At 62.3% G+C, this 56,175-nt stretch carries 53 protein-coding genes, 1 tRNA gene and 1 pseudogene (2 of these 55 running past the window's edge); 28 read left to right on the top strand and 27 right to left on the bottom strand.

Features of this window, described 5'->3' with window-relative positions; all coding sequences use genetic code 11:
- The 7 genes from AC72UB_RS08955 to rarD form a co-directional block, all read left to right on the top strand.
- Positions 1 to 445: the 3' end of a GcvT family protein gene (locus AC72UB_RS08955; protein ID WP_505189458.1), read on the top strand. The gene continues 2,000 nt to the left of window position 1, outside the view; only the last 445 of its 2,445 coding nucleotides appear in the window; the start codon falls outside the window, past its left edge; its stop codon occupies positions 443 to 445.
- 72 nt (positions 446 to 517) lie between these two features.
- Positions 518 to 2,077, top strand: coding sequence for a trimethylamine methyltransferase family protein (locus tag AC72UB_RS08960; protein WP_505189459.1), 1,560 nt, complete (start codon positions 518 to 520; stop codon positions 2,075 to 2,077).
- Positions 2,078 to 2,084: 7 nt separating this feature from the next.
- Positions 2,085 to 3,515 (top strand): aldehyde dehydrogenase family protein, encoded by a 1,431-nt coding sequence (locus AC72UB_RS08965; protein WP_505189460.1) that lies wholly within the window; start codon positions 2,085 to 2,087, stop codon positions 3,513 to 3,515.
- Positions 3,516 to 3,533: 18 nt separating this feature from the next.
- Positions 3,534 to 4,466 carry an NAD(P)-dependent oxidoreductase gene (locus AC72UB_RS08970; RefSeq protein WP_505189514.1) on the top strand — a complete coding sequence of 311 codons (933 nt, stop codon included), beginning with the start codon at positions 3,534 to 3,536 and terminating at the stop codon, positions 4,464 to 4,466.
- Between the two features lie 77 nt (positions 4,467 to 4,543).
- On the top strand, positions 4,544 to 5,659 hold the full coding sequence (locus AC72UB_RS08975) for a cystathionine gamma-lyase (protein ID WP_505189461.1): 1,116 nt from the start codon (positions 4,544 to 4,546) through the stop codon (positions 5,657 to 5,659).
- A gap of 72 nt (positions 5,660 to 5,731) precedes the next feature.
- Complete coding sequence (locus AC72UB_RS08980) at positions 5,732 to 6,334, top strand: superoxide dismutase (protein WP_505189462.1); 603 nt, start codon at positions 5,732 to 5,734, stop codon at positions 6,332 to 6,334.
- 83 nt (positions 6,335 to 6,417) lie between these two features.
- Entirely contained in the window at positions 6,418 to 7,362 is a 945-nt protein-coding gene (rarD, locus tag AC72UB_RS08985; protein WP_505189463.1) for an EamA family transporter RarD, read from the top strand.
- Here the strand turns inward: rarD and AC72UB_RS08990 are convergent.
- Positions 7,302 to 7,859: an LOG family protein gene (locus AC72UB_RS08990; RefSeq protein WP_505189464.1), complete on the bottom strand. Its 558-nt coding sequence runs from the start codon at positions 7,857 to 7,859 to the stop codon at positions 7,302 to 7,304. The genes rarD and AC72UB_RS08990 overlap by 61 nt on opposite strands.
- Positions 7,860 to 7,946: 87 nt before the next feature.
- On the opposite strand from AC72UB_RS08990, the gene AC72UB_RS08995 reads away from it, so the two are divergent.
- The 5 genes and pseudogenes from AC72UB_RS08995 to AC72UB_RS09015 all read left to right on the top strand — a co-directional run.
- Positions 7,947 to 9,110, top strand: coding sequence for a LysM peptidoglycan-binding domain-containing protein (locus tag AC72UB_RS08995; protein WP_505189465.1), 1,164 nt, complete (start codon positions 7,947 to 7,949; stop codon positions 9,108 to 9,110).
- 195 nt (positions 9,111 to 9,305) lie between these two features.
- On the top strand, positions 9,306 to 11,141 hold the full coding sequence (locus AC72UB_RS09000; RefSeq protein WP_505189466.1) for an ABCB family ABC transporter ATP-binding protein/permease: 1,836 nt from the start codon (positions 9,306 to 9,308) through the stop codon (positions 11,139 to 11,141).
- 42 nt (positions 11,142 to 11,183) lie between these two features.
- Positions 11,184 to 12,239 carry a peptide chain release factor 1 gene (gene prfA, locus AC72UB_RS09005; protein ID WP_505189467.1) on the top strand — a complete coding sequence of 352 codons (1,056 nt, stop codon included), beginning with the start codon at positions 11,184 to 11,186 and terminating at the stop codon, positions 12,237 to 12,239.
- Positions 12,236 to 13,066: a peptide chain release factor N(5)-glutamine methyltransferase gene (gene prmC, locus AC72UB_RS09010; RefSeq protein WP_505189468.1), complete on the top strand. Its 831-nt coding sequence runs from the start codon at positions 12,236 to 12,238 to the stop codon at positions 13,064 to 13,066. Before prfA ends, prmC begins: the two co-directional genes overlap by 4 nt.
- Positions 13,067 to 13,274: 208 nt before the next feature.
- Positions 13,275 to 13,530 (top strand): annotated as a pseudogene (locus AC72UB_RS09015) (DUF4167 domain-containing protein); the annotation flags it as partial.
- A 735-nt stretch (positions 13,531 to 14,265) separates the two neighbouring features.
- On the opposite strand, the gene rsmA reads toward AC72UB_RS09015, so the two are convergent.
- From rsmA to lptF, 6 genes are all read right to left on the bottom strand, one after another.
- Positions 14,266 to 15,105, bottom strand: a complete 840-nt coding sequence (gene rsmA, locus AC72UB_RS09020) for a 16S rRNA (adenine(1518)-N(6)/adenine(1519)-N(6))-dimethyltransferase RsmA (protein ID WP_505189469.1) — start codon at positions 15,103 to 15,105, stop codon at positions 14,266 to 14,268.
- Between the two features lie 66 nt (positions 15,106 to 15,171).
- Entirely contained in the window at positions 15,172 to 16,143 is a 972-nt protein-coding gene (gene pdxA / locus AC72UB_RS09025; protein WP_505189470.1) for a 4-hydroxythreonine-4-phosphate dehydrogenase PdxA, read from the bottom strand.
- Positions 16,144 to 16,151: 8 nt separating this feature from the next.
- The gene (locus tag AC72UB_RS09030; RefSeq protein WP_505189471.1) at positions 16,152 to 17,381 is read right to left on the bottom strand and encodes a peptidylprolyl isomerase; all 1,230 of its coding nucleotides are present in this window, start codon (positions 17,379 to 17,381) and stop codon (positions 16,152 to 16,154) included.
- Positions 17,382 to 17,475: 94 nt separating this feature from the next.
- The gene (locus AC72UB_RS09035) at positions 17,476 to 19,638 is read right to left on the bottom strand and encodes an LPS-assembly protein LptD (RefSeq protein ID WP_505189472.1); all 2,163 of its coding nucleotides are present in this window, start codon (positions 19,636 to 19,638) and stop codon (positions 17,476 to 17,478) included.
- Between the two features lies 1 nt (position 19,639).
- Positions 19,640 to 20,743, bottom strand: coding sequence for an LPS export ABC transporter permease LptG (gene lptG / locus AC72UB_RS09040; protein WP_505189473.1), 1,104 nt, complete (start codon positions 20,741 to 20,743; stop codon positions 19,640 to 19,642).
- Positions 20,740 to 21,855 carry an LPS export ABC transporter permease LptF gene (lptF, locus tag AC72UB_RS09045; protein WP_505189474.1) on the bottom strand — a complete coding sequence of 372 codons (1,116 nt, stop codon included), beginning with the start codon at positions 21,853 to 21,855 and terminating at the stop codon, positions 20,740 to 20,742. Before lptF ends, lptG begins: the two co-directional genes overlap by 4 nt.
- Positions 21,856 to 22,002: 147 nt before the next feature.
- On the opposite strand from lptF, the gene AC72UB_RS09050 reads away from it, so the two are divergent.
- From AC72UB_RS09050 to AC72UB_RS09060, 3 genes are all read left to right on the top strand, one after another.
- On the top strand, positions 22,003 to 23,478 hold the full coding sequence (locus AC72UB_RS09050) for a leucyl aminopeptidase (protein WP_505189475.1): 1,476 nt from the start codon (positions 22,003 to 22,005) through the stop codon (positions 23,476 to 23,478).
- Between the two features lie 76 nt (positions 23,479 to 23,554).
- Complete coding sequence (locus AC72UB_RS09055; RefSeq protein WP_505189476.1) at positions 23,555 to 24,007, top strand: DNA polymerase III subunit chi; 453 nt, start codon at positions 23,555 to 23,557, stop codon at positions 24,005 to 24,007.
- A 157-nt stretch (positions 24,008 to 24,164) separates the two neighbouring features.
- Positions 24,165 to 26,030, top strand: coding sequence for a calcium-binding protein (locus AC72UB_RS09060; RefSeq protein WP_505189477.1), 1,866 nt, complete (start codon positions 24,165 to 24,167; stop codon positions 26,028 to 26,030).
- Positions 26,031 to 26,102: 72 nt separating this feature from the next.
- On the opposite strand, the gene ndk is transcribed toward AC72UB_RS09060, so the two are convergent.
- Positions 26,103 to 26,525 carry a nucleoside-diphosphate kinase gene (gene ndk, locus AC72UB_RS09065; RefSeq protein WP_463289181.1) on the bottom strand — a complete coding sequence of 141 codons (423 nt, stop codon included), beginning with the start codon at positions 26,523 to 26,525 and terminating at the stop codon, positions 26,103 to 26,105.
- A 216-nt stretch (positions 26,526 to 26,741) separates the two neighbouring features.
- Here ndk and AC72UB_RS09070 point away from each other — a divergent pair, with 216 nt between their 5' ends.
- The gene (locus AC72UB_RS09070; RefSeq protein ID WP_505189478.1) at positions 26,742 to 28,589 is read left to right on the top strand and encodes an ABC-F family ATP-binding cassette domain-containing protein; all 1,848 of its coding nucleotides are present in this window, start codon (positions 26,742 to 26,744) and stop codon (positions 28,587 to 28,589) included.
- A 43-nt stretch (positions 28,590 to 28,632) separates the two neighbouring features.
- Positions 28,633 to 29,382 carry a PGN_0703 family putative restriction endonuclease gene (locus AC72UB_RS09075; RefSeq protein WP_505189479.1) on the top strand — a complete coding sequence of 250 codons (750 nt, stop codon included), beginning with the start codon at positions 28,633 to 28,635 and terminating at the stop codon, positions 29,380 to 29,382.
- Here the strand turns inward: AC72UB_RS09075 and AC72UB_RS09080 are convergent.
- From AC72UB_RS09080 to AC72UB_RS09105, 6 genes are all read right to left on the bottom strand, one after another.
- Positions 29,379 to 30,311: a DMT family transporter gene (locus AC72UB_RS09080; protein WP_505189480.1), complete on the bottom strand. Its 933-nt coding sequence runs from the start codon at positions 30,309 to 30,311 to the stop codon at positions 29,379 to 29,381. The two genes, AC72UB_RS09075 and AC72UB_RS09080, sit on opposite strands and share 4 nt — an antisense overlap.
- 126 nt (positions 30,312 to 30,437) lie before the next feature.
- Entirely contained in the window at positions 30,438 to 31,019 is a 582-nt protein-coding gene (gene rplI, locus AC72UB_RS09085; protein WP_463289185.1) for a 50S ribosomal protein L9, read from the bottom strand.
- A 12-nt stretch (positions 31,020 to 31,031) separates the two neighbouring features.
- Positions 31,032 to 31,259 carry a 30S ribosomal protein S18 gene (gene rpsR, locus AC72UB_RS09090; RefSeq protein WP_103256213.1) on the bottom strand — a complete coding sequence of 76 codons (228 nt, stop codon included), beginning with the start codon at positions 31,257 to 31,259 and terminating at the stop codon, positions 31,032 to 31,034.
- Between the two features lie 20 nt (positions 31,260 to 31,279).
- On the bottom strand, positions 31,280 to 31,720 hold the full coding sequence (rpsF, locus tag AC72UB_RS09095) for a 30S ribosomal protein S6 (protein ID WP_505189515.1): 441 nt from the start codon (positions 31,718 to 31,720) through the stop codon (positions 31,280 to 31,282).
- Between the two features lie 166 nt (positions 31,721 to 31,886).
- Entirely contained in the window at positions 31,887 to 32,258 is a 372-nt protein-coding gene (locus AC72UB_RS09100; RefSeq protein WP_505189481.1) for a diacylglycerol kinase, read from the bottom strand.
- The gene (locus AC72UB_RS09105) at positions 32,251 to 33,930 is read right to left on the bottom strand and encodes a phosphoethanolamine transferase (protein ID WP_505189482.1); all 1,680 of its coding nucleotides are present in this window, start codon (positions 33,928 to 33,930) and stop codon (positions 32,251 to 32,253) included. The genes AC72UB_RS09100 and AC72UB_RS09105 overlap by 8 nt, the downstream gene beginning before the upstream one ends.
- 262 nt (positions 33,931 to 34,192) lie before the next feature.
- Here AC72UB_RS09105 and AC72UB_RS09110 point away from each other — a divergent pair, with 262 nt between their 5' ends.
- Entirely contained in the window at positions 34,193 to 34,771 is a 579-nt protein-coding gene (locus AC72UB_RS09110) for a YceI family protein (RefSeq protein ID WP_505189483.1), read from the top strand.
- A gap of 77 nt (positions 34,772 to 34,848) precedes the next feature.
- Here AC72UB_RS09110 and AC72UB_RS09115 read toward each other — a convergent pair whose 3' ends face one another.
- The gene (locus AC72UB_RS09115) at positions 34,849 to 36,045 is read right to left on the bottom strand and encodes a cytochrome b/b6 domain-containing protein (RefSeq protein WP_505189484.1); all 1,197 of its coding nucleotides are present in this window, start codon (positions 36,043 to 36,045) and stop codon (positions 34,849 to 34,851) included.
- A 140-nt stretch (positions 36,046 to 36,185) separates the two neighbouring features.
- On the opposite strand from AC72UB_RS09115, the gene fabD reads away from it, so the two are divergent.
- From fabD to speB, 5 genes are all read left to right on the top strand, one after another.
- Positions 36,186 to 37,118, top strand: coding sequence for an ACP S-malonyltransferase (fabD, locus tag AC72UB_RS09120; RefSeq protein ID WP_505189485.1), 933 nt, complete (start codon positions 36,186 to 36,188; stop codon positions 37,116 to 37,118).
- A gap of 108 nt (positions 37,119 to 37,226) precedes the next feature.
- Positions 37,227 to 37,964, top strand: coding sequence for a 3-oxoacyl-[acyl-carrier-protein] reductase (gene fabG, locus AC72UB_RS09125; RefSeq protein WP_505189486.1), 738 nt, complete (start codon positions 37,227 to 37,229; stop codon positions 37,962 to 37,964).
- Positions 37,965 to 38,093: 129 nt separating this feature from the next.
- Positions 38,094 to 38,327: an acyl carrier protein gene (locus AC72UB_RS09130; RefSeq protein ID WP_463289191.1), complete on the top strand. Its 234-nt coding sequence runs from the start codon at positions 38,094 to 38,096 to the stop codon at positions 38,325 to 38,327.
- A 124-nt stretch (positions 38,328 to 38,451) separates the two neighbouring features.
- Positions 38,452 to 39,408: an arginase family protein gene (locus AC72UB_RS09135; protein WP_505189487.1), complete on the top strand. Its 957-nt coding sequence runs from the start codon at positions 38,452 to 38,454 to the stop codon at positions 39,406 to 39,408.
- Positions 39,405 to 40,361, top strand: a complete 957-nt coding sequence (gene speB, locus AC72UB_RS09140; protein ID WP_505189488.1) for an agmatinase — start codon at positions 39,405 to 39,407, stop codon at positions 40,359 to 40,361. Before AC72UB_RS09135 ends, speB begins: the two co-directional genes overlap by 4 nt.
- A 6-nt stretch (positions 40,362 to 40,367) precedes the next feature.
- Here speB and AC72UB_RS09145 read toward each other — a convergent pair whose 3' ends face one another.
- The 5 genes from AC72UB_RS09145 to dddP all read right to left on the bottom strand — a co-directional run bounded on the left by AC72UB_RS09145 (position 40,368) and on the right by dddP (position 45,104).
- Positions 40,368 to 41,474: a flagellar motor switch protein FliG gene (locus AC72UB_RS09145; protein ID WP_505189489.1), complete on the bottom strand. Its 1,107-nt coding sequence runs from the start codon at positions 41,472 to 41,474 to the stop codon at positions 40,368 to 40,370.
- A gap of 76 nt (positions 41,475 to 41,550) precedes the next feature.
- On the bottom strand, positions 41,551 to 41,715 hold the full coding sequence (locus AC72UB_RS09150) for a hypothetical protein (RefSeq protein ID WP_505189490.1): 165 nt from the start codon (positions 41,713 to 41,715) through the stop codon (positions 41,551 to 41,553).
- Positions 41,716 to 41,831: 116 nt separating this feature from the next.
- Entirely contained in the window at positions 41,832 to 43,136 is a 1,305-nt protein-coding gene (purB, locus tag AC72UB_RS09155) for an adenylosuccinate lyase (protein ID WP_505189491.1), read from the bottom strand.
- A gap of 406 nt (positions 43,137 to 43,542) precedes the next feature.
- Positions 43,543 to 43,767: a putative hemolysin gene (locus AC72UB_RS09160; RefSeq protein ID WP_505189492.1), complete on the bottom strand. Its 225-nt coding sequence runs from the start codon at positions 43,765 to 43,767 to the stop codon at positions 43,543 to 43,545.
- Entirely contained in the window at positions 43,764 to 45,104 is a 1,341-nt protein-coding gene (gene dddP, locus AC72UB_RS09165) for a dimethylsulfonioproprionate lyase DddP (RefSeq protein ID WP_505189493.1), read from the bottom strand. Before dddP ends, AC72UB_RS09160 begins: the two co-directional genes overlap by 4 nt.
- An 85-nt stretch (positions 45,105 to 45,189) precedes the next feature.
- Between dddP and AC72UB_RS09170 the strand changes: the two genes are divergently transcribed.
- Positions 45,190 to 45,981 carry a heme-dependent oxidative N-demethylase family protein gene (locus AC72UB_RS09170; RefSeq protein WP_505189494.1) on the top strand — a complete coding sequence of 264 codons (792 nt, stop codon included), beginning with the start codon at positions 45,190 to 45,192 and terminating at the stop codon, positions 45,979 to 45,981.
- A gap of 67 nt (positions 45,982 to 46,048) precedes the next feature.
- Here the strand turns inward: AC72UB_RS09170 and glnA are convergent, their stop codons facing one another.
- Both glnA and AC72UB_RS09180 read right to left on the bottom strand, forming a co-directional pair.
- Positions 46,049 to 47,458 carry a type I glutamate--ammonia ligase gene (gene glnA / locus AC72UB_RS09175; protein WP_463289200.1) on the bottom strand — a complete coding sequence of 470 codons (1,410 nt, stop codon included), beginning with the start codon at positions 47,456 to 47,458 and terminating at the stop codon, positions 46,049 to 46,051.
- Between the two features lie 54 nt (positions 47,459 to 47,512).
- The gene (locus AC72UB_RS09180; RefSeq protein ID WP_463289201.1) at positions 47,513 to 47,851 is read right to left on the bottom strand and encodes a P-II family nitrogen regulator; all 339 of its coding nucleotides are present in this window, start codon (positions 47,849 to 47,851) and stop codon (positions 47,513 to 47,515) included.
- Positions 47,852 to 48,017: 166 nt separating this feature from the next.
- Between AC72UB_RS09180 and AC72UB_RS09185 the strand changes: the two genes are divergently transcribed.
- Positions 48,018 to 49,619 (top strand): NAD(P)H-hydrate dehydratase, encoded by a 1,602-nt coding sequence (locus tag AC72UB_RS09185; RefSeq protein WP_505189495.1) that lies wholly within the window; start codon positions 48,018 to 48,020, stop codon positions 49,617 to 49,619.
- A gap of 87 nt (positions 49,620 to 49,706) precedes the next feature.
- On the opposite strand, the gene xth is transcribed toward AC72UB_RS09185, so the two are convergent.
- The 3 genes from xth to AC72UB_RS09200 all read right to left on the bottom strand — a co-directional run bounded on the left by xth (position 49,707) and on the right by AC72UB_RS09200 (position 51,676).
- Positions 49,707 to 50,486, bottom strand: coding sequence for an exodeoxyribonuclease III (gene xth / locus AC72UB_RS09190; protein ID WP_505189496.1), 780 nt, complete (start codon positions 50,484 to 50,486; stop codon positions 49,707 to 49,709).
- Positions 50,487 to 50,545: 59 nt separating this feature from the next.
- Positions 50,546 to 51,265, bottom strand: a complete 720-nt coding sequence (locus AC72UB_RS09195) for a hypothetical protein (protein ID WP_505189497.1) — start codon at positions 51,263 to 51,265, stop codon at positions 50,546 to 50,548.
- 84 nt (positions 51,266 to 51,349) lie between these two features.
- Positions 51,350 to 51,676: a HesB/IscA family protein gene (locus AC72UB_RS09200; RefSeq protein WP_463289205.1), complete on the bottom strand. Its 327-nt coding sequence runs from the start codon at positions 51,674 to 51,676 to the stop codon at positions 51,350 to 51,352.
- Between the two features lie 72 nt (positions 51,677 to 51,748).
- Between AC72UB_RS09200 and AC72UB_RS09205 the strand changes: the two genes are divergently transcribed.
- Entirely contained in the window at positions 51,749 to 52,915 is a 1,167-nt protein-coding gene (locus AC72UB_RS09205; RefSeq protein ID WP_505189498.1) for a deoxyguanosinetriphosphate triphosphohydrolase, read from the top strand.
- A gap of 78 nt (positions 52,916 to 52,993) precedes the next feature.
- On the opposite strand, the gene AC72UB_RS09210 is transcribed toward AC72UB_RS09205, so the two are convergent.
- The gene (locus AC72UB_RS09210) at positions 52,994 to 53,461 is read right to left on the bottom strand and encodes a disulfide bond formation protein B (protein WP_505189499.1); all 468 of its coding nucleotides are present in this window, start codon (positions 53,459 to 53,461) and stop codon (positions 52,994 to 52,996) included.
- Entirely contained in the window at positions 53,458 to 54,036 is a 579-nt protein-coding gene (locus tag AC72UB_RS09215) for a YqaA family protein (RefSeq protein WP_505189500.1), read from the bottom strand. Before AC72UB_RS09215 ends, AC72UB_RS09210 begins: the two co-directional genes overlap by 4 nt.
- Positions 54,037 to 54,253: 217 nt before the next feature.
- Between AC72UB_RS09215 and AC72UB_RS09220 the strand changes: the two genes are divergently transcribed.
- Positions 54,254 to 54,337: transfer RNA gene (locus AC72UB_RS09220), tRNA-Leu, on the top strand.
- Positions 54,338 to 55,095: 758 nt separating this feature from the next.
- Positions 55,096 to 56,175, top strand: partial view of a Hint domain-containing protein gene (locus AC72UB_RS09225; RefSeq protein WP_505189501.1) — the start only. The gene runs 2,118 nt beyond the window's last position; the window shows 1,080 of its 3,198 coding nt (coding positions 1-1,080); its start codon is at positions 55,096 to 55,098; its stop codon lies off the right edge, out of view.

The raw sequence follows: 56,175 nt of genomic DNA on the forward strand, positions 1-56,175 counted from the left end.
CACGCTGGATTCTTGCCGGATTGAAAAAGCCTACCGTCACTGGGGCCATGACATCACCGATGAGGATCATGTGCTGGAGGCCGGGCTTGGCTTTACCGTCAGCCGCAAGAAAGCGGCCTTCCTTGGTCGTGAGGCCGTGCTGCGCAAGGAAGAGGCGGGGATGGACCGTAAGATGCTGCAGTTCCGCCTGAAAGATGCCGAGCCCTTGCTGTTCCACAACGAGGCCTTGGTGCGCGATGGCAAGATTGTCGGGCCGGTGACTTCGGGCAACTATGGTCATTTCCTGGGTGGGGCGATTGGCATGGGCTATGTGCCGTGCAAGGGCCAGAGCGACGAAGAGATCCTGTCCAGCCGCTATGAGATCGAAGTGGCAGGCCAGCGCCATGAGGCCGTGGCCTCGCTGGTGCCGATGTATGATGCGAAATCCGAGCGCGTTCGCGCGTGATCTGCCGGGAAACCGGGGGGCCAGCCCCCCGAACCCCCCGGAGTATTTAGGCCAAGATGAAAGGCGAAAGACATGACCGAGATTGGTGAGATTTGCGAACCGGCCCGCGCACGTGCAGGGCGGTCGGGCGGTCGGCAGGCGCGGGTTGCGATGCGCGCAGCACCTTTGGCCGATGATGTGCGCCCCGTGCGCGCAGGCATGCCGGGGGGCCAGTACAAGCCCCTGAGCGACGAGGGCGTGCGCCAGATCCATGAGGCGGCGCTGGATGCGCTGGAGCAAATCGGTCTGAGCCAAGCCCCGCCCTCGGGCGTGGAGATCATGACCGCCGCCGGTGCTGTTCAGGGCGATGACGGTCGGATGCGCTTCCCGCGCGCCTTGGTCGAGGATATGCTGGCGGTGGCTGCGCGCAACATTACGCTGCATGCCCGCGACCCCAAGCAAGACCTTCACCTGAGCGGCACCAATGTGCATTACGGCACGGCGGGTGCGGCGGTGCATATCGTGGATCCGGTGACCCTGGAGTACCGCGAAAGCACCGCGCAGGATTTGTATGACGCGGCGCGGCTGGTCGATAACCTTGACAACATTCACTTTTACCAACGCACGATGGTGTGCCGTGATGTGATGGACAACAAGGAGATGGACCTTAACACGCTTTATGGCTGCCTTGCAGGCACCACAAAGCATGTGGGCACCAGCTTCTCGGACCCCTCGCATGTCGCCGATTGCTTTGAGATGTTGCATATGGTGGCGGGTGGCGAAGAGAAGTGGCTGGAGCGGCCCTTCGTGTCGAACTCCAACTGCTTCGTCGTGCCGCCGATGAAGTTTGCCGAAGAAAGCTGCATCACCATGGAGGATTGCATCCGCCGTGGTATGCCGATGCTCTTGTTGTCGGCGGGTCAGGCTGGCGCCACGGCACCGGCGCCGATTGCGCTGACCATCGTGCAGGCGGTGGCGGAATGCTTGGCGGGCGTGGTCTATGTCAACGCGATTAAGAAGGGGGCGCCGGCGATTTTTGGCACCTGGCCCTTCGTGTCGGATCTGCGCACCGGCGCCATGTCGGGTGGGTCTGCCGAGCAGGCGCTTTTGACCGCCGGTTGCGCGCAGATGCACCGCTTCTATGACTTGCCCGGCGGGGCTGCGTCGGGGATTTCCGACAGCAAGCTGCCCGACATGCAAGCTGGATGGGAGCAGGGCATCACCAACTCGCTGGCCGGTCTGGCGGGTCTGAACATGTGCTATGAGGCCGTCGGCATGCATGCGAGCCTTCTGGGCTTTTGCCTCGAAAGCCTGGTCTTGGGCGATGACCTCTTGGGCCAGACCATGCGTCTGGTGCGCGGCATCGATGTGACGCCTGACAGCACCTCATTGGATGCCATGAAAGAGGTCTGCTTGGGTGGCCCGGGCCATTACCTCGGTTCGGATCAGACGCTGAAGCTGATGCAGACCGAATACATCTATCCCAAGGTCGGCAACCGTATGAGCCCGAAGGAATGGAACGAGGCGGGCAAGCCCTTGTTGCTGGACACTGCCATCGCGCGCAAGAACGAGATCCTGTCCAAAGCGGGCTGTGTTGTCGACGGCGAGATCGACCGCATGATCCGGGCCCGGTTCAACATCTACTTTAAGTGAGGTTGTTATGATCCCGGAAAATTTGGATAAATTCTATATCAACGGCCGGTGGGTCGCGCCGCATTCTGCGGCGCGGATGGGGGTGGAAAACCCTGCAACCGAAGAGATCGTGGCCCAAGTCGCCTTGGGCGATCAGGCCGATATCGATGCGGCCATCGCGGCGGCGCGGGCGGCCTTTGACGGCTGGACCGTGCGCCCGGTGGCTGAGCGCATCGCCGTCTTGCGTCGGGTGCTGGAGATTTACAACGCGCGCTCTGAAGAGTTTGCGCAAGTGATGTCTACTGAGATGGGCGCGCCGATTGAATGGTCGCGGGGCGCTCAGGTGTGGGCGGGGCAGGTGCATATTGAGGCCACGCTGAAGGCGGCGGAAGCCTTCCATTGGGAAGAGATGCGCGGCACCACCCGGATTATCCGCGAGGGGATCGGGGTTTGTGCGCTGATCACGCCGTGGAACTGGCCGATGAACCAGATCGCCTGCAAAGTGGCCCCGGCCTTGGTCGCGGGTTGCACCATGGTGCTGAAGCCGTCGGAAATCGCACCGATGTCGGGGGTGTTTTTCGCGCAGGTTTGCCATGATGCGGGCGTGCCTGCGGGCGTGTTCAACCTTGTGAACGGCACCGGCCCCGATGTGGGCGCGCGGATGTCGTCGCATCCTGACGTGGATATGGTGTCCTTTACCGGGTCAACTCGGGCAGGCACGGCTGTCGCGGCAGCTGCCGCCCCGACTGTGAAGCGGGTGGCGCAGGAGTTGGGGGGCAAATCGCCCAATATCATCCTGCCCTCGGCCGATCTGGAGGCGGCGGTCAAGGCGGGCGTGGCGGGTTGCTTTGGCAATACCGGCCAGTCCTGCGACGCGCCGACGCGCATGTTCATTCACCGCAGCCAGCACGATCAGGCTTTGGAGTTTGCCCGTGCTGCCGCCGATGAGGTGGTGGTGGGCGATCCGCGCGACGAGGGCACCACGATGGGCCCGCTGATCTCCAAGGCGCAGTTTGACAAGGTGCAGGGCCTGATACAGGCGGGCATTGAGGAAGGCGCGACGCTGGTGTGCGGCGGTTTGGGCCGTCCGGCTGGCATGAACCGGGGCTGGTTCGCGAAGCCGACCATCTTTGGCCATGTCACGCATGAGATGACCATCTCGCGCGAAGAAATCTTTGGCCCGGTCCTGTCGATCCTGCCCTATGACAGCATCGATGACGCGGTTCGTATGGCCAATGACACGCCCTATGGACTGGCCGCCTATATCGCGGGGTCGGTTGAAGAGGCCAAGCCCGTGGCGCGCCGCCTGCGGGCGGGGACGGTGAACCTCAATTACCCCGACTGGGACACCTTTGCCCCCTTCGGAGGTTACAAACAATCGGGCAACGGGCGCGAATATGCCGACTGGGGCATCCATGACTTCTGCGAGGTCAAGGGTGTGGTCGGCTGGGGCGCCTAAGCGCGGTCAGACAGCAAGATAAGACACCCGCGCGGCGGGCAGGGAGACAACATGCATTACGGATATATCGGCCTTGGCAATTTGGGGGCGGCCTGTGCAGGCTGCTTGGTGAAGGCGGGCTTCAAGGTGACGGTCTATGACCTGAACCCCAAACTGGCTGAGCCTTTGGTGGCCATGGGTGCCACGCTGGCGACCAGCGCCGAAGACTTGGCGGGTGCGGTCGATCACGTCATCACCTGCCTGCCATCGCCGGCCGTGTCTGAGCGCGTGCTGCGCAACATCCTGCCCCGGATGAAAAAGGGCGCCTCGTGGGTCGAGATGTCGACGCTGGGCCGTGATGAGGTTTTGTCCCTCGCCGCTGTGGCCGCCGAGGCTGGCGTTCGGATGCTGGAGCTGCCGGTGACGGGCGGGGTGCATCTGGCCTATCAGGGCAAGATCACCATGCTGGCGGGCGGCGACAAGGATCTTTTTGATCTTCACCACGGCGCGATGGAAGCCATGGGCGACCGGATTTTCCACATGGGCCCGCTTGGCTCGTCGTCGATCATCAAGGTCATTACCAATATGCTGGCCTTCATCCACCTGAAAGCCACATCCGAGGCCTTGATGCTGGCCAAACGCGGCGGGCTTGATCTGGGGCAGGCTTGGCATGCGATTGCCGCCTCGTCGGGCAATTCCTTTGTGCACGAAACCGAAGGCGCGCTGATCTTGAACGGGTCTTATGACATCGCCTTTAACGTGGATCTGGCGCTGAAGGATCTGGGCTTTGCCTTGGGCTTTGGCAAAGAGTTCGGCGTGCCCTTGGATCTCGCCTCGATGACCAATCAGACCTATATCGCGGCCAAAGCTGCCTATGGCGGCGAAGCGCAATCGCCGATGATTGCGAAACTTCTGGAAGATCTGCTGGATACCGACTTGCGCGCGCCGGGGTTCCCGGCAAGGCTGGAGTAAGCGCGGGCGGAACAGCCGGGGGTTTCACACCCCCGGACCCCCGTGGAGTATTTTTGCCAAGATGAAAGGCGCGTGACATGGATGAGGTGGCCAAGGCGCGTATCGCGCAGGTGTTGCACCATCGAAAGGCGGGCTTGAGCCTTGGCGATCCGGTGGTGCCGCCGATTTCGGTGGCCACGACCTTTCATCTGCCTGAAGCGCAGGGGGCGGCCTATTACTATGGCCGCTCCGGTCAGCCGACATGGGATGCGGTTGAGACGCAGCTTGCGATTTTGGAAGATGCCGAGGTGGTCTCCTTCCCCTCTGGCATGGCGGCGATTTCAGCGGCCTTGATCTGTTGTCTGAAGGCCGGGGCGCGGGTGATAATTCCCTCGGACGGCTATTATGTGACCCGGCTTTTGGGGCGTGATCTTCTGCTGGTTTACGGCGTTGAGGTGGTGGAAGTGCCGACGCTGGAGATGGCGGCGGCAGAGTTCACGGGCTTTGACGTGGTCTACATCGAGACGCCGTCGAACCCCAGCCTTGATGTCATCGACATTGCCGCCATTGCCGCGCGCGCCCATGCGGCGGGGGCCATGGTGATTGCCGACAACACGACGATGACGCCTTTGTTGCAGCGCCCCTTGGATATGGGGGCCGATTTGGTGGTCGCCGCCGATACCAAGGCGCCGGCGGGGCATTCGGATGCCTTGTTCGGCCATGTGGCGGGCCGCGATGCCAATCTGATGGCGCGGATCCGCGAATGGCGGCGGCAATCAGGCGCGGTGCCGGGACCGTTTGAGGCCTATCTTGTGCATCGCGGGATTGAGACGCTTGAGGTGCGTCTTGCACGCATGTGCGAAAATGCCGCTGTGATTGCCGAGCGTCTGGCCGCGCATCCGGCGGTGACGGGGCTGCGCTATCCGGGGCGGGCGGCGGACCCGGCCCATGCGGTGGCGCGGCGGCAGATGGTGAACGGCGGCTTTCTGATCGGCTTTGAGCTGGCCGATGAGGACACAGCCGAGGCGTTCTTGACCAAATGCCCGCTGATCGAACAGGCCACGAGCTTTGGTGGCGTGCATACGGCGGCGGAGCGGCGGGCGCGCTGGGGCGATGCCGTGGCACCGGGCTTTATCCGCCTATCGATCGGCATCGAACCGCTTGAGGTCCTGTGGTCGGCCATAGAAGCGGCCCTTCCGGGCGAAAAATCCTGATCGGCCCTTGACCTTCGCCGGTCTTGCCCCCTTATTCCAACGAACCGCGAACCCTTGAACAGGAGAAGTCAGATGGCTTTCACCCTTCCCGATCTTCCGTATGCCCACGATGCGCTTGCCTCGCTTGGCATGTCGAAGGAAACCTTCGAATACCACCACGACATTCACCACAAGGCCTATGTCGACAATGGCAACAAGCTGATTGCCGGCACCGAATGGGAAGGCAAGTCTCTGGAAGACATCGTGCGCGGCACCTACTACGCCGGCGCTGTCGCCCAGAACGGCATTTTCAACAATGCCTCGCAGCACTGGAACCACAACCTCTTTTGGGAAGTGATGGGCCCGGGCGAAGACAAGAAGATGCCGGGCGCTTTGGACAAGGCGCTGGTTGAGGCCTTTGGGTCGGTTGCCAAGTTCAAGGAAGACTTCGCTGCCGCCGGTGCGGGCCAGTTCGGCTCGGGCTGGTGCTGGCTGGTGAAGGACAAGGACGGCGCGCTGAAGGTCACCAAGACCGAAAACGGCGTGAACCCCCTGTGCTTTGGCCAAACCGCGCTTTTGGGCTGCGATGTGTGGGAGCATTCCTACTACATCGATTTCCGCAATAAGCGTCCGGCCTACCTGACCAACTTCCTTGAGAAGCTGGTCAACTGGGAGGCTGTGGCCGCCAAGCTCTAAGGCTTGCGGGCACCACGCCCTTATGTCACGGATCAGCCGCCGTCCCGACAAGGGGCGGCGGTTTTCCTTTGGGGCGCGCTGGCATGACCGAGGCGACAAAAGGGGTTCTGGCGATTGTTGGGGCCTGTGTGATCTGGGGCTTTGCCACCTTATACTACAAGGCGATGTCGCATGTGCCGCCTTTGGAGGTTCTGGCGCATCGGTCTTTGTGGACGTTGGTGCTGTTCAGTGCGGTCTTGGCGCTGCGCGGGCGGCTGTCGCAGGTCTGGGCCTTGATCGCCGGTCCGAAGGGACCGCGTGTGGCCTTGGCGGGCGCGATTGTGGCGCTGAATTGGGGCCTCTTTATCTTTGCCATTCAGGCTGGCTTCGCGGTTGAGGCGAGCCTTGGCTATTACATCTTCCCACTGGTCACCGTGGTGATGGGGGTGTTGATCTTGGGCGAGCGGCTCAGCCGCGCGCAGGGCGCTGCGGTGATGCTGGCGGCACTTGCGGTGGGGCTTTTGACATGGGGCCTTGGCGTGGCGCCTTGGATGGCGCTGGCCTTGGCCTTTTCCTTTGCGCCTTACATGCTGATGAAGAAAAAGCTGGATGCGCCCGCCGCCGTTTCGGTGACCGCCGAGGTGGCGCTGATTGCGCCCTTTGCGCTGGCGCTTTTGGTATGGGCGGCCTTGGGCGGGCAGATTTTTGGCCGGGCAGGGGGCTGGTTTGGGGCGGACCTTTACTCAACCCTGATGCTGCCGGTCACTGGCATTATCACCGGGCTGCCCTTGGTGCTGTTTTCCTGGGGCGCGCAGCGTGTGCGGCTCTCCACGCTGGGGCTGGTGCAATACCTTAACCCGACCCTGCAGGCCTTTTCCGCCGTCCTGGTGATGGGGGAGCCCTTTACCCCGTGGCATGGCGCGGCCTTTGGTCTGATCTGGGCGGCGCTGGCGGTCTATTCGTTCGAAGCTTGGCGGCAGGACAGGCGTCAGCAGAGGGCGGCGCGCAACGCGGTTTCAAGTGACCCGACATCGGGCACGCTGGTGTAAAGCCGCAGCATTGACGCGTCGGCAAAGCCCTGCGCGACGATATGGGCCAAAAGTGCTTCGAGCGGTTGCCAATAGCCTTCGCTGTCCACCAGAAAAATCGGCTTTTTGTGCAGCCCAATCTGCGCCCAGGTCAGCACTTCGAAAAACTCATCGAGGGAGCCCGCGCCACCGGGCAGGACCACGATGGCATCCGAGTTCATGAACATGACCTTCTTGCGCTCGTGCATGTCCTCAGTGATGACAAACTGCGTTACATCGCGCTTGCCGCGTTCAGCCCCCATCAGATGCGTTGGGATGACACCCATGGTTGCGGCCCCGGTCCCTTGGGCGGCGCGCGCCACCTCGCCCATGATGCCCACATCGCCCGCGCCATAGACCAGCCGCCAGTTGTTGGCCGCGATCATCGCGCCGGTGGCGCGACCAGCCTCGGCATGGGCGGGGTTGGAGCCGGTGCGCGCACCGCAGAACACGCAGATCGAAAAACGGGGAGCTGTCATCTTCACGATCCTGAAAAAAAGGTTGCTTTCAGGGATGTAACGAGGTTCCCATGCAAAGAAAAGAAGGGCTTGGGGAGACAGGCAATCATGAAGGCAAATGGATCGGCCAAAGGGGCCGTGGCAATTGGTGTGACGGTGCTGGCCGTGATCAGCGCACTTTGGGTTTTGCGCCCGTTGCAACCTGACGCGCCAGAGCCCGAGGCCGCCGCTGTCGAGGCCCCAGCCCCTGCGCCTGAGCCTGCGCAAACCGCCACGCCTGAAGCGACCGCCGCCGCTCCTGCGCCCGAGGCCACGGCGCCCGAGGCTGCCGCACCTACGCCGCGCCTTGATGTGGTGCGGGTGGATGAGGGTGGGCTTGCCACCATCGCGGGCACGGCCGCGCCGGGTGCCATGATTTCCTTGCGGCTGGACGGTGTGGAGCTGAGCCAGATCGCGGCCGACGCCTCTGGTCAATTTGCCACGCTTCTGACGCTGTCGCCTTCGGAGACCCCGCGCCTTTTGAGCCTTGTGCAGATCAACCCCGATGGGACCGAAATCGCTGGGCCGGACAGTCTGGCCCTTGCGCCGGTCAAGGCCCCTGAGGTGACCGCCGAGGCGGCCGCAGAGACTACGCCAGAGACAGCAACTGAGACTGCACCTGAAACGGCGGGCCTTTTGGTCTCGCCTGAAGGGGTCAGCGTCGTAGAGAACGGCAGCGCCTCTGCCGCGCCTGCCATGCCGATTTCGATCGAGACCATTGCCTATGGTGCGGCCGGAGAGGTCAATCTTTCGGGCATGGCCGGATTGGGCGCCAAGCTGCGGATCTATCTGGACGAGGCCCCGATTGCCGAGGCCGTGGCCGACGACACTGGCAAGTGGAGCGCCGCGCTGGCCGATGTGGCGGCGGGCTTACATGTTCTGCGCGTCGATGAGGTCGATGCCGCTGGGGCCGTGGTGTCGCGGTTCGAGACGCCGTTTGAACGTGAGGTGGCGACGCATGAGCTTGCCGCGGCGCAGACCGAGGCCGCAGCACCCGAGGTGGCGCCAGCCAGCGAACCCGCCACCAGCGAACCCGCCGCGGCTGAACCAGCCGCAGAGGCCGCAGCGCCCATCACCATCACCGTGCAGCCCGGGTTTACGCTCTGGGCCATCGCGCGCGATACCTATGGCGATGGGGTCCTGTATGTGCAGGTGTTCGAGGCCAACCGCGATAAGATCAAGGATCCTGACCTGATCTATCCCGGACAGGTCTTTACCGTGCCCCAACCTTAAGCCGCGGCGCGGGTGGCCGGCCGGGGCCTCCGGCGGGAGTATTTTTGCCAAGATGAAAGCGGAAGGCCGTGGTTTTGGCCGCGCGTGACCGTTCGGCGCGGGCCTGCAGGGTTGGTTGCGCGTTGATGCGGCATTGAACAATCCCCCCCCCAACTTTAGGGAGGAGGTCAGCACCGCCATTGATGAGTCTTAACCATGCGCCGCCACACCGCCACATCTTCCGATCAGCACGGCCAGTCCGCTTCGGGCTGGGCCACTATTGCCCGGGTTCTGCCCTATCTTTGGCCCGAGGGGCAGGGCTGGGTGAAGCGCCGGGTGGTGGGGGCGCTTTTGTTGTTACTGGCGGCCAAGCTGGTGTCATTCATCTCGCCCTATATCTACAAACTGGCCGTGGATGCCCTTGGCAGTTCGGTGGTCCGAGACCCGGTCTGGATGATGACCTTCGGCGCTGTGGGGCTGGTGATTGCCTATGGCCTTGCGCGGCTTGGGGCGGTGGCCTTTGGAGAACTGCGCGATGCGGTCTTTGCCCGGGTCGGGCAGCGCGCCATCCGGCGTTTGGCCATAGAGACCTTTCGCCACATCCACGCCCTTTCCCTGCGCTATCACATCACCCGCAAGACCGGTGGCCTGAGCCGGATAATTGAGCGCGGCGTCAAAGGTGTCGATTTTCTTCTCCGCTTCATGCTGTTCTCGGTTGGCCCGTTGATCCTTGAGCTTTCAATGGTTTCGATCTTCTTTTCGCTCTATTTCGGCTGGCAGTACATGGTGGTCGTGGTGGTGACGATCGCGATTTACGTGGCCTTCACCTTCAAGGTGACGGAACTGCGCGTGCGCATCCGCCGCGAGATGAACGATCAGGACACCGACGCGAACCAAAAGGCGGTGGACAGCCTTTTGAACTTTGAAACCGTCAAGTATTTCAATGCCGAAGCCCGTGAGGCCGCGCGCTATGATGTGGCGATGCAGCGCTATGAGGTGGCGGCCGTCAAGACCGGGCAGAGCCTGTCGTTCCTGAATGCCGGGCAGTCTTTCATCATCACCACAGGGTTGGTGATTGTGATGATCATGGCCGCCAAGGGCGTGCAGGCCGGGGTTCTGACGGTGGGCGATTTCGTGATGGTCAACGCATATATGATCCAGATCACCATGCCTTTGAACTTTCTCGGTACCGTCTACCGCGAAATTCGGCAGGCCTTGGTCGATATGGGCCAGATGTTCGGCCTTCTGGGCCAGCCCGCCGAGGTGGTCGACAAGCCCGGCGCAGCCCCCATTGCGGTGCGCGGTGGCGAGATTGTTTTTGACAATGTGAGCTTTGCCTATGATCCGGCACGCGCCATTTTGAAAGGCATTTCGCTGACGGTGCGGCCTGGGCAGAAGGTCGCCCTTGTTGGCCCCTCGGGATCAGGCAAATCGACGATCGGGCGGCTCTTGTTCCGGTTTTATGATGTCACCGGCGGGGCCATCCGGATTGACGGCCAAGACATCCGCGATGTGCAACAGACCAGCCTGCACGGCGTGATTGGCGTTGTGCCGCAGGACACCGTTTTGTTCAACGATACGGTTTATTACAACATCGCCTATGGCCGCGACGGCGCGACTGAGGCCGAGGTGCATGCCGCCGCCAAAGCCGCGCGCATTCATGACTTCATCATGTCCTTGCCCGACGGCTATGACACCACGGTGGGCGAGCGGGGCCTTAAGCTTTCGGGCGGGGAAAAGCAGCGCGTCGGCATCGCCCGCACGCTGTTGAAGAACCCGCCGATCCTGATCTTGGACGAGGCGACCAGTGCCTTGGACACCCAGACCGAGCAGTCGATCCAAGAAAGCCTGACCGAGATGGGGCAGGGCCGATCGGTCATCACCATCGCGCACCGGCTGTCGACGATTGCGGATGCCGATTGCATTTTGGTGCTGGAAGATGGCCGCGTCACCGAGCAGGGCAGCCATGACGAGCTTTTGGCGCTTGACGGCAAATATGCCGCCATGTGGGCGCGCCAATCGGCCGAGGAGCAGGATGTGGCGGCCGCCTGAGGCCCCTTGACCGACCCCGCGCAACAGGCCAAACCCGGGCGCATGGTTCCGCAAGACAAACTCGCCCAGATCACCCAACGCTTTGAGTTTCTCGAAGCGCGCCTGAACGCGGGTGCCGCCCCGGCGGAAATCGCACAGGTGGCACGGGAATACTCGGACTTGAAACCAGTGGCCGAAGAGATCGCGGCCTACAATCGGGCGCTGGCCGATTTGGCCGAGGCCGAGGCGATGCTGGCTGACCCCGACATGAAGGCTTTGGCCGAGGAGGAAATCCCCGCGCTGAAGGCCCGCATCCCTGAGATGGAAGACCGTCTGCGGCTGGCGCTTTTGCCGAAAGACGCCGCCGACGCTCGCCCCGCGATCTTGGAAATCCGGCCCGGCACCGGCGGCGATGAGGCGGCGCTCTTTGCCGGTGATCTCGTTCGCATGTATCAGCGCCACGCCGAGCGCATGGGCTGGACATGGGAGGTTTTGGAGCATCAGGCATCGGACCTTGGTGGCATCAAGGAATTCACCGCGCTGATTTCGGGCGAGGGGGTCTATGCCCGGCTGAAATACGAATCCGGCGTGCACCGGGTGCAGCGCGTGCCCGAAACCGAAGCGCAGGGGCGGGTTCATACGTCGGCGGCGACTGTGGCCGTGCTGCCCGAGGCGGAGGAGGTGGATATCGACATCCCCGCCTCTGATATCCGCATCGACACCATGCGCTCATCGGGCGCGGGTGGCCAGCACGTCAACACCACGGATTCGGCGGTGCGGATCACGCACTTGCCCACTGGCATGATCGTGACCAGCTCGGAAAAATCCCAGCACCGCAACCGTGAGATCGCCATGCAGGTCTTGCGCGCCCGGCTTTATGAGGCGGAACGCGAACGGCTGCACAGCCAGCGTGCGGCGGATCGCAAGGCGCAGGTCGGCAGTGGGGATCGCTCCGAGCGCATTCGTACCTACAATTTCCCCCAAGGCCGAATGACCGACCACCGCATCAACCTGACACTTTATTCGCTGGGTCAGATCATGCAGGGCGATATTGGCGAGGTGATTGACGCGCTGACCTCTCATGATCAGGCGGCCAAACTCGCCGAGATGGAAGGATGACCGCGAACGAGGCGCTGCGCGCGGCCATCCCGCGCCTGCGGGCGGGTGGCATTGAAGATGCGGCGCTGGATGCGCGTCTTTTGCTGGCCCATGCCCTTGGGATTGCCCAAGACCGCCTGACGCTGCACTTGCCCGAGGGAATGACCACGCCGCAAGGGGCGGCCTATGAGGCGGCGATCACCGCCCGGCTTGCCCGCCAGCCGGTGGCGCAGATCATCGGCCAGCGCCAGTTCTGGGGGCTGACTTTCCGCGTGACGCAAGACACGCTTGACCCCCGCCCGGACACCGAGGCTTTGGTGGCCGAGGCGCTGAAGGCACCCTTCCAGACCCTGCTGGACCTTGGCACTGGGACGGGCTGCATCCTCTTGTCCTGCCTTCACGCGAGCCCGCAGGCGCAAGGTTTGGGCGTTGATCTCTCGCCCGCAGCCCTTGCCGTGGCCGAAGGCAATGCCCAATCTCTGGGTCTCGCCTCCCGCGCCGAGTTCCAGCCCTCGGATTGGTTTTCCAATGTGACGGGCCGTTACGACCTGATCGTGTCGAACCCGCCCTATATTGCCGCGGATGAGATGCCCACCCTTGCCCCCGAGGTGCGCGATTGGGAGCCGCATCTGGCGCTGACACCCGGTGGGGACGGGCTGGCGCCCTACCGCATCATTGCGGACAAGGCACCGGGGTATCTGACAGGGCAGGGCCGGCTTTTGGTTGAGATCGGTCCAACCCAAGGACAGGCGGTGTCGGCACTTTTCGCCGCAGCAGGGCTGCACAACATCCGTATCCTGCCTGATATGGATGGCCGCGACCGGGTGGTTGCCGCGACGATGGCTTAAGGCCCGACCGATCAGGCATATGGCTGATCCTGCTGAAATTCTAAACAAACCAAAGAATCCGCTTGCCAGAGCGCGCGCATGTGATAATCCCGATGACAGCACATCGCTTGGCCGCCAAGGCCGCTTTGGTGCTTAACGCCAGCCACCCCGCCATTTCACTCGCGCCCCGATGGGCGACAGGCGCAGGGTCACCGTCCCAAAGGTCAAGATGCGCTCTTCCAAGTCCCGCTCGCGTTCCAAGCAGAACCGCCCGCGTACCCTCGGCAACATTATCAACCGGGTGTTCGACAGTTCGGGTCCCGAAGGCAAGGTGCGTGGCACGCCCCAGCAGATCATCGAGAAGTATCAGCTTCTGGCCCGAGACGCCCAACTGTCGAATGACCGCGTGGCCGCCGAAAACTTCTTGCAGCACGCCGAGCATTACACCCGCCTTCTGGCCGAGGCCATGCGCGAACAGGCTGCCGAACAAGAGGCGCGTCAACAGCAGCCGGGCGGCGGTCAGGGCAATGGCCCGCGGGACCGCAATGAGCGGGGCGATTACCGGGGCGACTATCGCGGTGAGCAGCCCAGCGATGCTGGCTATGCCGCCGAGGGCTTTGGCGTTGTGGGGGGCGACGATGATGGCGCCCTTGTCGAATTGCCGGAATCCCGGCCTCAGCAGGGCCAACAGCCCTCGCAGCAGCGCCGCGACGACTATCGCCGCGATGACCGCAACCGCGACCGTTCGCGGGATGATCGGCCCAGAGACGACCGTCCGCGCGACGATCGTCCGCGCGAGGATCGCCCCCGCGACGACCGTCCCCGTGATGATCGCCCGCGTGATGACCGGCCTCGTGACGACCGGCCTCGTGACGATCGGCCCCGCACGGAGCGTCCCCGCGATGACCGCCCGCGTGAGGAGCGCCCCCGCGAAGATCGCGTGCGTGAGGACGACCGTCCGCGCGAACAGCGCCGCCGCGCGCCCGAGGCTCAGGCCGAATTACCCTCCTTTATCACCGGCGCGCCCGCCGTTGCGCCTGCGGCTGAGCCGGTAGCCGCAGCACCCGCTGCCGTTGCCGAAGCGGCCAAGCCCGCCCGCGCACCGCGCGCCCGGAAGCCTGCGGCAGCAAAAGCGACAGAGTCCGCGCCCGAGGCCCCTGAAGCGGCTGAATGATAGATTGACCAGTCACAGATGGCCCGCGCCCCCGGCGCGGGCCATTTTATTTGGCCAAGGCCCGCGCCAGCGCGCAGAACCCCTCCAGCGATATTTCCTCGGCCCGCTGCGTGGGCTGAATACCCGCCGACACCAGCCGCTCTTCAATATCCGGCCCCCAAGCCTTGAGGCTTGACCGCAGCATTTTGCGCCGCTGGTTAAAGGCCATCGCCGTCACCCGCTGCAAGATCGCCTCATCAGCGGGAAAGCGCGGCTCGTCCAGCCGCGTCAGATGCACGACCGCCGAGTGCACCTTGGGGGCAGGGGTAAAGGCCTCGGGTGGCAGATGCATGACGATCTTGGCATCGCAGCGCCATTGCGCCAGAAGCGCCAGCCGCCCGTAATGGTCACTGCGCGGCTTGGCCACGATCCGTTCGGCCACTTCCTTTTGAAACATCAGAGTCAAGGACTGCCAGACTGGCGGCCAGACCTTGGGTGTCAGCCAACGGATCAACAGTTCAGTTCCCACGTTATAGGGCAGGTTCGCCACGATCTTGATCGGCGGGGTCAGATGCGCGAGCACATCCACCTCCATCGCATCGCCGTTCACAACGTCCAGCCGCCCGGGATAGCGCGCTGCAATCTCGGCCAGTGCGGGCAGACAGCGCGGGTCTTTTTCCACCGCCAGCACCCGCCGCGCGCCTTCCACGAGTAGGCCCCGCGTCAAGCCACCGGGGCCGGGCCCCACTTCCAGCACATCGCAGCCCGACAGATCGCCCGCCATGCGCGCGATCTTGGCGGTCAGGTTCAGATCCAGCAGAAAGTTCTGCCCCAACTGCTTTTTCGCCACCAACTCATGCGCCGCGATCACCTCGCGCAGGGGGGGAAGGCCGTCAATCGTCGCCATGGTCAGCCTTTCGGAACAGATCTTTCGCTGAAGCCGCGTGAGATGCGCCTCTTCGTCGAAACGCCATTACCCCGCTTGCCGGGCAAGCGCCATATCCCGCGCCAGCCGCAGCGCGGCGATCATGCTGTCGGGCCGTGCCAGCCCACGCCCGGCGATGTCACAGGCCGTGCCGTGATCGGGCGAAGTGCGGATAAAGGGCAAGCCTAAGGTCACATTCACCCCGCCGTCAAAATCCAGCGTCTTGATCGGGATCAGTGCCTGATCGTGATACATGCAGATCGCCACATCATAGCCAGCCCGCGCGCGGGCATGAAACATGGTGTCCGCCGACATTGGCCCGACAATGGCCATGCCCTCGGCCCGCAAGCGCTCCAGCACCGGCGTGATGATGCGGGTCTCTTCATCGCCCATTGCCCCGCCTTCGCCTGCGTGGGGGTTCAGCCCCGCAACCGCAATCCTTGGCTGTGCAAGGCCGCAATCGCGGATCAGCCCGGCATGGGTGACGCGGATTGTCTCTTCCAACAGCTCCGGGGTCAAGGCAACGGCGACATCGGACAGCGGGATGTGAATGGTCACTGGCACCACCCGCAAGAGGGGGCTTGCCAGCATCATCACCACCCGCTCAACGCCTGCGAGATGGGCCAGAAACTCGGTATGGCCGGGAAAGGCAAAGCCCGCGCCGTCCTTCAGCGCCTTTTTGTGCAAAGGTGCCGTGCAGACCGCGCCCACCGCACCGGACATGGCCAATCCCACCGCGCGTTCGATCACCTCGATCACGCCGCGCGCGTTGTCGGGCACCAGAACGCCGGGTGGGTTTTCGGAGGTGAAAGGATGGGCCAGCACCGGCAAGACCCCGGCAGGCACCTCGCGCGCCTGATGCGGTGCATCAACCAGCTGGTAGGCGCTGCCCTTGGGAAGATGCCGTGGATCGCCGATCCAGATCATTTCAAGATCAGGCAGGGCCGCACGCGCCGCAACGGCAAGTTCCGGCCCCACGCCCCCCGGCTCGCCGCAGGTCAGCGCAATGGGGGCCAACATCTGCCGTGTCATTTATCGGTGATGATGGCTTCAGAGCGCAGCTCTTCCAGATAGATATCGGCCAAAGCCGACAGCCGCTGGTTCAAAAGCTGCTCGCGCACCACCTCGCGTTCAGGCTGCAGATCAGGCGCAGGCCCGCGTGAGCACAGCATCACAAGCACGCGCCAGCCATTGCGGCTGATCCGGGTTGAGGTTTCGCCTGCATCCAGTGTCGCCAGCACCGCGCCGATATCGCCGCCCACGGCTGATTGCGGTTGGCTTTCGCGGAGCAGCCGATCTTCGGGCAGGCCCTTGGCCACGGTGTAAAGATCGTCGCAGGTGTCGGCTTTGGCGCGCGCGGCCGCAAGCTCAGCCTCGGCATTGGCGCCTTCGGGCACGAGAAACTGGGCATAATCCACCCAAGTTCCTTCGGTCTGGCCCAAGGGGTCTTCGCCGCGCTCAACCAGCCAGTAGATCACCACGCGGTCTTCCAAAAGGACAGGGCGTGACATGCCGCCCGGCGCCAGCCGTGCCAAGGCGCTGCGGGATGCTTCGGGCAATTCGGACAGCCGCTGCCAGCCGATGCTGCCGCCCGATCCGGCGGTCTCGCCTTTGGAATTGGCGCGTGCAGAGGCTGCGAAATCCGCCTCGGTCTCAATCTGCACCTGCAGACGCCGCGCCAAAGCCTGAGCGCCTGACAGATCGCCATTCTCGCCCGGCAGCACCAGTTCCAAAAGCTGCAGGCGGCTTGCCCCGGTCGGCTGGAAATTCGCAATGGCGCGGTCAATCTCGGCCTCGGTGATGGTGACACCGCCGCCATATTTCGCCCGCACCACCTCGCGCCAGACCATCCCGGCTTCGACGAAATCACGGAACGATTCCGAGGCGAGGCCCATCTCGCCAGTCAGTTCCAAAAACTCCTCGGTCGTTAGATTGGCCCGGCCCGCGAATTCTTCCATGCCAGCGAGCACCTGATCCGGCGCAATCGTCAGTCCGACCGCTTCGGCGGCAAACAGGCGCAGACGATCCTCGATCAGGCTGGTGCGGGCCAGTTGCGGCAGGTCGCCTTGTTGTTGCAAAATCTGCAGAAAAAGCTGCCGTTGCTCCAATTCATATTGCGTGATGACCCGGTCATTGACTGACAGCACCGCTTCGAACGGGTTGGCCATGGCCTGTGGTGCGCCGCCAACTGCCGCCAGCAATAGCCCCGCGCCCAAGGCCAGCCGCCGCAGCCCGCAGCCTGCGACACTCCATCCCATCCGGTTCCGCATCGGTTCTGTCTTCATCGCCTGCATTCGTCCGCCATCCCTGACCACATCGTCAGTCAACCCAACCGTCTCATCGGCCCAACGCTCATCCCCGGCACTGCCGCGACGGGCCCGGCACGGTTGACCCGCCAAAGCCCAAAAGCTCAACCGAGACCGAAAGATCCGTGGTCGGTCTCACACTAGTCGAGGATGTGAACCGACGCGAGAGAGAAAGATCGACCAACAGGCATTCGTTGCGAAACATCAGCCCAAGCCCTGCGTTCGAGGCGCGGCGCGCTTCAAGGTCATAACGGTTGGACAGCCGCGCTTGCCAGCCCGCCTGACCCAACGCGACACGGCCATCAAAAACCACTTCGCGTGTGTCGATGGTGCGTCCCTCGGTAACATCCGCCTGGTGATACAAAAGTCCCGCCTCGAGGCCATAGCGGGGTTGGTCGTGGGCCAAGAGCATTTCAGCTTTGGTGAGGCCAAAGGAATTGTCCAACAACAGACGGCTCGTGAGTTTCGTGCCATTGGCGTGAGTGACTTGCCACGCCGCCAGCCAGTTCGAATTTCGCCCATCCAGCCCCGATCCTGCGGTGAACTGCGTCAAGTCTTTACTGCGGATTACCCGGCCCAGTGTGACACCCAGCGTCCAGCCTGCCGGATCGCGGCGCAGGTAGTTCACCCCCAGATTTGCCCGAACCCCACGTTCCACCGCATCTGCCCCGGGAAAGCGGTTCAGGCTGAACAGATTGCCCTGATCGAACTCCACCAGGACCGAATCCTCATTGGCCAGGTTTGCCGCCCGGCTTGGTGCAGCCACAACTTGAATGACCGGTTCCAACAGGTGATTGACCCCGCCGCGGCCTGCCTTCACCAAGGGCCAGCGCAGCTCGGCGGCAAAGGCACCATGGCTGCGGCTGTGGGTGCCCCCGTAGACCGAGGCTACATCGCCGATGCGATAAAGATCCGTCGTCACCTCGCCCAGAACACCGAACACCAGACCGTTGTCCGAAATCCAATCGCGCCGCCAATCCGCCCGGATCCGCGCCCGCGCCACATCGCGCCCGTTGGTTATGCCGTCGACCTCATCGCTTCCGTCGATGTCGACAGCGTCATCCGAGGCTCTATAATGTCCATGGGTCGCGAACTGCAATCCGCCCTGACCACCCAGCGGGCCGAGGCTAAAGCGGCGCTGCCATGTCAGGTCACCCAAGCGTGCAGCCAAAGTGTCGGGGTCCTCACCCGCCCTAAGCGTCCGGATCGAGATCAGCCGTGCCGCGATATGCTCGCTGCGCCGCGTACGCGTTACCGAGATCACGCTGTTCAACCGGTCAGCATCAGACAGGCCATAGTCGAAAAGCAGCGCGCTGTCGGACACCATCTGCGCGTCAAAGCGCAGCTCAAAGCCATCGGGCAGATCAAACCGACCTTCGGCGCGCCCATGGCCCCGTGTCCCTCCGGTCTGCAACCGGTCATTCGCCGCGATGCCTGAGAGAGAAATTTCGCCGGTCCGAAACGCCTGGCGATAGCGCAACTCCACCGCAGTCACGTTCTTGGTGGCAAGAAACGGCGTAATCGTTAGGTCGCGGCTGGGGCCAAGCGTCAGAAAATAGGGCCAGCGCAGCCCAGTGCCCAGCGTTGATGTGGATTGCAGCTGCGGCATCAAGAACCCGCTGCTCCGGTTGAGCGTCGGATCAGGCATCCGCAGGCGCGGGAGGTAAAACACAGGAACGCCACCCAGCCGCAGCGAGGCATTGTCGAAATAGATCTGCCGTTCAGTTTGATCATGCACCACGCGGCGGGCGCGAATCTCCCACAGCGGGGTTGGGTTCTCGGCGCAAACCTTGCAGGACGAGGCGACAACCCGCGTCATCGCCGTGTAGCGCCCTCCGAGCCGCATGACCTCGGCGGCGGCCAGTTGCAGCTGGTCGTTCATCACCACCCGGGCCGAGCGCAGGATCCCCTCGGACATATCGGCCTTCAACTCGGCCTGATTGGCGAGCACCGTGACCCCACTGCCATCGCTCAGCGTGATCGGTCCTTCGATGGTCAGGCTGTCAGCCACCCGGTCATAGGTCAGCCGCGCTGCTGTCAATCGGCGGCCCTGATAGAAGATCTCGACCGCGCCATCTGCCACCAAGAGACGGTCGCTTTCGATGCGCAGCGCATTTGCCACCAGCGTCGCTTGATCCTGCGCGCGCGCCACGGGGCCGGGCAGTGCGGCCAGCACAAGAACCGCCATCATCAAAAGAATGCGCCGCATGTCAGCCATCCTCCAGATGCAACAAGAGGCTCAGCGCCAAAAGGGCTGCTGCGATCGGCGGGCTCCAGGCCGCGACCAGAATCGGGATCTGGCCATTTTCCCCAAGCACCTGTGCAAAGCTGCGCAGGAAGAAAATCAAGAACCCCCCAATCAGGGCATAAAGCACCATCTGCCCGGTCTGGCCAAAGCGCGCATGGCGCATGGTAAAGCCCGCCGCTACCAGCACCATTGCCGCCATCAACAGCGGCAAAGCGAGTTCCATCTGATAGCTCAAGCGATAGGCGTTGCCAGAAAATCCTGCGCGTTCAAGTGCTTGGGCTTGGGCGGTTAAATCCCAAAACGCCACCGCCGCGGGAGAGCCCAGCTTTTCCACCAATTCCTGCGGCGTAAGATCTGTTGGAAGGGGCAGGGCGGTTAAGGTCACCGCTTGGGCTTCTGGATTGTCTTCGGCGAAATCCCAGCGTTTCGCCTTTTCCAAGATCCATTGCCCGGGCTCAAGTTGAGCCTGTTCGGCGACGATCCGGCCCGTGATCCGGCCATCTGGCGCAAACAGATGAAAGGTGACCCCAGTCAACTCGGCCCCCCCGGCTGAAACGCTGTTGGCATGGATGACGGTTTGACCTTCAGCATCGCCTTGGCGCAACCAAAGACCCTCGGCCGACAATGACAGCACCGCGGGCGCATCGCTGCCGCCTGTCGCCCGCGCCGCGGCGCGCAGGTCATATTCTTTCGAGGTCGCCGCCACCAACGGGTTCAACACCGTCACCGCGAAGATGCCAATCGCCAGTGCCGTTGCAATGGGCGAAACCAAAAACCGCAGACCAGACCGCCCGGCGGCGCGCACCACCACCAGTTCAGACGATTTGGCTAGACCTAAGAACAGCGTGATCCCCGCCAGCACCATCACCAATGGCAAGATCAAATACATATTCTGCGGCACATTCAGCACCGCCAAGACCAAGGCTTCCGCCACCCCAATCCCGTTTTGGGAAAACCGGCGGATCTGCTCGATCAGGTCGATCAGGGTCAAAACGCCGAAAAACACGCCAAAGACCCGCAGAAAGCTGCCGAGAAAACGCCGCGCGATATAGAGGTCCAGCGTCATACAAAGGCCCTCCGGACGCGCCGTGGCCGCTCGGACCACCACAACATGCTGCCCCCCAGTGCCACACCAAAGATTGGCGCGGCATAGGCCCAAATCCAGCCCTTATCAGACCGCAGGCCCATCCCGGTGGCTACCGTGGATACCCCTTGCACCATCACCAAAAGCACAATGGCCACCCCGACCTGCCGCCACAATCCAAACCGGCTAAATGAGCCCATCAAAAGGGCGGCAAAGCCAATCAGCGAGGCGCCAACTGCCAGAAACGGCTGAGCAAAGCGGTTGTGGCCGTCATAGAGGAAATCCGCCCGGGTCGCCCCAGTTTCAGCCAAATCTGCCGGATCGGCGGCCAAAAGCTCGGCCGTGCTGAGTGCATCAATATTGCGCGCCCCGGGCGTGATCTGTGGGATCAATCCTGCCAGATCATAGGTGAAATCGGCAAAACGCGTCAGTGACAGCCGCTGCGTTTGGGCATCGATTTGCTGCACCAGCCCATTGAACATCAACAGTTTGGGCCCCGTCTCGGTGCGGGCAAACAGCGCCTTTTGGGCGGTATAGGTCGTGGTCCTGTCGGGGTTGCGCGCATCGGTCAGAAACAGGTCCAACAATTCCCCCGAAGGCGCCAACTCACGCACATAAAGCGTCAGGCCCGGCGCGGGATGCGTGAACCGCCCGTCTGTCAAGAAGCGCGCCGTCACGTTCTGCCGAATCTCGGCATAGCGCAGGACCAAGGCCTCACGGCTGGCTGGGACCAGCACGTGGGTCAGCACCAAGAGCCCCGCCGCCACGATCAGCCCGAAGATGAGAACCGGCCGCGCCAGCCGAAACGAGGAAAACCCCGTGGCTTGCATCACCACCATTTCGCTGTCTTGGGTGAGCCGATTGGCCACAAAGACCGCCGCCGCAAAGGCGGCAATCGGCAAGACAACGCGGATCACATTGGGCAGGGTCAGCACGGAAAACTCCAAGAACACCAGCGCGGTCTGACCATCCCCGATCAACTGGTCAAACAAGCCCACCGCCCGATTCACCCAATAGACCAGCACCAACACCAGCGCGAAAAAGCCGAAGACGGCCAGAAGCTGGGTCAGCAGATATCGGTCGAATCTGGGCAAGAGACGCTAATCCTTGTGGCGTTTGCGCCTTTGACGGTATCAACATTCCCGGACAGGGAAAACTGCTATCTGGCCAAGCCCGGGCCCCTTCGTTAGCTTTGCGCAAAAAGCCGCGCGAATGTTCGGGCGGCACCAAGAGGATCTTCGATGAACCAGCCCGTCGCTTTGACCTTCACCGCAACCGACCTTGACCGTCTGGCCAGCGCCCCCGGCCTTGTGGCGCTTTTGGCCGAGGGTGACGCCCCCTCCAGTCCCGCCGCGCGCCGGTTAGACCGGTTGACCCGCGGCATGCTGACCCGCGCGCTCTCCAGCGCCGATTGGGTGCGTGTCAAGACCGGCGACAGCCTGACACTGGCCTATCCCGCCGGGCTTGCGGCCGAGGCGCTGATGCTGGTCAAGCTGCCGCGCAAAGCGACCGCGTTAGAGGCGCGCAAGGCCGGTGCCGCCATTGGCCGTGCCTTGGGCACGGGCGGCGCGCATGTGCTGGCTGAAACCCATCCTCAAGCGGCCGAGATTTCCTTCGGACTTGCGATGCGGGCCTATGACTTCACCCCCCATAAGTCGGGCGAGAAAAAACACCTTGGCCCCGTCGCGCTCGCCTGCGCCCGCCCCGAGGCTGTGGCCGCCGCCGCCGCGCCCTTGGCCGCGCTCAGCGAAGGGGTGTTCTTCACCCGTGATCTGGTGAACGAACCGGCCAATGTCCTGACAACCGAGGATTTCGCCGCCCGTCTGGCGGCGATGCATGAGTTGGGGCTCGAAGTCGAAATCCTTGAAGAGGCCGATCTGAAAAAGCTCGGTATGCGCGCACTTTTGGGCGTGGGGCAGGGCTCGGAAAGCCCGTCCAAGGTCGTCGTCATGCAATGGAAGGGTGGCAAGTCGGGCGAGGCCCCCTTGGCGCTGGTGGGCAAGGGCGTCGTCTTTGACACGGGCGGTATTTCCATCAAGCCCGCCGGTGGCATGGAAGAGATGACCATGGACATGGGCGGCGCCGCCGTCGTTGCAGGCGTCATGCGCAGCTTGGCCCTGCGCAAAGCGCGCGCGAATGTCGTTGGCCTTGTCGGTCTCGTCGAGAACATGCCCGACGGGAAGGCGCAGCGTCCGGGCGATGTGGTGCGCTCTATGAAGGGCGACACGATTGAGGTGATCAACACCGATGCCGAGGGCCGCCTCGTCTTGGCCGATGTGCTTTGGTACACGCAAGAGCGCTTCAAACCTAAGGGCATGATCGACCTTGCCACCCTGACCGGCGCCATCATCGTGGCCTTGGGCCACGAAAATACCGGCGTGTTTTCCAATGACGACGCCTTGTGCAACGCCTTCCTCACCGCCGCCAAGTCCGAGGGCGAGGGCGCGTGGCGCATGCCAATGGGCGATGGCTATGACGCCAAGCTGAAAAGCCGCGTGGCCGATATCGTCAATTCCTGCGGCCGCGATGGTGGGGCCATCACGGCAGCCCATTTCCTGCGCCGCTTTGTCAAAGATGACATGCCGTGGATCCATCTCGACATCGCGGGCACGGCGCTTTTGAAATCCGAGAGCACGCTCGCCCCCAAAGGCGCGACCGGCTGGGGGGTGATGGCGCTCAACCGCCTGATCCGCGACCATTTTGAAGGTAAGGCGTGACCTTGGCCTTTCATCTTGGCCCAAATACTCATGGCAACGCCTGCCCAAGTGCTGCGGTCGGTTGATGGGCACGGCCATGTTCTACCACCTGACGCGCTCGGGGCCCGAAGAGGTGCTGGCCCTGATCCTGCCACGAGCGATGGCGGCGGGGTGGCGGGTGATGCTGCGCAGCCCCGACGCGGCGCGGTGCGAGCGGCTGGATGCGCGGCTTTGGCTTGTGCCTGAGGAGGGCTTTTTGCCTCATGGGGTGGAAGGCGGGCCTTTTGATGCCGAGCAGCCCGTGTTGATCGGAGCGGGCCCAGCCTTGAACGGTGCGCAGGGTGTGGTGCTGTTAGACGGGGCCGAACCCTTGGCTGGCGAGGAGGTCTGCGAGCGGCTTTGGGTCTTGTTCGACGGCAACCAAGAGGCGGCGGTGCAGGGCGCGCGCAGCCTTTGGACGCGTCTCACCGGTCTTGGGATGGCCGCGCAATACTGGTCGGAAGAGAGCGGCCGCTGGCAGATGAAAACCGAACGAAAAACTGGTGGGTGAGTCTGTTCTTTTGCGCAGAACGAGTCTCATTTTCGATGAAATAATCGTTTCTGTTCGGCAACTCTCTCGTTGCTTGTCATATATAGCTGATACGAGATTTTTTGCGCGAGAGTAACATACGTAAGTATATTATAGCCTGCCCTGTCGCTATTGTCTGATGACCCCCCTTTGCTACCAATACCGCAAGAATTTCAAGGTGGAGGGCGACATGACCGACCCGCGCATCATTCTTTTTGGCGGCTATGAATTTCAACTCAATCAGAACGGCGAGGCCCATATTATATGGAAATCCGGCGCATCTCACACGATGAATGCCGATTTGTTATGGGCAGGCTTCAAGACCAGCACAGCCTTTCTGAACAGCTCCTATCGCGCTGAATATGCCATGGTTGATAAGGCGCATCGGCTCTATGGCTCGTCCGGGGCGGATGTCCTGAGCCGCTCCACGGGTGGGGGGCTGGATGGGGGGGCTGGCAATGACAGCCTCTATGCGATCGCGACTTCCGGGACCTCGCAGATCCATGCCTATGCCGGGCGCGGCGATGATGTGGTGGTCCTCGATCTGGCCAAGATCGCGGCCGCTTATTCGCATGGCCACCATGTGGCGGGTGACGACGCAGGATCATCCGCCTATGGCGCTGACAGTTTTAACTTTGTGAACACCGCAAAGGTCGGCATGGGTGAGATCGTGGTCGGCCGGCTTGAGGATTTTGACGCCAGCCGCGACCATATCCGGCTTGACGGCGTGACAGTGAACCTCTCCGCACTGCCAAGTCAGATCAAGGTTTTGCAGCATAACGGTGATCACAACGATCCCGGTGCGTCCTTGCAGCAATGGCTGGCGATCAAGACATCCGGAGGCGGGCATATTTTCTATGCGCTCGAGGGCGCGCGGGTGGATATGAATGGCAATGGCGGTGCCAATTCCGGCCAGCAAGAGGCGCATTTTCTGGCCTCGAACGGGGCAGGTGGGCCGGGGGCCTCGGCGCTTGCCTTGCTGGCGCTCTACAACAGCCGTTCCAGCGCGGGCTATATTGACCCTCAAGATGCCATTCCTGCGGGGGCTGTGGCCAAGGGCGGGATCACATTGGTGGACTGGGACCAAAGTGCCGCCGATGTGCGGGGGACCCTTTTGGGCACAGCATTGGGCGATCTGATTGCGGCTGGGCTGAACGATGATTGGGTTAATGCCGGGGCAGGGGATGATCAGGTCTGGGGTGGCAGCGGACATGACACAATCTTTGGCGGGATTGGCAATGACACGCTGACGGGGAATCTCGGCAATGACATGGTGAACGGCGGCGAGGGCCGCGACCGCGTTCTGTATTTCGGTGGCCACGACACGATCATCGGCGGTACGGATGTGGATACGTTGGTCTTTAGCGGGCCGAGCGCGGTTAATCTGTCCTTGCTCAGCGGCGGCAACCCGCATGGCCTGACGGTTTCGCAGATCGAAAACATCATCGCATCCAAAGGCGCGGATTTTATTCAGGGCGATCACGGATCAAACGCGCTGTATGGGGGTGCGGGTTCTGATGCGCTTTACGGGCTTGATGGCGCGGATCTTCTGTCGGGGGGCGATGATGCAGATCGGCTTTTTGGCGGTGACGGCGCGGACCAGCTCTTTGGTGGGGCCGGGAATGACACGCTTCTTGGTCAAGACGGGGTGGATCGTCTGACAGGTGGGACGGGGAATGACCTGTTTCGCTATCAATCGGCCGCGCAGGGCGGCGATCTTGCGTTGGATTTCGGCGCCAGCCTTGGCAATGACGACCGCTTTTCCATCGCGGCGGCCGGGTTTGGCGGTGGACTTAAGGCAGGTTCCCTCTCGCCCGCGCAGTTTCGTCTGCACCTGGCCAACCGCAGCGACGCATTGGATGCCGACGATCGATTTATCTTCAACAATGTCACCCATCGCCTGTCGTTCGACGCTGATGGACTTGGCGGCGCAGGGCCGGTTCTGATCGCCACCTTGCAAGACAGCGCGGCCAGCCTCACCTCGGCTGATATCTGGTTGTTCTAACGCCGTTGCGCCAACAACAAAGCCGCCTCCTTGCGGGGCGGCTTTGCGAATTTTCAGGCAAGGCAGGCGGGATTAGCCGACCAGTTCAAGGCCCGAGAAGAAGAAGCTGATTTCCCGCGCAGCGGCGGCGGGCGAATCTGAGCCGTGGGCCGAGTTTTCGCCTTTGGACAGGGCAAATTCCTTGCGGATCGTGCCGGGAGCGGCCTGAGCCGGGTCGGTGGCGCCCATAACTTCGCGGTTCTTGGCAATGGCGTCTTCGCCTTCCAGAACCTGCACAACAACCGGCTCGGAGGCCATGAAGTCACACAGTTCGCCATAGAACCCGCGCTCGGCGTGTTCAGCGTAGAACTGGCCAGCCTGAGCTTTGGTCAGGTGGATGCGCTTCGAGGCGACAACGCGCAGGCCGGCGTCTTCGAATTTGGCGACGATCTTGCCGGTCAGGTTGCGCTTGGTGGCGTCGGGCTTGATGATCGACAGGGTGCGTTCGATGGCCATTTGGCTCTCCATGGATGGGGGCCGGTATTGGCCCGATGTGATGGCGCGGCGCATAGCATGGCAAGATGACATTGAAAAGAAGGGGGGAAAGGAAGGGGCAAAAAGAAGGGGGCTTCGCGCCCCCGTCGCAGCCTTGCTGCGACTCCCCCGCGGGATATTTGGGCCGCATTGAAGGCATGTGTTGACCTTTTCCATGGGCTGAGGCAAGGCCGCAGCATGCTGAAGATCGAAGACATCACCTATAGTGTTGAAGGCCGCCCCTTGTTCGAGGGCGCCTCGGCGACAATTCCCACGGGCCACAAGGTTGGCCTTGTCGGGCGCAACGGGGCGGGCAAGACCACGCTCTTTCGCCTGATCCGGGGCGAGTTGGCACTGGAGGGGGGTGCGATCTCGATTCCCTCTCGGGCGCGAATTGGCGGGGTGGCGCAGGAAGTGCCGTCCTCATCAACCTCGCTTCTTGAGACGGTGCTGCAAGCCGACACTGAGCGGGCCGCACTGTTGGCAGAATCGGACACCGCCCATGACCCGCACCGGATTGCCGAAATTCAGGCCCGGCTGGCCGATATCGACGCCTGGTCTGCTGAAGGGCGGGCTTCGGCCATTCTGAAGGGCTTGGGCTTTGACGCCGAGGCGCAGCAGCGCCCTTGCTCGGATTTCTCGGGCGGTTGGCGGATGCGGGTGGCTTTGGCCGGCGTCTTGTTCGCCCAGCCCGATTACCTTTTGTTGGACGAACCGACCAACTATCTGGATCTTGAAGGCGCTTTGTGGCTGGAAAGCTATCTAGCGAAATATCCCCATACCGTACTGATCATCAGCCATGATCGCGGCCTTTTGAACCGCGCCGTGCAGGGGATCTTGCATCTGGACAACCGCCAATTGACCTATTGGCAGGGTGGCTATGACCAGTTCGCCCGCCAGATGGCTGAGCGCCGCGCTGTTCTACAGGCCGAGGCGAAAAAGCAAGAGGCCCGACGCGCCCATCTGCAATCCTTCGTGGATCGCTTCAAGGCCAAGGCCTCGAAGGCTGTGCAGGCGCAGTCGCGCGTGAAGATGCTGGAGAAGATGACGCCGATCACCGCGCCTGAGGATGCCAAGAAGGTGGTCTTCACTTTCCCCGCGCCCGAGGAACTGTCGCCGCCGATCATCAACATCGAGGGCGGCGCTGTGGGCTATGGCGGCCCGCCGATCCTGCGCAAGCTGAGCTTGCGGATCGATCAGGACGACCGGATCGCGCTTTTGGGCCGCAACGGTGAGGGTAAATCGACGCTGTCGAAGCTTTTGGCCGGCAAATTGACCCCTTGCGAGGGGAAGATGACCAAATCCTCCAAGCTGCGCATCGGCTATTTCGCGCAGCATCAGGTGGACGAGCTGCACATCGACGAGACCCCGTTGCAGCATGTCATGCGGCTGCGGCCTGCCGAGGGACAGCCGAAACTGCGCGCGCGATTGGCGAGCTTTGGTCTGATGGCGGAGCAGGCCGAAACTGTGGTGGGGCGGCTTTCGGGTGGGCAGAAGGCGCGGCTGTCGCTTTTGCTGGCCACGCTTGATGCGCCGCATCTGTTGATCCTGGACGAACCGACCAACCACCTTGACATCGAAAGCCGCGAGGCGCTGGTCGAGGCGTTGACCGAGTATTCCGGCGCGGTCATTCTGGTCTCGCATGACATGCACCTTTTGTCCTTGGTCGCCGACCGGCTTTGGCTGGTGAAGGGCGGGGCGGTGACGCCCTATACTGAGGATCTGGAGGCGTATCGGCGGCAATTGCTGGCGGGGGATGAGGCCGAAAAGCCTGCGTCGAAGCCGGTTGAGAAACCAAAAAAAGCCAGCCGTGACGAGATCTTGGCGTTGAAAGCTGAGGTGCGCAAATGCGAGGATCGGCTCACCAAGCTGAATGAAATGCGCGACCGTTTAGCCACCAAGCTGGCCGATCCCGCACTTTATGAAGATGTCCGAAAGGGCGAGTTGGAAACCTGGAACAAGAAATACGCCGAGGTGATGGACGGTCTTGATCGTGCCGAAGCCATGTGGCTGAGCGCGCAGGAAAAACTGGACGCAGCGGGTTAAGCCCCAGCCCTTTTTCAAAGGGCAGCCCCTGAAAGGAGACCCCATGTCCAGCTTGATGCCCCACCTGCCCGCCGATCTGATCCTTGCGCAGCTGTCGCGCAGCCCCGGCAACGAGGTGAAATCCGGCAAGTTCGACAGCGCTGAGAGCTCATCGGCTTTGGTCGCCAACGGCTTTGGCCGCTTTTTGGAGCATCCCGGTGATTTGCTCGCCTTGCCTGGCGTGCCGATGGGGCGGGTGGACAGCGTCGAGCTGGAGGCTGAGATGCGCTTTCCTTGGTCGGGGGGCCGCCACCCTTGGCTGGATGTCGCCATCAGCACGGCGACCACGCTGATCGGGGTTGAATCCAAGCGGTATGAGCCGTTTCGCCCTGCGAAAGCCACGGGGTTCTCCGAGGTTTATGATCGCCCTGTCTGGGGCCCCAACATGGGCCGCTATACCCGGCTGATGCATGATCTGGTGGCGGGCACGGTGGTGTTTCAGTCCTTGGATGCGGTGCAGCTTGTGAAGCATGCGCTTGGCTTGCGCACGCGGGCCGAAAAGCGCGGCTTGGGGGCAGTTTTGGTTTATCTTTATGCCGAGCCGTCGCATTGGGCCGGGTCTGGCAAGCCGCTGGACAAGGCCCGCACCGCGCTGCACCGGCGCGAGGTGGCGCAGTTTGCCGGATTGGTGCGTGGCGACCAGGTGGCCTTTGCGCCCGTCACATGGGCAGATCTGGCGGCGCAATGGGCCCGCACCCCGGCACTTGCGCCGCATGCCGCCGCCTTGACGGATCGCTTTGGGGTGCTTGGCTAGGGCTTTGTCTGGCTGACGCCTTCGCTGCGCAGCACATAGACCCCGGCGGCGATGATGACGCCGATGCCAGCCCAGCCCAAAGCGTCCGGCAGATCTCCCCAGAAGAGCCACCCCCACAAGATGCCCCAGAAGGCAAAGGTGAACTCGAACGGGGCCACGACCGAGGACTGCGCGACGCGGTAGGCTTGGGTCAAAAGCGTCAGCCCGACGGCGGCGATAAAGCCGCACGACATCATCAGGAACATGTCCCAAGGTGTGGGCCAGACCCAGCCGCGGGTCAGGAAGGCCAGCGAGGGATGCACGCCCTCGCCGCTTCCGCCCCAGCCAAAGACGAGGGCCAAAGCGGCGGCACAGGCCAGAAAGGCCAGATTGCCCCAGAACGCCATCGCAGCGGCGGTGTCGCGCGTGCCCATGACCCGCGCCATGATCATCGATCCGGCATAGGCCACCGAACACAGGATCGGCAAGATTGCGGCCCAGTCGAAAAGATCGCCCCCCGGCCGTACCATCAAGATCACCCCGGCAAAGCCCATGGCCACCGCGATCCAGCGGGGGGCCGACACGCGCTCGCCCAAGATCACGACCGACATGACCACGATCATCAAGGGGGCGGTGAAATAGAGCGCCACGGTGGTGGCCATCGGCAGAGCGGCAAGGGCAAGGTAATAGAGGGTATAGGCTGAGAAATTCAACAATCCCCGCATCAGCATCGCAGGCCATGTCGGGCTGATCAGCGTGCGCAGCGTGCCGTCAAAATAGCGGGTGATCAGCAACAGGAAGGGGATCGCTGTCAGGCTGCGCAAGAGCATTGCCTGATGCAGCGGATAATCACCCGAGATCAGTTTCAGGATCAGGTCCTGAACCGAGAAGATCGCAATGCCGGCGACAAGCGCGAGAATGCCCTTCAGGGCGGGGGGCTGGGTTGTCATGGCCCCAAACCTAGGCGCTTTGCCCGGTGCTGCTGCTTCATCCGCGACATGTGCGGCATACGCCCGGCATATGCAAAAGGCCGCAAGGTTTCCCTTGCGGCCTGATGCGTAGACAAAGGGCTGGGATCAGCGCGACAGATCTTCGTCGCCAGCAGCAGCGCCCATTTCGTCGAAGAGCTCGGCGATTTCGAAATCGGCGGCAGCTTCGGCTTCGGCAGCCAGTTCCTGGATCGACTTGCCCGAGGCTTGCAGTTCGGCTTCTTCCACCGAACGGGCCACGTTCAGCTGGATCTTCACCACCACTTCGGGGTGCAGCGTCACGGTGACCGAGTGCAGACCAAGGTCCTTGATCGGCTTATCCAACACGACCTGACCGCGGTGCACGGTGAAGCCACCCGAGGTGGCCGCATCGGCCGCATCGCGTGCGGTGACCGAGCCGTAAAGCGCGCCGGCATCCGATGCCGAGCGAATCACGACAAAGCGCTGACCGTCCAGCTTGGCGCCGACGGCATCTGCTTCTTTCTTGGTCTCAAGGTTGTTGGCTTCAAGCTGGGCTTTCTTGGCCTCAAACGACTTGATGTTGGCATCGGACGCGCGCAACGCCTTGCCCTGCGGCAAGAGGTAGTTGCGGCCGTAGCCGTCCTTGACGTTGACCACGTCGCCCATCTGGCCAAGCTTGGCCACACGCTGAAGAAGGATCACTTGCATATCATGTGCTCCTTATTTCACGGCATAGGGCAGCAGGGCGAGGAAGCGGGCACGCTTGATGGCCTGAGCCAGTTCGCGCTGCTTCTTGGCCGAGACGGCGGTGATGCGGGACGGGACAATCTTGCCGCGCTCAGAGATGTAGCGCTGCAGAAGACGGGTGTCCTTGTAGTCGATCGCCGGAGCATTGTCGCCCGAGAAGGGGCAAACCTTGCGGCGGCGGAAAAACGGTTTGTTCGCCATGGGAATGGTCCTTTCTCAGATCAACGACGCGGAGCGCGGTCAGAGCGCTCGGGGCGATCGCCACGGGGCGCGAAACCACGGTCGCCGCGGTCACCACGATCGCCAAAGCCACCTTCACGGTCGCCACGCTCGCGGTCATCGCGCTTTTGCATCTGCACCGACGGGCCTTCGCCATGGGCCTCGACCTTGATGGTCAGGACGCGCATCACGTCGTCATGCAGGCGCATCAGGCGTTCCATTTCCTGCACGGCGGACGAAGGAGCGTCCGATTTCAGCAGGGCATAGTGGCCTTTGCGGTTCTTGTTGATCTTGTAGGCCATGGTCTTCACGCCCCAGTACTCGCTTTCGACGACTTTTCCGCCGTTGTCTGCGAGGATGGTCGAGAAGTGTTCCACAAGGCCTTCAGCTTGCGCGTTGGACAGGTCCTGACGCGAGATGAAAACATGCTCGTAAAGCGGCATGCGCACTCCAGTTCTATCTCAGGCGCACTTCATAGGTCGGGCATCTCTTTCCGCCGCCCGTCCACGAGAGGCTGCGCCGGTTCGGTGGAATTGCGGAAAGATGGGGCCTTATACAGATATCCCGGCCCGCCGCAAGCCTTGTCTGGCAGGATTTCGCTGTGCCGCTTTAGGTGAGAATGGCATGGCCGATGAGCAAAAGATGGCACAAAAGCCCACATAGAACGGCAAGCGAGCCAAGGTCCTTGGCGTCACGGGCAAATTCGGCCCAATCGCTGGTCAAATGATCCACAAGGCATTCAAGCGCGGTGTTCAGCGCTTCAAGCGCGACGACAAGCAGCGCCAGGCCGGCAAAGACAAGATAATGCACTGTGGTCGCCTCAAAGATCCACAGCACAGCCGGCACCGCAACAAGCCCCAGCATTTCCTGCCGAAAGGCGGATTCCTGCCAAAGCCGCCGCAATCCGCCTGCGGAATAGCCGGCCGCGGCGAAGAAATGCGCGACACCAGTTTTGCGGGCCGGTTTTTGCGGGTTAGCCATGACAACCTGTCGTCAGATCAAGGTCTGGATTGTGGAGGCCGGTGGTCACATCCGCAAGGCCCAAGAGCGTATGGAAAAAACTGTCATGCGTGACTTGGCCTGCAAGGCTGGCCGCGCGCGCCTTTACGCAGTCTTGATCCAAACCCATCGCCGCACGGTAGCTGGGCGAGGTCCACAGCACCATTGGCACTTGGGTTTGCAGATCAGGGGCCATGAAATAGGGCGCGGCGTGCAGGTAAAGCCCGTTTTCACCCAAGGATTCCCCGTGGTCCGAGACAAAGAGCATCGATGCCGCCAAACGGTCCTGTGCTGCAAGCCGGTCGATCAAAGTGGCAAGGAACTGGTCCGTATAGGCAACGGTGTTGTCATAGGCGTTGACGATCTGTTCAGGCGTGCACTTGCCAAAATCAGCGCTGCGGCAATCGTCGGGGAAGGGGCGAAAGTCTTCGGGATAGCGCAGGTAGTAGGCCGGGCCGTGGCTGCCGATTTGGTGATAAACGATGACCGTGTCTTTGGTGATCTCGGCCAAGGCCTTGTCAAGCGTGGGCAAAAACACGGCATCCGTGCATTCACCGCTGGCGCAAGCCGTTGGGTCATCGGTGGCGATAAAGCGGGTTTCCGGCACCCGTGCGGCGATCCCAAGGCTGCCGGTGTTGTTGTCGTACCATTTCACGTCAAAGCCAGTTTTTACAAAGATATCCAAAAGGTTCTGGTTCGATCTTGCTGCGGTCTCTGAATGGTTTTCTATCCCGTAATGGGCGAACATGCAGGGCATGGACACGGCGGTCGAGGTGCCACAACTGCGGACTTTGTCGAGATAGACAATGTCGCGCTGCGCCAGCTCGGGGTTGGTCGGGCGGTCATAGGTGCCAAGGCTCCAATTCGCCGCGCGCGAGGTCTCACCCACCACGATCAGCGTCAGCACGGGCTTGCCTGCCGCCGCGATGCGCGGTCCCTTGACCGCATCCTCGCCGATCGGGGCGGCCACCAGCCGGTTGGTGATGAGTTTAAGCTTGGCAAGACGCACGGCACCCACGATGGGCGTCGTCGGAATGACCGCCGAAGAAATGTCGCGCCGTTCGCGAAACATCGAGGCGAAGGTGCGGCTGTCAACCATCAGCGCGCCGAAGAACACGGCCAAGGCAAGGGCGATCGTCAGCGGATAGTGCAGAAGACGCACCCACCAGCGCATGGGCTTGATCTTGACCCAAAGCACCAAGCCTGCTGGCACCAAGCCGAACATCACCAAATGCAGCACAAAATCCGTCGTGAACAGATGGCGGGATTCATTGCCCGTGGTGTTCAGTGCGTTTTGCAGCATGTCGCGGTCAATCACGACGCCCAGTCGGTCTTGAAAGTGCGAGGCCACAGCCCCCAGCACCAGCGATAGGGCAAGCACAGGCCGCACAAGCCAGGGCAGGGTAAAGACCGCGATGCAGAAAAGGATCGAGGCAAAGGCCATCACCCCTGCCAAAGGAATTAGCGCGGGGCTTGCAGCAAGATGCGTTGAGACGCGGGCAAAGAACGCGGCATTGGCCGTCGCCAGCAAGAAGGCCGAGACCAAAAGCGTCAGCGTAAGCTGCGACAGCAGCGGGCGTTTGTGTGCTAAGGCGGCCAAACGGCTGCCGCCCGTTTGGCGGGCCGTCTCGGTATCGGTGGGTGAGGGGGGCATTTGGACAGTTGGACCTGAGATCACGTTGTTCAGCAGCCACATGCACTGGCATACACGCGCACGCAATCCTTATTTTGTAAGCATACGCTTACTTGGGCGGCGGACCATCTGCGCTTAGACGCGCAGCGCGGCGCTGTAGGGCGTTGTGACTGTGCGCCGATGCGCAGGGCCTGTTTGAAAGCGGTGAATTGAGCGGCGCAACCGTCACGGGCATGAAGCCCACATGCCGGGATGATCCGGCGACGTTCACGCAGGAGTTTCCATGGCCCGTTTTGCCCCTTTGGCCCTGATTGCCACCCTTCTCACCGCCCCCGCCTTTGCCGAGGCTGAAAAATACACGCTAGACGCCAGCCACAGCCAGATCGTGTTCAGCTATAACCACCTGGGCTTTTCCACGAGCTACGGCATGTTCTCGGGCTTTAATGGCGAGATCTTGTTCGATCAGGCCGATCCTGCGGCCTCGTCGGTCACCGTGTCGTTTCCGGTCAAGACCATGCTGACCGGCTGGCAAGAGCGGTTTGACCATTTCATGAGCGCCGATTTCTTTGACGCAGCGGATGATGAGATGGTGACCTTCACCTCGACCGCCATTGAAGTGACCGGCGAAAAGACCGCCAAGATCACGGGCGATCTGTCGCTGAACGGTGTGACCAAGGCAGTCGTGCTGGACGCGGTGATGAACCAGGTCGGCGAGCATCCGATGGCAAAGGCGCCTTGGGCGGGCTTTTCGGCAACGACCACTTTGATCCGGTCGGACTATAACCTTGGCCAGTTCGCGCCCTATGTGTCGGACGAGGTGCAGGTGCAAATCTCGATCGAGGCGCAAAAAGCCGCAGAATAATCTGGGTCCGGACGCAGGACCAATAGGAAAGGCCGCGTGGGATTGCCCTGCGCGGCCTTTTCCTTTGGGCGCGTGCCTTAGGTGCGTGTGGCAGTCAGCGTTATGATGATCTCAACGGCAAAGCCCACCGTTGCCTCATCGCTGTAGCCCGCACCAATGCCGAAGTCGCGCCGGTCAAGCGTCAGGCGGCCGGTCATCTCAGCTTTGTCGCCGGTGATCTGCAACGTAAAGGGCAGGGTGACTGGCTGTTCGGCACCGCGCAGTTGCAGCCTGCCCGTGGCAACAGTGCCGGAGGGGCCTGCGATCAGATCGGCGCTGAAGCGTGCGGTAGGGTGGGTGGCGACGTCGAAGAACTCAGCGCCTTTGACCTGTTCGGTAACCGAGCCAAGGTTGACCGATGCCAGATCCACCACGACCTCGACGCGGCCCGCCGGGCCATCGATGATGCTGTCATCAAAGGTGATCTCGGCCGTCCAGCCCGCAAAGCTGCCCTCAACCGGCGCGCCCATCTGGGTGACGCGGAAGCCAAGGCTGCCCGTCTGCACCTGCCAGTTTCCGGAATTTGCACCCTGGGTTTGCAGGGCGGTCGATGTCGCGGGCGTCGGGGGTGCGGTCAAGGTAACCGCAACCGCCGCCCCCGCGCCGTAGATGCCCAGTGCCAGCACCAGCGGACCAAGCCGGGCGCGGTGTGGTGCGGCGACCGCCGGGGCCGACACCCCGCGCGCCATGCGCCGCAGGGTGGCATCGCGGTCGATCAGATGATGTTTCACTGCGCCCAACACATGCAAAAGGATCGCGGCGGCCAAAACCTTGGTGAACAGCCTGTGCGCCATACCGGCGAGGCTCGCTACGGGTTCAGATTTTGGCACGAAGGGCAGGCCCTGACCAAAGGGCCACAGAATAGATGCAAAGCCGTCGACGGCGGCGTGATGGATCCAGCCTGACAAGGGCACGATCACCAAAGACAGGTACAACAGCCAATGGACCGCCTCGGCAAGAAGGGTCTCAAGCCGCCGGTCAGGGTGCAACGGTACCGGGCGGGTTTGGCCAAAGGCCCAGAGGATGCGCGCGATGCCAAGGAAGAACGCGACGACGCCTATCGTCTTATGCAGTGAGAAAAGCTGTGCCTTGAGCGCGATGCTCTCTGGTCCGCTCGACAGGTCATTGGCGATCAGGCCAAGAGGCATGGCGGTCAGGATCACCAAGGCCGTCAACCAGTGGAAGGACCGCGTCACGGTGCCAAAGCTGGTCTGAGTATTTCGGATGGGCATCATGCAGGCTCCGGCTGTCTTGGGGGCAAGCTTAGCAGTCCCTGCCGCACACGCCATCTCGCCTCTTCGCACATCGGCTGTGCAGATGATTGCGCCCGCGCCCCGGTCGGGGTAATCGAAAGGCAGATCAAGGGAGGATGGCGATGAGCCGTGCATTCGTGTTTCCGGGGCAGGGTGCCCAGACCATCGGCATGGGCCGCGCCTTGGCCGAAGCCTATCCGGCTGCCAAAGCGGTGTTCGACGAGGTGGACGCTGCTTTGGGCGAAAAGCTGTCAGCCCTCATCTGGGAAGGCGATATTGCCGAGTTGACCCTGACGCAGAATGCCCAACCCGCGCTGATGGCGACCTCGATCGCCGCCCTTCGTGCGCTGGAGTCCGAAGGGATGGGGCTGGATCGGGCGCAGTTCGTGGCGGGCCACAGCCTTGGAGAATACTCGGCACTTTGCGCGGCGGGCGCTCTGGATCTGTCGGACACCGCGCGGCTGTTGCGCGTGCGCGGGCGGGCCATGCAAGAGGCCGTGCCGGTGGGCGTCGGTGCCATGGCGGTGCTCTTGGGTATGGGGTTTGAAGCGGCGATGGAGGTCGCGGCCGAGGCCGCCCAAGGCGAGGTTTGCCAAGCCGCCAATGACAATGATCCTGCCCAAGTGGTCGTCTCGGGCCACAAGGCCGCGGTGGAGCGCGCGGTTGAGATCGCCAAGGCGCGCGGCGCCAAGCGGGCGATGCTGTTGCCGGTCTCGGCACCCTTCCATTGCGCGCTGATGCAGCCTGCCGCCGCCGTTATGGCAGAGGCATTGGCCGGTGTCGCGATTGCCGCCCCCAAAGTGCCGGTGGTGGTCAATGTGCGGGCCGAGGCAGTGACCGAACCTGACCGCATCCGCGCGCTTTTGGTGGCACAGGTCACCGGATCGGTGCGCTGGCGCGAGAGTGTCATGTGGATGGAAGGCGCGGGTGTCACCGAGTTTTGGGAGATTGGTGCTGGCAAGGCATTGTCGGGCATGATCAAGCGCATTTGCACCGGCGAGGTGGTGACCCGTGCCGTTGGCACGCCTGAGGATGTGCTGGCTGCCAAGGGCTGAAGTTGCGTCTGGGGCCGGCCCCGAGGGCGCGTCGCCCCCCGGATCCCCCGAGAGTATTTCAAAAGGCGCAAGACCCAAGGGCGGCGCGGAAGAAACAGGAGGTTTGCCATGTTTGACTTGACCGGAAAGAACGCCCTTGTGACCGGGGCGTCGGGCGGTATCGGCGCCGCAGTGGCGCGTGCGCTTCATGCGGCGGGCGCGACGGTGGGCCTGTCGGGAACGCGGGTGGAACCTTTGCAGGCGCTGGCGGCCGAGTTGGGTGGCCGGGCGCATGTCTTGCCCTGTGATCTGTCTAACGCAGTTGCGGTGGAAGATCTGGTGAAACAGGCGGTCGAGGCGATGGGCTCGGTCGATATCCTTGTGAACAACGCTGGGATCACCCGCGATGCCTTGGCGATGCGGATGTCGGATGACGATTGGCTGAGCGTCATTGAGGTGAACCTCACCTCAACCTTCCGGCTGTGTCGGGCGGTCATTCGCCCGATGATGAAGGCGCGCTGGGGCCGGATCATCAATGTGACCTCGGTGGTGGCACAGGCGGGCAATCCGGGGCAAGTGAACTATTCGGCTGCCAAGGCCGGGGTTGCGGGTCTGAGCCGGTCTTTGGCGCAGGAAGTGGCGAGCCGGGGCATCACGGTGAATTGCGTGGCGCCGGGATTGGTGGAAACCGCGATGACCGACAAGCTGAACGACGAGCAGCGGGGGAAGATTCTGGCCGGTGTTCCGGTTGGCCGCATCGGTAAGCCTGAAGAGATTGCAGCGGGGGTTGTGTTCCTTGCCTCGGTTGAGGCGGGCTATGTGACGGGCGCGACGCTGGACATCAACGGCGGCGGCGATATGCTCTGAACTGCGGTTTCAGGAAATCATTGCCATGCGCCTTTGCCCTTGCTATAGGCGCGCGGGACCAACCCCACCGGACACGGCGGGATCATGTGACAGCCGGGAACCCTCCCGCAATGTGAAAGAGGAATTAACATGAGCGACATCGCCGATCGCGTGAAGAAGATCGTGGTGGAACATCTTGGCGTTGACGCCGAGAAGGTGACCGAGTCTGCCTCGTTCATCGACGATCTGGGCGCGGACAGCCTCGACAACGTCGAGCTGGTCATGGCCTTTGAAGAAGAGTTCGGCATCGAGATTCCCGATGACGCGGCTGAGACCATTCAGACCTTTGGCGATGCGGTGAAGTTCATCTCGTCGGCCGCCTGATCTTTACGAACATGGTTACGGAACGGGCGCCCTTCGGGGTGCCTTTTTCGTTTTGGCAATTTGCTTTAGGGGGCTTGCGGTGGCCGCGCTGGCGGGCATGATCGGACCTTAAGGGAGGCGGGTCATGGCAACAGGCAGCGCGACATTGGGGGCGATGTTCGGAGCGGGGGAGGTCGCGGGGTTCATGGGCCTGCCGCAGGTCTCGCTTGAGGATTTGGACGGTGCGCGAGTGGTGGTGCTGGGCGCACCGGGATGCACGCCCTATGCCTCGGTTGGCCATTATTGCGCAGGTGGGCCGGCGGCCATTCGGGCCGGTGGCGCGGCCTATGCCGCCAACCTTGCCCATATGAATTTCGATCTGGGCGGCACGGTCTTGCCCGAGGGGATTCGCGCCGTGGATGCGGGCGATCTGGAAATGACGGCCGCTGATGGGGCGGCCAACCGTGACCGTTTGCGCGGCGCGGTTGGGCAGGTGCTGGCAGCAGGGGCCGTGCCGGTTTTGATCGGTGGCGATGATTCTCTGCCCATTCCCATGCTGCAGGCGCTGGAGGGTCATGGGCCCCTGACGATTCTGCAGATTGATGCGCATATCGACTGGCGCGATGAGGTGGGCGGTGAGCGGTGGGGCCTCTCCTCGACCATGCGGGGCGCCTCTGAGATGGGGCATGTGGCGCAAATCATTCAGGTGGGCCAACGCGGCATAGGCTCGGCCCGGCCGGGGGATTATCAGGCGGCCTTGGCGGCGGGGGTCAGCTTTGTGCCCGCGCGTGAGGTGGCCGCAGCGGGCATTGACCGCGCGCTGTCGCTCATTGCGCCGGGTGCGCGGGTGGTGATCTGTCTGGATGTCGATGCGCTGGACCCGGCCATCATGCCCGCGGTGATTGGCCGAACGGCCGGTGGGCTATCGTACTGGCAGGTGTTCGAACTGATCGCTGGGGTGGCCGCCAAGGCGCGGATTGTCGCCTTTGACATGGTGGAGTTCATGCCCGAGCGGGACATCGACGGGCAGGGCGCTATGGTGGCGGCCCAGCTTTTGGCTGGGACTATTGGAATTTTGGCACGGCAGGAGGCCGCAGAATGAGCACGTTCAATCAACCCTTGGGTGGCAATGACATGGCCCGCTTTGGCGGCCCGGCGACCATGATGCGCCTGCCCACGCAGGTGGGGGCCAAGGGGCTGGATGTGGCCTTCATCGGCATTCCGATGGACCATGGCACCTCGAACCGGTCGGGCACGCGGATGGGTCCGCGCCAGATCCGGGATGAGAGCCGGATGCTGCGGCCTTATAACATGGCGACCGGGGCGGCCCCCTTTGAACATCTGCAGGTGGCCGATATTGGCGATGTGCCGATCAACACCTTCGATCTGAAAAAGACCGTGGATATCATCACCGAGTATTACGACGGCGTTTTGGCGGATGGGGCAATTCCCTTGACGCTTGGCGGCGATCACACGCTGACCTGGCCCATTCTGCGAGCGATGAAGAAAAAGCATGGGCCGGTGGCCTTGATCCATGTCGATGCCCATGCCGACATCAATGACACCATGTTTGGCGAAAAGGTCGCCCATGGCTGCCCGTTCCGCCGGGCTTGGGAGGATGGCTGCCTGCAAAATGACAAGGTGTTCCAGATCGGGCTGCGCGGCACCGGCTATTCCCCGGACGATTTCGACTGGGGCCGCAAGAACGGCTGGACGGTGGTTCAGGCCGAGGCGTGCTGGCACAAGTCGCTGACCCCGATGATGGCCGAGATTCGCGCCAAGATCGGCGATGCGCCGTGCTATCTGAGCTATGACATTGACAGCCTTGATCCGGCCTTTGCGCCGGGCACCGGGACGGTGGAGCCGGGTGGCCTGACCATCTGGCAGGGGTTGGAGATTGTGCGCGGGGCGGCGGGTTTGAACCTTGTCGGGGGCGATCTGGTTGAGGTGTCGCCGCCCTATGACCCGTCGGGCAACACGGCGCTGATCGGGGCGAATCTCTTGTATGAAATGCTCTGTGTGCTGCCCGGCGTGCCCCAGGGGGCGGCGCGTTAAGGCGCATCACTCCTCCTCGCTGTTCAGGACCAATTCGCCCGCGGCCTCAAGCTGGCGGACGGCGGTGATGACGGTGGACATCGCCGCCTCGCCCTCTTTGTCTTTGACCTTGCCCCGCGCGGCCATGTCTTCGCGCAGGGTTTGGGCCATGCGTTGGGACATATTGGCCAAAAGAAACTCAGCCGCGGCGGCCTGTTCGCCGTTTGCCTGCGCGGCGGTCAGCGCCGTGATCAGAACCGGCTGATCCACAAGGCGGATGATCTTGGGCACATCGCGGGCCACCACGCGGGCGGGCAGATGCACGAAGGTGAAGATCGCCTTCCTTACCTCGGCGGCAAAGGCGGCATCCTCTGCCTCAAGCCCAGCCAGCACCTCATCGCGGATTTGCGCACCCGAGACGTTCAGAATGGCGCCAACCCGCTCAACCGGGCCATTGTCGAAGGCCCGGGGCGGCTGGGCGTCAAGCTGCGTCACCAGCGAGGCCCCAATCCGGCGCACGGTTTCGGGGTCGACATTTCCGGTCAGCGACACCGCGTAGGCAACCCGCCGCGCCTTTTCGCCCGGCAGCTTGCCCAAAAGCTCAGCCGAGCGGGCAACGGGCAGCTTGGACAGCATCACGGCGGCCACCTCGATGCTTTCCTCCTCCAAGACCGGGATGAGCCGATCCAGCGGCAGGGCTGTTAACCTGTCCCAAGGGTCGGCCTTGGCGCTGGCCCCGGCCAGACGGCGCAGGCGGCTGGCGGCATTGGCCGAGATATGGCCATCCATCACCTGCAAGGCCCCTTCGATGCCGCCGGGAAATGCGAGCCCCACTTGCTCCAACTCGTTCAGGAAGTCCTCAACCACCTGTGCCAGCGTGGTGCGGTCGACAAGCCGCATCTGGCCGATCTGTTCGGTCAAGGCGGCCTGCATGTGATCGGGCAGCTTGGCCAAAGGCAAAACCGCACCTTCGGCCAGAAGAAACCGCACGATTACGGCAGCCTTTTCGCGCGGCGTCAGGGGGCGGGGCGGGGCAGGGCGCGGCACAGCGGGCGCGCCGCCGGGCTCAGAAGGTTGCGCCAAAGCTGCGCCACGGCCCTGCGCGCCGAGCGGTGCGATCTGATCGCCTGTCATCCAAACCCCCTTGCAGTGTCACAGCATGGGGGCAGACTGGCAGATCTACATTAACACGAGGTTGCGCAGACCCGCCTTAGGCCGAAGGTTTCGGCATGCAGGCGCGGTTGTCGTCATCCCAGGTTGTGCCCTCGGCGCAGGTCATCTTGATCTTGTCGCCTTGGCAGCCCGGTGATGCCGCCGCGACAGTCACGGCAGCTTGTGAAACAAGAAGAACGGCAAGGATCGTCAAGGATTTCATGCGATGTCCTCCGGCCAATGGGACGCAGCACCGCGCTGCGGCCAAGGCCAAAATTCTAGCATGAGATCTCATGTCGGACGACAGATTTCTTGGCGATCAAAGATCCTCTGCGGCGGTCAGGCGCCAAACACCCGAGCGAAGATCGTGTCGACATGTTTGGTGTGATAGCCAAGGTCGAACTTTTCCTCGATCTCGGCAGGCGACAGGGCGGCGGTCACCTCGGGATCAGCGAGCAACTCGGTCTTGAAATCCGCGCCCGTCTCCCAGACCTTCATGGCGTTGCGCTGCACCAGCCGATAGCTGTCCTCGCGGCTGACGCCTGCTTGGGTCAATGCCAGCAGAACGCGCTGCGACATCACAAGGCCTTTGAACTTGTTCATGTTCCTCAGGCAATTCTCGGGATAGATCACCAGCTTTTCCACAAGGCCCGCGAGACGGTGCAGCGCGAAATCCAGCGTGATCGTGGTATCCGGGCCAATCGCGCGCTCAACGCTGGAATGGCTGATATCGCGCTCATGCCAGAGGGCGACGTTTTCCAAGGCGGGCGTCACCGACATACGGACAAGACGTGCCAGCCCGGTGAGGTTCTCGCTCAGGACCGGGTTGCGCTTGTGCGGCATGGCGGAACTGCCCTTTTGGCCGGGCGAGAAGAACTCTTCAGCCTCCAACACCTCGGTGCGCTGCATGTGGCGGATTTCAATGGCGATGTTTTCGATGCTGCTGGCAATGACGGCCAGCGTTGCAAAGAACATGGCATGGCGGTCGCGCGGGATGACTTGGGTGCTGATCGGCTCGGGGATCAGGCCCAGCATCTGGCACACATGCTCTTCGACCGCCGGATCGATATTGGCAAAGGTGCCAACCGCGCCCGAAATCGCGCCGGTGCGAATTTCCTCCCGCGCGGCGATGAGACGGGTGCGGCCGCGGTCCATCTCGGCAAAGAAGCGGGCAAAGGTCAGGCCCATGGTGGTGGGCTCGGCATGAATGCCATGGCTGCGGCCGATGCGGAGGGTGTCCTTATGCTCATAGGCGCGGGATTTCAGCGCGGCGAGGACGCGGTCCATGCCCTTGAGCAGAAGGTCTGACGCGCGCACCAGTTGGATGTTGAGCGTGGTGTCCAGAACGTCGGACGAGGTCATGCCTTGATGGACAAAGCGCGCATCCTCAGACCCGATATGCTCGGCCAAGTGGGTCAAAAAGGCGATGACGTCATGCTTGGTGACCGACTCGATCTCGTCAATCCGTGCGACATCAAAGGTCACATCGCGGGCTTTCCAAACCGCTTCGGCATTGGCCTTGGGGATCACGCCAAGGGCCGCCTGCGCGTCGCAGGCATGCGCTTCGATCTCATACCAGATGCGGAATTTGGTTTGCGGCTCCCAGATGGCAACCATATCGGGGCGGGAATAGCGGGGGATCATCGGGAACCTCGGCTGGCAAGACAGGGCAGGGACCGCATAGACCGCATGGGCCGGGCGTGCAAGGCGAACTGGTGCGGCCAAGTGCCTGTGTCGGGCGGCGCAGGGGGGCTGTCTGCCCCCCTCTTGGCTGCGCCAATTCACCCCCCGAGGATATTTGTCGCCGCATTGAAGGGCAAACATAGGTCGGGCAACCGCGCCTCATCCCTCAGAGGGGAGGGGGAGACGCGGCGCCTTCAACGCGGGCGGTCATCGGGATCCCTCCCTGTACCGCCTCACCATTTTGGCCATGTAAGATTAAGAAACTCCTAAGGCCTTCAATGCGGCGACAAATATCCTCGGGGGGAGGCGCGGCACGCGCCGTGGGGGGCAGGCAGCCCCCCGGCGACGACAGATGCAGGGCGTGCGCTCAAGGATTGTTCGCTCGAAAAAAGGCCCATTCTTCGATCACCGTGCCATCTGGCAGGCGGCAATAGCCCACGGTTCCGCCGGCTTCTTCGCCCATCTCGAGCGTGCCGCCTTGCTTCATGCAATAGACGCTGGCCGGGTTGGCGATGCCCGGAGCAGGGGCTTTCTCAGGTTGAACGCAGGCCAAAAGCACAAGTGGGGCAAGAAGGGCGAGGCTGGCTTTCACTGTCCCATCAACTGCGCATCAAACGGATATTTCGTCAGGTTCTCGCATCCGGTTTCCGTGATCAACACCTGATCTTCCAGTTTAATCGAGAAATCCCCGCCTTCGGGGCTGATCAGCGCCTCTACACAAAGGGTCATCCCGGGTTCCAACACTGCATCAAACGCGCCTTCGGTCCAGCCGTCCAAATAGTTGACATAGGGCCATTCATCGCAGAGCCCGACCCCGTGCATCTTGCAGGAGTATTTCTGCTTCCAATAGATGTCGTCGAGTTTATGGCCGCCGAATACCAGTTCCTTGATCGAAACACCGGGCTTCAGCCGCGCCTGATGGTCGCGGATATGGTCAAGCCCGTGGTGGAAGGCCGAGACCATGGCATTGGTCGGGCGCTGGTCGCCGATCCACCAAGTTCTTGAGATGTCGATGCAAAACCCATAGGCGCCGATCAGGTCGGTGTCGAAGGCCACGATCTCATTGTTCTGCACAAGGCGCGGCCCACATTCCTGAAACCACGGATTGGTTCGGGGCCCCGAGGCCAGAAGCCGCGTTTCGATCCATTCACCGCCGCGTTTGATATTGGCCTTGTGCAGTTCCGACCAGATATCGTCCTCGCTCATCCCGCCTTTGGGAACGCCCTCACGCGTGACGCGTTCCATCTCGGCGATGCTGCTCTCACAGGCGTGGTGGGCGCAACGCATGGCCAGAATCTCATCCGGTCCCTTGATCGCGCGGACGCGCTCGGTGACCTCTTCGCCTTCTTCAACGGTGAAACCGATGGCTTCTAAAGCGCGCAGCCCGTGGACCATGATCTTGTCCACCGCCAGCCGCCGATTTGATCCGGCGTGTTCGCGCATGATTTCATCGACTTGAGCCGCGAAGCCAGCCGCCGCCTCGCGCCCCTTGTCGCCGGTGGAGTTGTAAAAGAACGTCGCCCCCGAACGCAGTTCTTTGACCAAGGGGTTGAAGGTGACGAGGAAGGGCGAGTTCTTATACTCCCACATCACCATATGGCCATCGGCACACAACAGGCAGGCGCGGAACGGGTTGTGGGTGTTCCACAGCTGCATGTTGGTGGTGTCTGTGGCATAGCGGATGTTGAGCGGATCAAACATCAAAAGCCCGCCATAGTCGCGGTCGATCAACCCTTGGGTCAGGCGTTTCCAGCGGTAGTCCCGCATCCGTTCAAGGTTGGGCAGGGTCAGGCCGGCGGCTTCCCATTCGCGAAAGGCCAGCTGCGTCGGGCCGATCTCGACCCGGTTGTTGTCGTTCGGGGTGCCATCGCCTAGGCGGTCGGCGCGGGTGGGGTCGATCTTGCGGCGGTCGCGGTGAAAGTCGTTCATCATGAGCTCCCAGTTTGGCCTATGCTTGCCTTGGCGCGGGCACCCGGCTAGTCCATGTGCGACGCCCCTTGTCGTAAGCGATGCCATGACCGCCCCAATCCTGCAATCTCGCCTGCCTTTCGCCCCTTGGATGGACCCGCGCACCGCGCGTTTGCCCGGCGTTTTGCCGGTGGAAGGCGATGACTGGTTGCGGGTGGATGATGCTTATGCGGGCCAAATGGCCGAGCGTGGGCGGCTGATTGCGGGGCAGCCCGAGGTGGTTCACGCGATGCTGGGCTCTGCCCGGCCTGCGGCAGAGGAGCTTTATGCTGTTATCCTTGCCCGGTTGGCCCGGACGCCAGGCTTCCAAGTTCGGCCGCAAGAGGTGGTCCGCCCGGATGGGGTGACGGTGACGCTGGATCCTGTCGCACCCCTTCGGACGCTGGGCCTTTTGGTGCAGGAAGATCTGTGCCTGATGGAAAAGCCGGACGGGGCGGGGGAGGAGCATGTGCTAACCGGCGCAATCCTGTGCTTTCCAGCCAGTTGGTCGCTGCAGGAAAAGCTTGGTCGCCCGCTGATCGGCATTCACCGCCCGGTCCCCGATTACGAGACCGAGATTGCCCGCCGGGTGCAGCGGCTCTTTGATGCGATCCGTCCCGAACAGCCTTTGTGGCGGATGAATTCCTTGGTGTACCGCGACCCCAGCCTGCACCAACCCCGGCGCGAGGCGGACCCAAGGATCGACCGGCGCGGCGGGTCTTTTGTGCGGGCTGAGCGTCAGACGCTGATCCGCCTGCCCAAAACCCGGGCGGTGGTCTTTGCGATCCATACCTATGTGGTGGATATCGCGAGCCTGACTGCCGAGGAACTGGCCGGGCTGGAAGAGGCGCGGCTTTAACCCTGCGGGTTGATCCCAAAAGAAAATGGGCCGCCCGAAGGCGGCCCGTCTCGCCGATCTGAACCGATCAGCAGGAGTAATACATCGCGTATTCCACCGGGTGCGGCGTGTGTTCGTAGGCGTAAACCTCTTCCCACTTCAGCGCCATATAGGCTTCCAGCTGCTCGCGCGAGAACACGCCGCCAGCAAGCAGGAAGTCCATGTCCTTGTCCAGCGACTCAAGCGCTTCGCGCAAGGAACCGCAGACGGTCGGGATTTCGGCCAGTTCTTCGGGCGGCAGATCATACAGATCCTTGTCCGATGCCGGGCCCGGATCAATCTTGTTCTTGATCCCGTCAAGGCCCGCCATCAGAAGTGCGGCAAAGGCCAGATAGGGGTTGGCCGACGGATCGGGGAAACGGGCCTCAACGCGCTTCGCTTTCGGCGATTCGGTCCACGGAATACGAACCGCACCCGAGCGGTTGCGGGCCGAATAGGCCAACAGAACCGGAGCTTCAAAGCCGGGAATCAGGCGCTTGTAGCTGTTGGTGCCGGGGTTGGTGATGGCGTTCAGGGCTTTCGCATGCTTGATGATGCCGCCGATGAACCACAGCGCTTCCTGCGACAGGTCTGCGTACTTGTCGCCTGCGAACAGGGGCTTGCCGCCCTTCCAGATCGACATGTTAACGTGCATCCCCGAGCCGTTGTCGCCCTTCATGGGCTTGGGCATGAAGGTCACGGTCTTGCCGTAAGCATGGGCCACGTTGTGGATCACATACTTGTACTTTTGGATGTTGTCGGCCTGTTCTACCAGACCACCGAAGATCATGCCAAGTTCGTGCTGGCAGGTGGCCACCTCATGGTGATGCTTGTCCACCTTGATGCCCATGCGCTTCATGGTCGACAGCATTTCGCCGCGCAGGTCTTGGGCCTCATCGATCGGGTTGACCGGGAAGTAGCCGCCCTTGTGGGCTGCCCGGTGGCCCGAGTTGCCGCCTTCGAACACGGTGTCGGTGTTCCAAGACGCGGCTTCGGCATCGATCTCATAGGCGACTTTGCGTGGCGTTACAGAATAACGCACGTCGTCGAAGATGAAGAATTCAGCTTCGGGACCGCAGTAGAACGCATCACCAACGCCCGAGGATTGCAGATAGGCTTCGGCCTTCTTTGCAATCTGGCGCGGGCAACGGTCATAGGCCTCGCCGGTGTCCGGCTCGACCACGTCGCAATGGATGCACAGGGTCTTTTCGGCATAGAAGGGGTCGATATAGACTGAGGAGGCATCGGGCATCAGCTTCATGTCCGACTGGTCGATCGACTTCCAGCCCGCAATCGACGAGCCATCGAACATGAAGCCTTCTTCGAAGAAGTCTTGGTCGATGATGTCGACGATCAGCGTGACGTGCTGAAGTTTGCCTTTGGGATCGGTGAAGCGGACATCGACGTACTCGATCTCCTCGTCCTTGATCAGTTTGAGAGCCTTCGCAACTGCGCTCATCATGATGCCTTTCGGGTTTGGGTTTCAGTTTGGGCCTTGGAGTTTGGCCCGGGATTACACAGCATCATCACCGGTTTCACCGGTGCGGATGCGGATGGCTTGTTCAACGGACGAGACAAAAATCTTGCCGTCGCCAATCTTGTCGGTGCGGGCGGCGGCGATGATCGCCTCGATCGCGGTGTCGACCATGTCGTCGGTTAGAACGACCTCGATCTTCACCTTGGGCAGAAAGTCGACGACATATTCGGCGCCGCGATAGAGTTCAGTATGGCCCTTTTGACGACCAAAGCCTTTGACTTCGGTCACCGAAAGGCCCTGAATACCGGCCTCTTGCAGCGCTTCTTTCACTTCGTCCAGCTTGAAAGGCTTGATGATCGCTTCGATCTTTTTCATGGCCTTCTCCCTCGTTCCGGTCTGTCCTTTCTTCATCACTTCCCCTTGGCCGGGACAATTGGCTAGGCTGTGGGCAGGGTGATTGGCCGGGGGTTTTTCGGGGAAACGCCTAAAAATTGTGCAAATGGCTGAGATTTTGAGCGAAATGTGAAAAGGTGCCTGAAAAATGACCGAATTCCTCACCGCCGGGCAGATGCGGGCCCTTGAACAGGCGGCGATTGACAGCGGCGAAGTCACCGGACTGGAACTGATGGAACGCGCCGGGCGGGGCGTGGTTGAGGCGACTTTTGCGGAATGGCCCGAGCTGCGCGCCACCTCACACCGCGCTGTGGTTCTCTGCGGCCCGGGCAACAATGGCGGTGACGGTTTCGTTGTGGCGCGCCTTTTGAAAGAGTGGGGCTGGGAGGTCGAAGTGTTCCTGTATGGGAACGCGGAAAAGCTGCCCGCAGATGCGCGGGTGAATTATGCGCGTTGGTCGGCGATCGGGGATGTGCGCGACTTTTCCCTGTGCGCCTTTGCCGATGTGTATTTCCGGCACGCAGACAGGTGTCCAGCGGCGGGGGCGCTTTTGCTTGTTGATGCGGTGTTTGGAACGGGCCTGTCGCGCCCGGTACACGGGGAAGCTGCGAGGGCGCTTGAGCTTGTCGCAGAAGCCGCAGAGTTTGGTCATGCAAAGGTCGTTGCGGTGGACACCACAAGCGGTCTTTGTGCCGACAGCGGCAAGGTCCTTGGAACGGCGGCATCGGCCAATCTGACTGTGACCTTCCATCGCGCGAAACTTGGGCATGTTTTGCAGGACGGGCCACAACGGTGCGGCACCCTGCGGATCGCGGACATTGGCCTACCACAGCACGAACCAACAGGCACAGGCGCGGTTGATGTTCCATCCGGGCTTGGAAAAACCCTTGGCCATAAATTCTCTCACGGCCATGCCCTGATCGTGTCTGGCGATCACGGCCGCGCCGGGGCGGCGCGGCTTGCGGCGCGGGGGGCGCTGCGGATTGGGGCGGGGCTGGTGACCGTCGCCAGCCCGCCCGGTGCCATGGCTGAAAACGCCGCACGGCTGGATGCCATCATGCTGCGCGGGGTGGAGGGCGGCGAGGGGTTGGCTGAGGTTCTGGCCGACAAGCGGATCAACGCGCTGTGCCTCGGGCCGGGGATGGGGACGGGTGCGGCTCAAGCCAGCCTTCTGGCGGTGGCCCTTGCGGTCTCAGTACCAAGCTATATCCCCCCACCCCCAGCCCCTCCCCACGGGGGGGAGGGGAGGCGCTTGGTTCTGGATGCCGATGCACTGACCATCCTGTCGCAGCGCCCGGACCTCTTTGCCAAGCTTCACGGGGGCTGCATCCTCACCCCCCATGCCGGAGAATTCGCCCGGCTCTTCTCCGACATCGCCGAAAAACTGGCCGCCGCAGGCACCAAAGGCCCCGCCTATTCCAAGGTTGATGCCACACGAGAGGCGGCCGCCCGCGCGGGCTGTGTGGTCCTGTTCAAAGGTCCTGCTACGGTGATCGCTGACCCTTCTGGGCGCTGTTCCGTCAACGCCGCCGTCTACGACCGCTCAGCCCCTTGGCTGGCCACCGCAGGCTCGGGCGATGTCTTGGCGGGCTTCATCACAGGGCTTCTGGCGCGCGGGTTCAGTCTCTTTGACGCTGCTTGTGCGGGCGCTTGGCTGCATGTTGACTGCGCGCGGTCTTTCGGGCCGGGGTTGATCGCCGAAGATTTGTCCGAGGAACTGCCAAAAGTCTTGCGATCTCTCGGGATGTGATTTCATCTTGGCCTGAAATACTCCCGCCGGAGGCTCCCGCGGCCCGCGTCGGACGCTCCGCGGGGAGTATTTGTCACCAAGATGAAATCAGGCGTCGAGATTGATCCAGATCGGCACATGGTCTGAGGGCTTGTCGCCCGCGCGCACCTGTTTGTCGATCTGGCAGTCCCGCAAAAGATCGGCCGCCTGCGGGCTAAGGAGGAGATGGTCGATGCGGATGCCGTTGTTGCGCTCCCAAGCGCCGGCTTGATAGTCCCAAAAGGTGTATTGGCCCGGGCTGGCGTCGCGGGCGCGGAAGGCGTCGGTCAGCCCAAGCGCCAGAAGGCGGCGGTAGGCCGCGCGCGATTGGGGCAGGGCCAGCGCGTCAGCGGTCCAAAGTTCGGGCTTGGCCGCATCGGCGTCTTGCGGGATGACGTTGTAGTCACCGCAGAAGACTGTCGGCTCCTCCTGCGCCAGAAGAACCTTGGCGCGTGCTTCCATCCGGGACATCCACGCGAGCTTATAGTCGTATTTCGGTCCGGGCGCGGGGTTGCCGTTGGGCAGATACAGCCCACAGACCCGGATCGGGCGGCGGCCGAGCACGGTGGCTTCGATCCAGCGGGCTTGCTCGTCTGCGTCATCGCCGGGCAGGCCGCGCGTCACGTCCTCAAGCGGCAGTTTCGACAGGATCGCCACGCCGTTGAAGCTTTTCTGACCATGGGTTTCAACCCGGTAGCCCATCGCTTCCAAGATCTCGCGCGGGAAGCCCTCATCCACCGACTTGATTTCTTGCAAGCAGACCACATCGGGTTGGGCGGCGGCCAGCCAAGCGGGCAGGGCCTCGATCCGCGCCTTGATGCCGTTGATGTTGAAGGTCGCAAGTTTCATGTCTTGTCTTCCGGGTTGCCTTGACCCGTTCTAGGCGCGCGGCAAGATGGCGGCAAGCCTCAGCTCAGCAAGGCCGCCTCGGGCTCGGCGGCGTCGCGCCACAACGTGTCCAGCGCGTCGATCTGGGTCGGGTCAAAGCGATGCGCTTCTTCCCAATAGCGCCCCGAGGGCACCCGGTAGCCAAGCGCAGCCTCGCGCTTCAGGGCCTGTTCGGCCAAGCTCTCGTCATAGCGGATCAACGGGGTTGCCGCGAGGCTGTGTCGGCTCGCGCGCGGAAACACCAGCCGCGATGGGCCGGTCGACAGATTCACCACCCGGCAACCGGCGCGCGCGGCCAGCACCATGAACCGCGCCGATTTTGCCTCGATCGAGCGTAAGGTCACGTCAGGTCGCAGCGGGTCGGCGGTTCCGGTGCCGTAGAAATGTGTGGGCCCGCTTTGTGGATAGTGCATGTCGCAGCCAAAAAACGCCATGCAGCGCGGCCGGAGCGTCTGCAAAGCCCAATAGGCAGTGGTAAACGCCATCGTGCCACCGGCATAGACAAAGCCGCCCTGCGCGTTCTGGGCGGAGACAAACTCATCCTCGCTGACCAGCCTTTGGCCTACGGCTGGGCGCGGCACCTGGCTGGCAGGAAAATCCCATGGATAGACGAGATAATCCCAATCGGATCGGATGGCATGGGCGTTGTTGATGGCGACAATGGCATCAAAGAGTTCGCGCGCCCAACCGCGCGCCTCAACCGCCATGGGGGCCGAGCCGAGGATCAAGATCGTTGTCATCGGTTCGCATGCCCCTTTTCCTTGCGCTTGCAAGAGTTAGGGCAATTTGGCGGGAAGTCACAGGATTTGTGGGGTTATCCCGATTTAGATCGAGAAGCTGGTCCCGCAGCCGCAGGAAGCGGTGGCGTTGGGGTTTTCGATGACAAAGCGGGCACCGATCAATTCTTCGGTGAAATCCACCACCGCATTGGCCAGGAACGGCAAGGATACCTCGTCGATCAGCACCTTTTGACCGTTCTTTTCCAAGATCAAATCGCCCGCAGCGGGTTCATCAAGACGGATGTCATAGGAAAAGCCCGAACATCCCCCGCCAAGGACGCCAACACGCAGCGCTTTGCCCTCACCGGTCATCTCGGCAATCTCGGCAAGACGAGAATAGGCGCGGTCGGTCACTTGGGGGGGCAGGTTCATGGGTCTTGTCCTGTTCAAAGCCAGTGATTTGAATATAGGGTGAGATCAGCAGTTGAACAAGAACGGCGGAAGATGAGCTTTGCCCCCTATGCCTGCCAGCCCGACGCCTCGCGCGGGCGGCTTTTTGTCGAACGGATGTCGTCGTTTCGCAGCCCCTTTCAGCGCGACCGCGACCGGATTATCCATTCATCGGCCTTTCGGCGGCTGAAGCACAAGACGCAGGTCTTTGTGGAACATGAGGGCGATTACTATCGCACGCGGTTGACCCACTCGATCGAGGTGGCGCAGGTGGCGCGCACGATTTCGGGCGTTCTGGGGCTGAACACCGATCTGGCCGAATGTATCGCGCTGGCCCATGATCTGGGCCACACCCCCTTTGGCCATACCGGCGAGGATGCTTTGGCGGCGCTGATGGCGCCCTATGGCGGGTTTGACCATAACGCGCAGGCCTTGCGGATCGTGACGCGGCTTGAGCGGCACTACGCCGATTTTGACGGTCTGAACCTGACATGGGAAAGTCTTGAGGGGATTGCCAAGCACAATGGCCCCGTCATCGGCCCGAATGCCGATGCCAAGCATGCCGGTCCCTTGCCCTATGCGCTGGCCGAGGTGAACGCAGCCTGGGATCTGGAGTTGCACACCCATGCCAGTGCCGAGGCGCAGGTGGCGGCGATTGCCGATGATGTGGCCTATTCCCATCATGACCTGCACGACGGCTTGCGCTCGGGCCTGTTCAGCGAGGCGGATCTGATGGAACTGCCGGTCACTGGCCCCGCCTTTGAAGAGGTGGATCGGCTCTATCCCGGTCTTGAGAAGATGCGGCGGCGGCATGAGGCTTTGCGGCGCGTCTTTGGTCGGATGGTGGAGGATGTGATCGCGGTGGCACGGGGGCGACTTGACTCGGCCCAGCCAAAATCGGTGGACGAGATCCGCGCCATGGGCACCACGATGATCCGCTTTTCCAAGCCGCTGTATCAGGAGTTGAAGGCGATACGGTCGTTCCTCTTCACCCGGATGTATCGCGCGCCTTCGGTCGTCGTGATGCGCAATGAGGTGACCGAGGTGGTCAACGGCCTGTTCCCGCTGTTTCTGTCGCGGCCTGAGTTGCTGCCCCAAGAGTGGCGGCACGACATTGAGGCGGCGCAAGGCGAGACGGAACTGGCGCGGATCGTGGCCGATTATGTCTCGGGGATGACGGACCGATTTGCGCTGCAAGAGGGGCAGCGGCTGCTAGGATAATCTAGGGCCACCCATTGGGCGAGATCGGCCAGCGTCGCCCCTGTCACGCGGAACGCAGCAAGCTGCCCGGTAGGGCGATCAGCTTTTGCGGGCCGCCAACGCCCAGAGCCCTGCAAGAAGGGTGGAGGCCAGCACGTTCCAGCCTGCCATCGACAGGCCAAGGAAGGACCACGCGATCTTGTCACAGGCGGCCGGGCTGCCCACGCTTACATCGGTGTTCAGAAGATCGGCCGAAGACACATCGGCCAGCGTATTGACCGCGCATTGCTGCAGGCCCGCCCACCAGTCTTGCTCGACCCCAAAGTGATAGACGCCAATACCGGCCGAGGTGAGCACAGCCAGTCCCGCCAGCGCGGGCAGGGCAGGGCCTTGCCATTTCAGTGCAGCAAGGCCGAGGAGGAGCGCCACGAGATGCGGCCAGCGTTGCCACAGGCACAGGATGCACGGGTAAAGCCCGCCCAGATGCTGAAAGGCCAGTGCCCCCAGCAACAGACCAGCGGACCCGGCAAGGGCAAAGAGGGCAAGGGTAGAGCGCGTCAGGGTCACAGGAACTTCACCACATAAAAGCCACCGACCAGAAGGGCCATAGCAAGAGAGAACATAAGCCCAAGCCGCCGTTCAATAAAGTCACGAATGGGTGCGCCGAATTTCCACAAAAGTGCAGCCACAAGGAAAAAGCGCAGGCCACGGGCAAGGATCGAGGCGAACAGGAACACCCAGATGTTCAGCCCGGTGCTGCCCGACAGGATGGTAACAATCTTGTAAGGAAAGGGCGTTACCCCGGCGATCAATACGGCCCAGGCGCCCCAGGCGTTGTAGTTTTGCGCAAAGGTGTCGAAATGCGCCTCTTGGCCATAAAGCGCCAAAATGGGTTGGCCGATGCTGTCAAAGAGGACCGCTCCGATCCAATAGCCGAACATCCCGCCCAGCACCGAGGCCACGGTGGCAACGCCCGCGATGATAAAGGCGCGGCGGGGGGCGGCGATGATCATCGGGATCATCAAAATGTCAGGGGGAATGGGAAACACCGAGCTTTCAATGAAGGCGACAAAGGCCAAAACCCAAAGCGCGTGCCGATGTTCGGCCATGCGCAGGGTCCAAAGGTAAAGCGAACGTATCACGAAATGTCTTTCCAGATGGCGGCGGCGCGGCCCCTTTGCGGGCCTGTGGGTTTGTTGGGGCTGCGGTGATTGCGTCTTTGGCTTTGCCAATCATGGCGGATCGGTGGGGTCAAGCAACAGATAAGGGCGCGCTGGATTTTCGAAGCAATTTCGGTCCAGATTCCTTGGCGTGGGCCGTTGACGCCGCCCGCCGGGGCGGCTAAACCCCCTTTCGCTGGCCCGAGTGGCGGAATGGTAGACGCAGAGGTTTCAAAAACCTCCGACGCAAGTCGTGCGAGTTCGAGTCTCGCCTCGGGCACCAGCTTTCTCCGATATCTCTATCCTTGTTGGACTGGGTCGATTTCGGCCCGCGATGCTCGAATAAGCCTTGGTGATTCGCGTCCGCCCGTCGGCTGATCTGCGCGGTGTTGCGGATGGTTGCGGGGATTTCGTTGCATTGACGCTCAGTTCGAAACAGAGTCGAACAGAGGTTGCCTTAAAAAGAGCGCAATTGATGAATGCCACAGATGCATCTGCGTTGTTTCCCAGTTTGAAACAGTGTTGCGGGTGGCCGGGGCGTGATTTTCAAGAAATCTACAATTTTGCTTGATCTTGCTGGCTGAGATTGAAGCAATATTGCGAACAATCGCCCCTCATTTGCGAAAGATCCAAGGGCCTTGTAGCCGGAAATATGGCTCCGTACGCATCAGCTTTAAACATATTTTCGTCTTTTTTTCTTCACCTGAGGGCTCAGAGCGGCTATCCAAGACTGGTCCTTTTCGGGGGACATCTGGCCGTGGGGGCGGCTGTTATGTGGTTAGGTGTCGCAAGACGCCACGGGTTGTGAAGGAAGCGCTGCCAAGGCATCGGGTCATCTGCAGATCTGATGGTTCACAGACAGGTTCACATGTGAACGGGGATTTCCCCGAACGGCATCTCTTATTCCTCAATCTGCGCATGCAGCAGGCATCTTGAACGCGGGACCTCGGTTGGGCCCTGCGCGCTCCTGTTTCCATTCCGGACGGGGGCATCAGGTCGGTAGGGTCGTTTGTGTGACCCTGTGGTAGCGAGGATGATTACATGCCGGTTTTTGCGCTTTACACCTTCGATGACGCTGACACGACTGCGCGCGACAGTGCTCTTGGAAATGGCGCCCAGAACGGTGTCTATCTGAACGGGGCCACAGCTGCGGCGGGTCAGGCGGTGCTGGATGGGGACAATGACCTCATCAAGATTTACCCCGATCCGGCCTTCCAGTTGGACCGTGGCACGCTCGACATCGCTTGGACCTTGGGCGGCGACGCGCTGAGCGGTCCGCAGACCCTGTTGTCGCGGGACAGCTCGGGCACCACGGACGGCGGCTATCGCATTGAAATTCTGGCCAATGGCGCTGTCGTCATCTCGCATGAGACGGCCACCGGCACCCAGACCTTTGGCACGGCACCGGGCTTTGCCAATCCGGGCGACAGCCTGAACCTCAGCTATTCGTGGGATCAGGGCGGCGCGGGCGGTCAGCTTATCATCAACAACACCACCACGGGCGGCAGCTTTGCCGATGATGTGCCGAACACCCTGACCATGGATATGAGCGGGCAGGGCATCAACCAGCCTTGGATGATTGGCGCAGGTCAGGCGACGTCGAGCCCGAATCTTCTGAACAACGTGGACCAGCACTTCCAAGGTTCGGTCAGCATGTTCCAGCTGTCGGACACGGTGGACAATGGCGGCGGCGACCCCGATGCCAACCCCGACACGGCCACCACGGCGGAAGATACCCCGGTGACCATTCCGGTTCTGGCCAATGACACCGACCCGACTGGCCAGCCCCTGACCGTGACCTCGGCTGAGGCGCCGAATGGCACCGTGACGCTCAATCCCAACGGCACCATCACCTACACGCCCGATCCGAACTACAACGGCCCGGACACCATCACCTATACGTTGACCGATCCGGACGGGAACACCTCGACCTCGACCGTGGCCGTCACCGTGACCCCGGTGAACGATGCGCCCGAGGCGAACCCCGACACCTCGACCACCCCGCTCAACACCCCGGTGACCTTTGCAGTGTTGGGCAATGACACTGATGTTGACGGCGACACCGTGGCGATTTCCGGCACGCCGACCAGCCCGAACGGCACGGTCGTGGTGAACGGCGAT

It is taken from the genome of Allotabrizicola aquatica (SeqCode) (assembly GCF_965194375.1).
Taxonomy (GTDB): Bacteria; Pseudomonadota; Alphaproteobacteria; order Rhodobacterales; family Rhodobacteraceae; genus Tabrizicola_A; species Tabrizicola_A aquatica.

Coding starts and splice junctions, on each gene's coding strand:
- AC72UB_RS08960 (WP_505189459.1), top strand. CDS start 518: ATGACCGAGATTGGTGAGATTTGCGAACCGGCCCGCGCACGTGCAGGG.
- AC72UB_RS08965 (WP_505189460.1), top strand. CDS start 2,085: ATGATCCCGGAAAATTTGGATAAATTCTATATCAACGGCCGGTGGGTC.
- AC72UB_RS08975 (WP_505189461.1), top strand. CDS start 4,544: ATGGATGAGGTGGCCAAGGCGCGTATCGCGCAGGTGTTGCACCATCGA.
- AC72UB_RS08980 (WP_505189462.1), top strand. CDS start 5,732: ATGGCTTTCACCCTTCCCGATCTTCCGTATGCCCACGATGCGCTTGCC.
- rarD (WP_505189463.1), top strand. CDS start 6,418: ATGACCGAGGCGACAAAAGGGGTTCTGGCGATTGTTGGGGCCTGTGTG.
- AC72UB_RS08990 (WP_505189464.1), bottom strand. CDS start 7,859: ATGACAGCTCCCCGTTTTTCGATCTGCGTGTTCTGCGGTGCGCGCACC.
- AC72UB_RS08995 (WP_505189465.1), top strand. CDS start 7,947: ATGAAGGCAAATGGATCGGCCAAAGGGGCCGTGGCAATTGGTGTGACG.
- AC72UB_RS09000 (WP_505189466.1), top strand. CDS start 9,306: ATGCGCCGCCACACCGCCACATCTTCCGATCAGCACGGCCAGTCCGCT.
- prfA (WP_505189467.1), top strand. CDS start 11,184: ATGGTTCCGCAAGACAAACTCGCCCAGATCACCCAACGCTTTGAGTTT.
- prmC (WP_505189468.1), top strand. CDS start 12,236: ATGACCGCGAACGAGGCGCTGCGCGCGGCCATCCCGCGCCTGCGGGCG.
- rsmA (WP_505189469.1), bottom strand. CDS start 15,105: ATGGCGACGATTGACGGCCTTCCCCCCCTGCGCGAGGTGATCGCGGCG.
- pdxA (WP_505189470.1), bottom strand. CDS start 16,143: ATGTTGGCCCCCATTGCGCTGACCTGCGGCGAGCCGGGGGGCGTGGGG.
- AC72UB_RS09030 (WP_505189471.1), bottom strand. CDS start 17,381: ATGGGATGGAGTGTCGCAGGCTGCGGGCTGCGGCGGCTGGCCTTGGGC.
- AC72UB_RS09035 (WP_505189472.1), bottom strand. CDS start 19,638: ATGCGGCGCATTCTTTTGATGATGGCGGTTCTTGTGCTGGCCGCACTG.
- lptG (WP_505189473.1), bottom strand. CDS start 20,743: ATGACGCTGGACCTCTATATCGCGCGGCGTTTTCTCGGCAGCTTTCTG.
- AC72UB_RS09050 (WP_505189475.1), top strand. CDS start 22,003: ATGAACCAGCCCGTCGCTTTGACCTTCACCGCAACCGACCTTGACCGT.
- AC72UB_RS09055 (WP_505189476.1), top strand. CDS start 23,555: ATGTTCTACCACCTGACGCGCTCGGGGCCCGAAGAGGTGCTGGCCCTG.
- AC72UB_RS09060 (WP_505189477.1), top strand. CDS start 24,165: ATGACCCCCCTTTGCTACCAATACCGCAAGAATTTCAAGGTGGAGGGC.
- ndk (WP_463289181.1), bottom strand. CDS start 26,525: ATGGCCATCGAACGCACCCTGTCGATCATCAAGCCCGACGCCACCAAG.
- AC72UB_RS09070 (WP_505189478.1), top strand. CDS start 26,742: ATGCTGAAGATCGAAGACATCACCTATAGTGTTGAAGGCCGCCCCTTG.
- AC72UB_RS09075 (WP_505189479.1), top strand. CDS start 28,633: ATGTCCAGCTTGATGCCCCACCTGCCCGCCGATCTGATCCTTGCGCAG.
- AC72UB_RS09080 (WP_505189480.1), bottom strand. CDS start 30,311: ATGACAACCCAGCCCCCCGCCCTGAAGGGCATTCTCGCGCTTGTCGCC.
- rplI (WP_463289185.1), bottom strand. CDS start 31,019: ATGCAAGTGATCCTTCTTCAGCGTGTGGCCAAGCTTGGCCAGATGGGC.
- rpsR (WP_103256213.1), bottom strand. CDS start 31,259: ATGGCGAACAAACCGTTTTTCCGCCGCCGCAAGGTTTGCCCCTTCTCG.
- rpsF (WP_505189515.1), bottom strand. CDS start 31,720: ATGCCGCTTTACGAGCATGTTTTCATCTCGCGTCAGGACCTGTCCAAC.
- AC72UB_RS09100 (WP_505189481.1), bottom strand. CDS start 32,258: ATGGCTAACCCGCAAAAACCGGCCCGCAAAACTGGTGTCGCGCATTTC.
- AC72UB_RS09105 (WP_505189482.1), bottom strand. CDS start 33,930: ATGCCCCCCTCACCCACCGATACCGAGACGGCCCGCCAAACGGGCGGC.
- AC72UB_RS09110 (WP_505189483.1), top strand. CDS start 34,193: ATGGCCCGTTTTGCCCCTTTGGCCCTGATTGCCACCCTTCTCACCGCC.
- AC72UB_RS09115 (WP_505189484.1), bottom strand. CDS start 36,045: ATGATGCCCATCCGAAATACTCAGACCAGCTTTGGCACCGTGACGCGG.
- fabD (WP_505189485.1), top strand. CDS start 36,186: ATGAGCCGTGCATTCGTGTTTCCGGGGCAGGGTGCCCAGACCATCGGC.
- fabG (WP_505189486.1), top strand. CDS start 37,227: ATGTTTGACTTGACCGGAAAGAACGCCCTTGTGACCGGGGCGTCGGGC.
- AC72UB_RS09130 (WP_463289191.1), top strand. CDS start 38,094: ATGAGCGACATCGCCGATCGCGTGAAGAAGATCGTGGTGGAACATCTT.
- AC72UB_RS09135 (WP_505189487.1), top strand. CDS start 38,452: ATGGCAACAGGCAGCGCGACATTGGGGGCGATGTTCGGAGCGGGGGAG.
- speB (WP_505189488.1), top strand. CDS start 39,405: ATGAGCACGTTCAATCAACCCTTGGGTGGCAATGACATGGCCCGCTTT.
- AC72UB_RS09145 (WP_505189489.1), bottom strand. CDS start 41,474: ATGACAGGCGATCAGATCGCACCGCTCGGCGCGCAGGGCCGTGGCGCA.
- AC72UB_RS09150 (WP_505189490.1), bottom strand. CDS start 41,715: ATGAAATCCTTGACGATCCTTGCCGTTCTTCTTGTTTCACAAGCTGCC.
- purB (WP_505189491.1), bottom strand. CDS start 43,136: ATGATCCCCCGCTATTCCCGCCCCGATATGGTTGCCATCTGGGAGCCG.
- dddP (WP_505189493.1), bottom strand. CDS start 45,104: ATGAACGACTTTCACCGCGACCGCCGCAAGATCGACCCCACCCGCGCC.
- AC72UB_RS09170 (WP_505189494.1), top strand. CDS start 45,190: ATGACCGCCCCAATCCTGCAATCTCGCCTGCCTTTCGCCCCTTGGATG.
- glnA (WP_463289200.1), bottom strand. CDS start 47,458: ATGAGCGCAGTTGCGAAGGCTCTCAAACTGATCAAGGACGAGGAGATC.
- AC72UB_RS09180 (WP_463289201.1), bottom strand. CDS start 47,851: ATGAAAAAGATCGAAGCGATCATCAAGCCTTTCAAGCTGGACGAAGTG.
- AC72UB_RS09185 (WP_505189495.1), top strand. CDS start 48,018: ATGACCGAATTCCTCACCGCCGGGCAGATGCGGGCCCTTGAACAGGCG.
- xth (WP_505189496.1), bottom strand. CDS start 50,486: ATGAAACTTGCGACCTTCAACATCAACGGCATCAAGGCGCGGATCGAG.
- AC72UB_RS09195 (WP_505189497.1), bottom strand. CDS start 51,265: ATGACAACGATCTTGATCCTCGGCTCGGCCCCCATGGCGGTTGAGGCG.
- AC72UB_RS09200 (WP_463289205.1), bottom strand. CDS start 51,676: ATGAACCTGCCCCCCCAAGTGACCGACCGCGCCTATTCTCGTCTTGCC.
- AC72UB_RS09205 (WP_505189498.1), top strand. CDS start 51,749: ATGAGCTTTGCCCCCTATGCCTGCCAGCCCGACGCCTCGCGCGGGCGG.